Genomic DNA, 55,614 nt, shown 5'->3' with positions numbered 1-55,614 from the left:
GTGGTCGGCGGCGGCGACTACGAGGACAAGGTCATGGTCGCGTACGGCTCGGCGGACGGCCTGGTCGGCGACGTGTACCGGTTCGACCAGGATCTGCCGGGCGTGCCCGGCGCCGAGGAGGGCGGCGACCGCTTCGGCGGCTCGGTCGCCGTCGGCGACGTGACGGGCGACGGCTACGCGGACATCGCGCTCGGTGTCCCCGGCGAGGACGTCCGGACCGTCACCGACGCGGGCGCGGTCGTCCTGGTGCGCGGCGGCGCGAACGGCGTGACGGGCACCGGCGCCCAGGCCTTCCACCAGGACACGGAGGGCGTCCCCGGAGTCGCCGAGAAGGGCGACCGGTTCGGGGCGGCCGCGGCGCTGGTCGATGTCACCGGTGACGGCCGTGCCGACCTGGCGGCGTCCTCCGTGGAGGAGAACGCGGACGCCGGCGCGCTGTGGTCGCTGCGCGGCACGGCCACGGGCCTGACCGCGACGAGGTCCGTCGCCTTCGGCCCCAAGGACGTCGGCGGCCCGAACGCGGCGGCGCTGTTCGGCAGCACGCTGCGCTAGGCGCGCGCCGGGCCCGGGGCCGTCCCCCGGGCCCGGCCCGAGGCCTCCCCCCGTCGGAGGCCTCGGGCCGGACGGATCAACTCCCAGGTGTCCACGGCGTAGTCGAGGGTCATGCCGTGCCGCTCGTACAGGCCGAGGGCACCGCTGCTGTTGTCGGTGTCGACGCCGAGCCCGATCCGGTCGCGGCCCAGCGCGGCGTAGTGCCCGAAGGCATGGCGCAGGAGGTGGCCGCCCAGGCCCCGGCCGCGCAGCTCGGCGCGGACGCCGAGGTTGCCGACCCAGCCCATCGACGGGCGGTCGTTGTGGGTGTGCAGGACGGCCGCGTCGCCGAGGCCCTCGACGTGCGCGAGCCAGGTCAGCGACCAGTCCGCGTTCGCGCCGTCGATGTCGTCCAGCCACTGGGTGTAGCTGCGGGGCTGGTGGTCGAAGTGGTCGGTGAAGCACTCCTGGAGCAGGGCGTGGGCGCGCCTGCGGTCCTCCTCGGCCCGGCAGTCCCGCAGCGTCACGCCGGACAGCGGCGCCGGCAACGGATCTTCGCCCACGCTGATGTGACGCGCCATCACGTTGTACCGGCGCACGGTGTCCCAGCCCCGGGCGCGGAGCGCCGAGACGTCCATGGTGGGCGCGGTGTTGAGGTGCAGGTGGACCACCGCGCGCGATGCGCCGTTGGCCGCGGCCCGCTCCGCCGCGCGGTGCTCCATCAGGTCGAACAGATGCAGGGCGCCCTCGGCCCTGCCCGGCAGGACGTAGTGGTCGACGTCGATGCGCTCGCCGCCGGAGTCGTCCCACAGCAGCGCGTACCCGACGAGGCGGTCGCCGTCGAACAGCAGCCAGGAGTCCCGCTCCAGGTCCACCTCGGGATGCTTCAGCTCGGCCTGGATCTCCGTCAGTTCGGTGTCGGCGCGGCCGATCTCCAGCAGGTCGACCTCGTTGAGCAGCGCGCACACCGCCGCCGCGTCGCCGAGCGTGGCGGGCCGCACGGTCAGGCCCGCGGGCGGCAGGAGGGAGGTGGTCATGGCACCACTGTCCGGGGCGGGGCACCAGGACCGCAACGGAGTTTTCGCCCGCCCCGGCCGTCCCGCCCGCGCCGGGCCCCGTGGACCCCCGCGCCCGTCCGGGAGCCCTAATGCCCGTCCGGGCGCTCCCGCGGCTCCCGGTCGCGCAGGGTGCACACGCCGCTGAAGACGCCCGCGAGGTGGTCGGCGAGGGCGGACAGGGCGGCGGCGGGCGGCAGGCCTTCCGGGTCCGCGTAGAGGTGGGCGGTCAGGCCTTCGGTGTACGCGGCGACGCGGGCCGCCTCGACGTGTTCGTCGGCGTCCTCGGGCACTTCGCCGCACTCCTTGGCGTTCACGATCGCCTGCGCGAGATGGGCGCGGGTGCGCCTCAGGGCGGCGGTCCTGAGCTCGCCGAGCCGGGGGTCGTCGGCCGCGCGCCCGGCGAAGGCGAGCGCGACGCGCCAGTCCTGCCTGCGCTCCGTGTCCAGCGGCATGCTCTCGGCCAGGGCGTCCAGGACCATGTGCTCGATCCGGGTCCCGGCGGCCTCGGCGGTCCCGATCAGGGCGGTCACCCGCTGCTCGAACCGCTCCAGGACATGGCCGTAGGCGAACAGCAGCATCTCGTCCTTGCCGCGGAAGTAGTGCTGGACGAGCCCGACGGAGATGCCGGCCTCCGCGGCGGTCCTGGCGACCGTGACCGCGCCCAGGCCGTCGGTGGCGATGATCCGGCCGACCGCGGCGGCTACTTGGTGACGGCGCTCTTGGTGATCGGCGACGCGAGGCATGGGTCGACCATACAGCCATACGGTAACGTCATAACCGTACGCACATACGGTTATGGGGAGGCGTCATGAGCGGGAGCAGTGGTGTCAGGGGTGCGACGAGGGGATCCGCCGCGTGGGGGCGGCGGTTCGCGGCCGTGGGTCTGGCGGCCGTCGCCGTCATGGGGGTGGCCGCCCCACCGGCGGGAGCCGCGCCGCCCGGGAAGGCCGCTCCGTCGCCCGGCGCCCTGGAGCGCGTGGACGCCTACGCCGAGCAGCAGCGCGAGCGCACCCGCGTCCCCGGCATGGCGCTCGCCGTCGTCCAGGGCGGCGAAGTGGTCCACCGGCGCACCTGGGGCGAGGACGGCGACGGCGATCCCGTCACGCGCCGCACCCCGTTCCTCCTCGGGTCGCTGTCCAAGCCGATCACGGCGACCGCCGTGATGCATCTGGCCGAGGCCGGCCGGCTGCGGCTCGACACGCCCGTGCGCCGCCATCTGCCGTGGTTCGAGCCGGCCGGGCCCGGGGCCCGGCGCATGACGGTCCGTCACCTGCTGAACCAGACCAGCGGGCTGACCGAGCGGGACGGCCTGACACGCGCCGACCGGTTCGACAACGCCCCGGGCGGAGTCGGCCGCGTCGCCCGGAGCCTGGCCCACGTGCGCACCGTGACACCGCCCGGGGAGCGGCACACGTACAGCAACGCCAACTACATGCTGCTGGGCGCCGTGGTGGAGCGGGTCACCGGGCGGCCCTTCGGTCCGTGGCTGCGGGACGCGGTGCTGCGGCCGCTCGGCATGGACGGCGCGCTCGTCGACGCGCGCGACGCCGAACGCCGCGGACTCGCCCCGGGACACCGCTACTTCTTCGGCCGCCCGACGCCCTTCGCCTCCCCCTTCGACGCCTCGGGCGTGCCCTACGGATACGTCGGCGCCGACATCGACGGCCTCGCCGCGTTCGCCGCCGCCCACCTCGGCCACGGCGGCCCGGCCGCGCGTGCCGTCGTCTCACCGGACGGACTGCGGGAGCTGCACAAGGGCACCGTCCGGGCGGGCACCTCCCACCGCTACGGCCTGGGCTGGCGCGACGACTCCTTCGACGACCTCGGCGAGCGCGTCGTGTGGCACGGCGGCGCGACCCCCGGCTTCCACGGCACGGTCGTCCTCGCGCCCGGCCGTGACCTCGCGGTCGTCGTCCTGCACAACGCGTACAACCCGCTGCGCGACGAGCAGCTCAACTCGACCGCCTTCGGCGCCCTGCGCATCCTGCTCGGCGGACGGCCCGAGCCCGCCCCGGCCGACCCGATGCTCGCCACCCTGCTGACCGTCGTCACCGGGACGGCGCTCGTGCTGGGGCTCGCCCTGACCTGGTCGCTGTTCCGGCTGGTGCGCCCGGGCAGGCACAAGCAGCGGACACGGAGGGCGAGTTGGACGGCCGTGCGCGGCGCCGGGACGGCCGTGGGGCTGCTGCTTCTCGCGGTCGCGGCCGTGTACCTGCTGCCCCGGCAGGTCACCGGGGTGGATCTGGCGCAGATCCTGCTGTTCGTGCCCGATGCCGGGCGGACCCTCGTCGCGGTCGCCGTGCTCGCGTGCGCCCTCGCCGTGGTGCGCGGGGCCCACACCGTCCGGGCCCTGCGCTCCCTCAGGCGTACGGCCCCGTCTCCCGGTGCCGCTCCAGACGGCCGACCAGCAGCTCGTACGACCGCCGGACGACCTGACAGGCGCGGCGTGTCGCACCCGAGTGCACCGGGTCGGCCGTCAGGCCCGCCCAGTGCGTGAGGCGTTCGCGGGCGCGCGCCGTCAGCTCCGGCGCGGCCGCGTCCGCCGGGAGGCCGAGGAGGGCGTGCGGGGCGTGGCCGTACTCTCCGGTGATGCGCAGCAGATCGGCCGCGTCGGGCGGGTCCAGGGAGACGGCGCCGCTGTAGTGGCCGCGCAGCACGGCGAGTTCGGCGAAGGCGTGCTCCGCGTGCGCGAGGCGGGTGACGTCGGCCACGGCCCGCTCCAGGGTGGCGCGGGCCCGGGGTGAGCCGCCCGCCCGCTCCGGCAGACCCCGTACGTGCTGGACCGCGCGCGCCAGCTTGACCAGTTCGGCGCGGTGGCCGAAGTGGTCGGTGAGCAGCGCCCGGAAGTCCGCCATGCCGCTGCCGCGGTGCAGCTCGGCGCGGAGGGTCTCGCGGGTGTCGGCGCCCTCCCGGATCAGCCGGGCGGCCAGGACGATGCCGTAGCCGCCGAAGCGGGTGTGCAGGGCGAGGCGGCGGGCGGCGCTCACCGGCACGTGCGGCAGGTCGGCGGAGACGAACTCCGCGCCGAAGTACACGCGGTCCGCCAGCTCGGACGGCGTCAGCGCGGACAGGGCGGTGAGGTCGGCGAAGTCCTCCTCGGTGCAGCTGCCCGCCGCCGCGCCCACCAGGCTCGCCAGCGGGCACAGGTCGTAGAGCAGCCGCCGGGCACCGGCCGCGTCCATCAGGCGCGCGGCCACCCGGCGGCCCTCGGCGAGCGGGTCGTCGTGGGCCGGCCAGAACAGCTCCACCTTGGTGAGCGCGCCGACCGTGGTGACGGGCCCGGCGGCGCCGACGCCCGCTCCCGTGAAGTCCCGCAGGAGCTCCTCCTCCGAGGAGGCGAGGCCGCGCGCGAAGACGAGCACGAGCGCGTCGGCCCTGGCGGCCTGGCCGAGCGTCGCGGCCCGCACGTCGCCCTCGTCCAGGGCGAGGAACCGCAGGGTGTTGGCGGAGTCCTCACCGAAGTGCGAGTCCAGGCCCGGCGTGTCCACCAGGTCGAAGGCGCGCAGGTAGGGGTGCGGGTCGGTGATCTCCAGGTAGTCGATCCGGCGCAGCAGCGCGGCGAGTTCGGGCGCGCCGCCCCGGGCGCGCGCGGTGAGCTTCGCCAGCTCGGCGACGTCGCGGCGCTCCGGCGGCGTGCCGTCGGTGTAGTGCACGGTGAGCGTGCCGGCCGGGCCGTGGCGCAGCCAGTTGACGTTGTACGTCAGCTCCTCGACGCCGGTCGGCACGCGCTCCCCGCCGAGCAGGGCGTTGGCCAGCGTCGACTTGCCCGAGCTCACGCGGCCGACGAGGGCGACCCGCAGCGGCGCCGCGATCCGCGCGCGTTCCTCGGCCAGGGCGGCGCGGGCCTGGTCGAAGTCCGGTGCGGTGCCGAGGACGTCGAGGGCCGCGTCGAAGGCACCGGCCGCGCGGTCACGGAGCACCTGAGCCCTCCTCGGGTCCGAGGAAGCGGGTGAAGAACTCCGGTCCGATGGCCCGGTAGTACGGTTCCAGGCCCGGTTCGACGAGCCTGCGCAGCAGGGCGGAGAAGCGCTCCCGGCCCCCGAAGCGGGTGTGCGCGGCGAGGGCCGCGCACAACTCGTCGTAGAGGGCGAGGAGTTCGTGCCGGGCCGCGCGGTACTCGCCGATCGTGCCGCGTACGGCCTCGTGCGGGAAGGTGCCCGCCGGCGCCGGGTCGCCTGGCAGGGGCCAGGGCCGGGTCAGGCGCAGGTCGACGTACTCCATCGGACGGCCGGTGGCGCGGTCGAGGGTGAGGGTCGCGAACGGCGGGAACAGTTCGGCGCCGCCGTCGCGCAGCGGCCGCATGCCGAAGAGCGGTACGCGCAGACAGACCCGGGTGGCGCCGTCGTCCGACCGGGGGCCAAGGCGCAGCGGCACGGGCCAGCCGATGCCGCTCTCCATGGGAGCGAGCTGCCGGAACAGCGGCATGCGGCGCAGGCGCGCGAGCAGCTCCTCGGTGGGCACGGGCCCGCCCTCGGCAGGCTTCGGCGGGCTCCCGTACGGATCAGGCATGGTGGCCCCCTCCCGTGGCGGCCGTGGTGACGGTGAACCGGTCCGAGTCCTCCCAGGCCGCGAGGAAGTCCCGCTCGGGCACGGCGAGTCCGGCGCCGTCGGGGCGTCCCGGGTCGTTGAGGATCACCTGGGGATCGTCCGGGTCGCCGCGGTCGACGCCGATGACCTGGACCACGTGGTCGGCGCCCTGGCCGGGGATGCCCGCGGCGTCGGCGAGCTGCTGTGCCTGTGCGTCGGCGGCGAGGATCTCGTCGGAGTCGACGGCGACCAGGACGCCCGCGCCTGCGGCGAGGGAGGCCTCCAGGCCCTCCAGGCTCTCGCCCGAGGTGCGCTCGACGGGTACTCCGTAGAGCTCCAGGAGGTTGCCGACGTCCTCCATGGGGGTGCCGCCGCCGGGCCGGTACCAGTCGTGGGCCTCGGCCACGGCGGCCAGTTCCTCCTCGGTGTGGTCGACGCCGGTGAACCGGTCGATCAGGAACTCCTGGCCGACGACGGCGCAGGTGTCGGGGGCCTGCTGCTCGTGCCAGTGGGCGACGTCCTCCCGCGCCTGGTCGGCGGCGGCGAGGGAGGGGAACGCGGCGGCGCCCGCGCCGAGGGCCCCGAGGCCGTCGTCCACCGGTTCCGGTGACGCGAGATCCCCGAAGTCCCCGAAGTCCCCGAGATCCCCGAGATCCCCGAAGGCGGGGTCCTCCTCCGGTCCCGGCCGCGGATCGTCGTAGGCGTCGTCGAAGGTCATGCGTCCGCCCACCCGCCGTCGTCCTCACCCTGCCCGGCGGTGTCCGGGGCGGCACCGACTCCCGGTTCCTCCGGCGCCTGTGCCCCCTGCTCGCCCTGCCCCGCACGCCCCAGCGCGGCGGCCTCCGCGCGCAGCGACTCGACGTTCCTGCGGACGTCGAGCAGGGGGACCCGCCGCTGCCGCAGCCGGGTGGTGCGCTCGGCCGCCTGGGCGCGGGTCGCCGCCCGCGCGTCCTTGATCCGTGCCAGGGACGCGGTGACGCTCTCCTGTTCCTGGCGGATCTTGCTGTCGAGCTCCGCCATGACGGCGGCGATCAGCTCGTCGGTCAGGCCGGCGACGGCCTCCTCGATGTGCCGCTGCTGGGTGGCCCGCAGCGGCGCCAACTGGGTCTGCAGGCCCTGCCGTTTCTGCTGCCGGTCGGCGTACTGCGAGGTGCGCAGGGAGGTGACCAGGCCGACGGCGGCGCCGACCAGCGCTCCGATGGCGAGTCCGGGCAGACCGCCCACCAACGGGACCGCGTAGTTGCCGATCATGAATCCCATGGCCGCGCCCGTGCTGGTGGTGAAGGACGTCTCGCGGACGGCCCGCGTCCCGGCGCCCGGTGCGCGGTCGTCACCGAGGCGTCCGGTGACCTCCAGCGGCGGCACCGGCGGGTCGGGCAGCGCGCCGACCTTCTGCTCGGCGAGGTCGAGCCCGTGGGCCGCGCTGAACTCGCGCAGGATGCGGGCCGACCGGCGGCGTGCCAGTTCGTCGACGCCCGCGACGACGGCCGCGGCGTCCGAGGAGAGCTGGCCGACGAGGCGCTCGGGCTCGGCGAGGAACACATCGCGGTAGAGGTAGTCGGTCTGGAAGGTGTTCCACACCCGGTCGATCCCGGCGTGGCCCTCGCCGCCCAGCTTGCGGCCGAGCGCGATGATCTGCCGGCGCAGCTCCGCCCGCCAGGCCGCCTCGCCGAGGGCCAACCCGGCCAGACGGCGCTTCTGTTCCTCCAGCTCTTCGGTGAGACGGGTGAGTTCGTCCTCGGTCCGCTGGGTGAGCACCTCCAGTTCCGTCTCCAGGGGCCGCAGCAGCGCGAGAGCCGCGCCGTCGAGATCGGCGAGGGCGCCGCCGAGGAGCAGCTTGGCGCGCCTGCGCTCCAGGGCCTGCCACAGCAGCGCCTCCAGAGCGGGGAAGTTGCTCAGCCGCAGATGGCGTTCGCTGCCGGACTCCAGGTGGCGCAGTTTGGCGAGGCTGGAGACGGCCGCCAGGGGCAGGTCCTCGGGCGCGCGCCCGAGGACCTCGGCGAGTTTGGCGACGGTGTTCTCGCGGATGCCCGTGCTGTCGGTGGGCACGTCGGTCTTGGTGAGGACGAAGACGATCCCGTCGACGTCGTCGGTGACCTCGGCGGCCGTGGCGGCCTGCCGCAGGAAGACCAGCTCGCTCTCGGTCAGCGGCTGGGTGGCGTCGGCGACGAAGAGGAGGGCGTCCGCGTTCGGCAGGAAGGCGGCGGTCACGGCGGTGTGCTCGCGGAACACCCCGCCGATGCCGGGGACGTCGACGGCGACCACACCCGAGGCGAGCCGGCGGTTGGGGGTCTCGACCTCCAGGAGCCGGGCACGGCGCACGTTGTGCGGATTGCCGCCCTCGGTGACGTAGTCCGCGATCTCGGACCGGCCGATGGTGCGCCGTTCGGCCGGCCCCGCGCCGTCCTCCGGCTCCTTGCCCGCTTCTCCCTGCGCGCCCTCGCCCTGGAGCGTGACGGTGATCCGCTCCGTGTCGGCGTACCGCACCGTGGTGACCAGTCGGGTGGCGTACGTCGTGTCCACCGGGAACAGGCCGGGGTCCTCCAGGAGCGCGCCCAGGAGACTGGACTTACCGCGCTTGAACTCGCCGCAGACGACGACGGTCAGCGTGCCGTCGCGCAGCCGCTCGCGTGCCGCGCGCAGGCGCCGCAGTGTCTCGGTCGCCCGCTCCTCCTCCGCCTGCCGTTCCGGGCCGTCGAACAGGCCGAGGACTTCGGCGCGCAGCGTGTCGTACGTACGCATGCTCTCCCCCTTCGAGCGTTCCGCTCCTTCGATCCGGGGCGGGCCCCGAATGTTCCCGCCCGGCGCGCCGGGTCCGGTCCCGTTCAGCGCGCCGGGTCCTCGCGGGTGAGGGCCCAGACCCGGGCGGTGCCGTCCTGGCAGGTGGTGGCGAGGCGGCGTCCGTCGCCGCTGAGGGCCGCCCCGACGAGCACCTCGGGGTGCCCCACCTCGCACAGCACGCGGCCCTCCCTGTCGACGTCCCTGACCTGCGCCGACCACAGCCCGGGCGCGACCGCGAGCACCCTGCCGTCCGCGTCGAGCGAGACGGTGTTCACGCCCGCGGCGTGGTCGAGCACCAGCAGGCACTCCCGGCCCGGTACGTCCCACACGTGGACGCGACCGCTCTGCACGCCGACGGCGAGCCGTCCGCCGTCCGCGCTCAGGGCGACGCCGTTGACGGGCACGCCGTAGGGGACCGACAGGAGTTCCCGCCGCTGCGCCACCGACCAGACCCGGCACGTCCCGTCCCGGTCCCCGGAGGCGAGCACGCGGCCGTCGGCGCTCAGCGCGAGCGAGAGCACCCAGCTCTCGTGCCGCAGACTCGCGAGGCGACGGCCCGCCCGTACGTCCCAGACGTGCGCGATCCCGTCGTCGGACCCCGAGGCGAACCATCCGCCGTCCTCGGTCAGCGCCACGGCCCGCACCCAGTCCCCGTGCGCGGAGGCCAGGACGACGGTGTCGGCGTCCCGGTTCAGCCGGGCGCCCGGGGCGCGCGAGCAGGAGGCCAGCAGCGTGCCGTCGCCGTTCACCGCCACGGCCAGGGCGGGTTCGGTGTGCCGCACGGTCGTCCGGGCACCGCCGGTGGCCGTCTCCCACACGCTCGCCGTGCCGTCCGAGGCCCCGGTGGCCAGCCACTGTCCGTCCCCCGACAGCGCGGGCGCCACGATCTCGGCGCCCGCCCGGTGCGCGACCCTGCGGATCACCCGGCCCTCGGGGAGCCAGGTGCGGGCGCCGGTCCGCGGGGCGGGCTCGCGCGGCCCGACCGTCACCAGCCAGTCGCCCGCCACGACGGTCTGCCCCGCCGCCGCGTGGTGTGCGACGACCCGCCCCGGCCGGTCGTCGGCGCGCAGCTCCCACAGGCTGCCGTCGACGGGCCGGACCAGGGCGAGCGGCTGGCCGGGGGCGTAGTCGGCGCCGGGCGGGCGCAGCCACCCCACGAGTTCGGCGGTGCCGCCCGGCAGGCTCCAGCTCAACGGCCGCTGTCCGCGCGGCACTTCGGCGGGCGCGAGACGACGTTCCCCGGTGTGCGCGGCCCAGTGGGCGGCGCCGTGGGCCACGGCGAGGTCGGGGTCCTCGACGTGGCGGAGCGGGCGGTCCAGGGCCTGGGCGAGGAGTTCGGCGATCACCGGCATGCGGGTGGTGCCGCCGACCAGGAGCACGGCGTCGAGCTGGTCGGCGGTGAGTCCCGCGGTGGCGAGCAGGGCCCGGCAGCAGTCGACGGTGCGGGCGAGCAGCGGTGTGACGATCCTGACGAAGCGCTTGCGGTCGAGTGCGACGAGGACGCCGGCGGGGGCGAAGACGTCCTCCACGTAACTGTCCGCGCTCAGCTGGTGCTTGAGCCGGTGGGCGAGGTCGCCCAGTTCCAGGATGTTCCTGCGGGCCGCGAGAGCGGACGCGGCGGGGCTCAGCGCGGCCGTCAGCTCCGCGCCGCCGCGCTCCCTGATCTCGCCGAGCAGCAGCGCGTCGATGTCGCTGCCCCCGCAGTCGTCGAGGGCGTCGTGCCCGAGGACCTCGTGGCTGCCGCCGTCCCGCAGGCGCACCAGCGCCGCGTCGAAGGTGCCGCCGCCGAAGTCGTAGACGAGGACGGTCTGTCCGGGTGCGACGGGCTCGCCGGCCACGGGGGCGTACGCGGCGGCCGCGGGTTCGGCGAGCAGCTCGACGGCGGTGAAGCCCGCGGCCCGGCCCGCCGCGAGCATCACGCCCCGGCGGGGGTCGGCGGGGCCGTAGGCGGCGGGGACGGTGAGCACGGCCCGCTCGACGGGCGTGCCGAGCAGCCGGGTCGCCTCGTCGCGGAAGGCCGCGAGCACCCGGGCCACGAGGTCGCCGGGCGTGAACGAGCGCTCGCCGAGCGGGATCGGCGCGTCCTGCCCGATGTCCCGCTTGAACTCGCCGCGGTACAGCTCGGGGTGGACTCTCTTGCGGTGTTCCGCGGGGGTCCCGATCAGCAGGGTGTCGTCCCGCAGACAGACGACGGTCGGCCAGGTCCACGAGCCGGTGGACCGCTCCTTGAGCAGCCGTACGCCCCCGTCGGTCAACAGCGCCGCGGACGACGCCGACGTGCCGAAGTCGATGGCCAGGACGGCCTGTTCCATGTCCGCCTCCCCCGTTCCGTACCGGGCTCTCCCGCGTCCGGACGCCCGGCCCCGTCCGCTCCCCGTCCCGCCCCGCTCCCGACCCGCCCCGTCACCGGCGGCCGTACTCCGTCGGCCGGGTGGCGAGGGCCACCATCCGTTCCCAGTCGGCCTGCTCGCACGCGTCGTCGGGTACGTCGCCGATGGCACGGGAGAGCCGACGGAGCAGCCGGGCGGGACCCGCCCGGTCCGGGTCGACGTCGGGGTGGGCCGTCATGTCGGCCCACGCCTCACCGCTCACGTCCGGCCTCCCCGCCACTCCCCGGGGTCGGGGCCGAGCAGGGCGAGCAGCGCCTGACGGGCCCGGGAGATGCGGCTCTTGACGGTGTTCAGCGGGATGCCGAGGATCTCGCCGACCTCGGCGTAGCTGCACCCCAGGCACTCGCGCAGCACGATCGCCGCGCGGAACTCCGGGGGCACCCGGTCCAGGGCTGCCTGCACCGACAGCGTGGTCACGACCCGCTCCGCGACGGCCGGCGCGTCGTAGGCCTCGTCCGGCATGTCGAGTCCGGCGGGGCGCGGCCGCGCCGCGCGCCGCTCCACCTCGGCGAGCGCGGCGTTGACGGTGATGCGGTAGAGCCAGGTGGAGAAGCGTGCCGTGCCGTGGAAACCGACCAGTCCGCGCCAGGTCCGCGTGAGGGTCTCCTGCGCCGCGTCGGCCGCGTCCTCCGGATTGCCGGTGACCCGCAGGCACACGGCGTACACCTTGGCCCGGTGCCGTGCGACGAGTTCCGCGAACGCCTCCCGGTCCCCCGACCTGCTGCGTGTCACCAACTCGGTGTCCGTTACGCGTTCCGCCGTGCCGTGCGCCAGGTCCATGGCGCATCACCCGTCCCCCGAAAGCGGCCGCGCGAGCCACCTGCTGCGGAGCACGGCCGGTTCCACCGTAGGGGCGGCCCGCGCGCCCGCCCCGGTCACTCGGGGGCGACCGACCCCCAAGTCGTCCTGTCGCAGTAGAGGGGGCCCGGGGCATCCGCGTAGCCCGCCTACTCCCTGTGCGCGGGACGGGAACTTTCCCGCCATGGTGGCGGTCCGAAGTCGGCAGGGTCTTCCCGCGATCCCCACAGGAGGGAGCGCTCGATGGCGTACGCCGATGACGGTCTCGCCGAACTGTTCGCCCGCCACCGCCAGGAGGCGCTGCCGCGCCGCGAACGGCTGTCCGTGCGCGAGGCCGCCCAGCGGATCGGCGCGCAGCTCGATCAGCTGTACGACCACTGGTGCGCCCAGGCCGACGGCCCGTCGCGCGAGCGCGGCGAGGCGGTCCGCGACGCGCTCGGCGCCGTACGCACCGCCGTGACCCACACGCTGCACAGCGTGCGGCCCGGCACCTCCCCGCCCGCCGGAGCACCCCGGCCGGGCGCGCCGTACGAGGCGCCGTACCCGGCCCCGCCCCACGACGCACCGTGCTCCCCCGGTGAACGGCCGCGCAGGGGCCGTCCGTCGAACCCCCTCGCCCGGCTCTTCCGGGCCGAGGCCGAACCGCCGCCGCCCGCCTGGCCCCCGCCCCCGCCGGCCCGGCCCGAGGTGGCGCCGGAGCGGCTGCTCGACGCCGTCGGCCACGCCCTGGAGGCGGTCGACCGCTGCCTCCAGTCCCTTGCGGCCGAGCCCGCGCGGGCCCCCGCCTGGCACGAGGACGACGACCTCGTCGAGGTCCTGCACGGCCTGCTCGCCGCCGAGGAGCGCCGCAGCGCCGACCTCGCGCTGGCCAGGATCTCCTCGCTGCGCGACAAGCTGCGGCTCCAGCGCGGCATCGAGGTGCTCGGCTACGACCCGTACGACTCCCGCCACGACACCGTGCTCTTCGAGTTCGGCGCCCCCGCGGGGCCGGGGCTGCCCGGCCGTTGCCAGGCCCCCGCGCTCGTGCGCGGCACCCGCGTCCTGCGCCGCGGCGTCGTCCTGCCGCTCCCCCGCGCCGAACACGCCCCGCCGCCGTCCGCCGAGCACCGCGTACCGCCGCCCGCCGGCCACGGACCGCCCTTCCCCGACCAGCACCCGCCGCCCGTCGACCACCCCCTGCCGCCCACCGAGGAGGGCTGACCCGTGACCGAACCGGCCAACATCGTCGTCATCGGCTTCGACCTGGGACACGGGGAGACCGCCCTCTCCTACGTCCACGCGGACCGGTCGGCCTCGCCCGAGGTGATCGACCTGCCGGGCAGCCGGCAGGGCCGGCACGCCTCCGCGGTGCTCGACCACCCCACGCGCGGCGTCCTCGTCGGGGAGAGCGCCATCGCCGCCCGCGACGGCAGTCCGTATCTCGCGTTCAAGAGCCCGCACCTGGACGAGCCCGAAGTGAGCACGCCCGTCGGGCTGTTCGTCTCGCGGATCGTGGCCGATGTCCTCGACACGATGCCGCCGCGCCCGGGGCAGGAGCTGCTGTGGGTCTTCGGCACTCCGTCGGGCTGGTCGGCGGAGATCCGCGCCCGGTACGCCGCGTTCCTGGCGGAGCTCTGTCCTGGCCGGGTGGAGGTCGTCCCGGAGTCCCGCGCGGCCCTGCTGTACGCCCGTGACTCGGGCGAGGTGGCGGGCTCCGCGCACCGGGTGGCCGGCTCGGCGCTGCTCGTGGACATCGGGTCGTCGACCACGGACTACACGTACGTGGAGGAGCGTCGCGGCCGTCCCGTCGACCACGGCAACATCGCGCTGGGCGCGACGCTGATCGACAAGGAGATCTACCGCCGCCTCGTGCTGCGCAACCCGCAGCGCCGGCTCCTGGAGAAGGCCCTCGCGGTCTCCCCCGCGAAGTCGCGCTACCTCGAATTCCAGTGCCGCAAGGCCAAGGAGGAGTTCTTCCGCACGGACCAGCAGCGCCTCGCGGTGAACCCGAAGGAGCGCATCGGCGTGATGGACACCGTCGAGTCGGACGACGGCGAGGAGGTCATGGTCGACATCCGGCTGCGCTACGCCGACATGGCGGAGGTCCTGGAGGCGCCGCGCCCGGAGCTGGACGGCCTGTCGTGGCGGGACGCGTTCCGGCAGGACCTGTCCACGGTGCTCGGCAATCTGCCCGCCCCCGCCGGTCTGGTGCTGCTCACCGGCGGCCCGTCCCGCATGCCCTTCGTACGCGAGATCAGCAGGGAACTCGTCGACGACCCGGAGCGGGTGGCCCTGGGCAGCGCGCCGGAGTTCGCCATCGCCCGCGGCCTCGCGCTGGCGGGCCGCACCTCGGTGCGCACCGCGGGGTTCCGCGCGGAGCTGGACGAGCTGCTGGGCAGCGGGGCGGTCGAGGAGATCGCGCGCGAGCATCTGCCGGAGCTCGCCACCGCCCTCGGCACCGCCGTCGCGACAGGGGTGACGGAGCGTCATGTGCTGCCCGCGTTCCAGCGCTGGCGCGAGGGCGAGTTCAAGACGTTGCAGGACATGGCGGCGCAGGTGGCCTCCGGGGTGAACGCCGAGCTGAACGATCCCGCCGATCCGCGCCTCAAGCAGGTGATCGCGGACTGGCAGAACGGCATCGCCCCCGAACTGGAGCAGCTGACCCGGCCGTTGGCCGAGCGGTGGCGGCTGTCCGCGCACGCCCTGGAACTGCCGGAGGTCACCGTCACGGGCACCGGCGAGTTCTCCGTGCAGGTGGATATGGGCGCGGCGACGGACATCGTGGAGAACGTGGCGCGGGTGGCGAACGTGGCCATCGCCACCGTCGTGGCGACGGTGCTCTTCGGCACGGGGACCGCCCTCATCGCCACGACGGGACCGTTCGGCGTGCTCGTCGCCTTCGGGTTCCTCCTGTGGGGGCTCTCCGTCGGCAAGGACGAGATGATGAGCCGGATGCGCACCGCCGACATTCCGATGTGGGTGCGGCACGCCCGGTCGGAGGCCTCGCTCTCGGCGAAGCTGCGCGGCAGGGCCTCGGCGAACGAGGCCGAGCTGGCGCGGCGGATGGCCGGCGAGTTCCTGACGGAGACGGGCGAGGCACTGGTCCTCGACGTGTCGACGGCGATCGCGGCCCAGCTCAAGGCTCTCGCGGACGAGGCGGCCCTGGAGATCTCCTGAGCCGTGGCGCGGTCCTGCGCCGTCCCTCGCGCGGGCGGCGCCGCCGCGACTCCCCGTCGGGCACCGCCCGGTTTCTCAGGCCAGCACCGCCCGTACCGTCTTGCCCCCGCGCCGGGTGCCCACGACCTCCAGGCGGTGGGCGAGTTGATGGACCATCGCGAGGCCGCGGCCGTGCTCCCGCTCGCCGCTCGCCGCCAGCAGGCGGGGGCGTACGGGACTGGCGTCGTAGACCTCGACGGTCACGCGGTCACCGGCGACCGCCACCCGCAGACGGCAGGCGCCGTGCGCGTGCCGCACGGCGTTGGACACGAGCTCGGAGACCACCAGCATGGCGTCGTCCGCGCGCTCGGAGTCCACCTCGGCCACCGGGCCGGCGCCCGTGTGGCGATGGGCCCTGGCGAGGAACGCCGAGGTCAGTTTCCGTGCCCGGCCCGCCGAGGCGGGCTCCTGCGGCAGTGTGTACTCCACCCGTGCACTGGGCCGATGGGCGCGCTGATGCGCACGCATGGCAGCTCACTTCCCCTCCCTGGGACAACAACCGGCGTCCACCCGCGACCTCTGTCGCCACCGGGGTCGCGGACTGTCTTGCGCGACCGGTCCTGCCCCACCGTGATTCCCGCCCCGGGTGATCGCCAATCGCCCGTCCACCGGATCGCTGCCGCGGGCCGATCGCCGCGCGTCGTCACGGTCGAAGCCCCCGGGAAGGCCCGCGGTCCGGTCCGCGCCCGGCACATTGACGTTGACATCAGCTTCAAACCAGACTGGGCGCGCCCGTCGCCGACGGCGGAGGAGCCGGTCCGCACCGCACGGCACGACGCGGGGCCCGCCGCCTCTCCGCGCTCCGCACCCGCTCCGGAAAGGCCGCCCCATGAACGCGACGCCCCGCCCCTTCAAGGACTACCAGGACGAGATCTACCTCAACGGCCTGGCCGGCGTCGTCCCCAAGTACCCCATGACGTACGCAGAGTTGGAGGCCCGCGCGCACGCCGCGCTGCCGCCCTCCGTCGTCTCGTACGTGGCCGGGGGCGCGGGCGACGAGCGCACGCAGGACGCCAACGTCACCGCGTTCGACGGGTGGGGGCTCGTGCCGCGGATGTTCGTCGGCGCGGACCGGCGCGACCTGTCCGTCGACCTGTTCGGCATGACGCTGCCCTCGCCGCTGTTCATGGCGCCCATCGGGGTCCTCGGCATCTGCGCGCAGGACGGGCACGGCGATCTGGCGACCGCGCGGGCGGCCCGCGGGACCGGGGTGCCGATGATCGCCTCCACCCTGTCGGCCGACCCGATGGAGGCGGTCGCCGCGGAGCTCGGCGAGACGCCCGGCTTCTTCCAGCTGTACACGCCGACCGACCGCGACCTCGCCGAGAGCCTGGTCCGGCGGGCCGAGAAGTCCGGGTTCAAGGCGATCGTCGTCACCCTGGACACCTGGATCACCGGCTGGCGCCCGCGCGACCTCGCCAGCTCGAACTTCCCCCAGCTGCGCGGCCACTGCCTGGCCAACTACACCAGCGACCCGGTCTTCCGCGCCCTGCTGCCGGCCGCCCCCGAGCAGGACCCGCAGTCCGCGGTCCTGACGTGGGTGCGGGTCTTCGGCAACCCGCTCACCTGGGACGACCTGCCGTGGCTGCGGTCCCTGACCTCGCTGCCGCTGATCGTGAAGGGGCTGTGCCACCCCGAGGACGTGCGGCGCGCCAGGGACGGCGGGGTGGACGGCATCTACTGCTCCAACCACGGCGGGCGCCAGGCCAACGGCGGTCTGCCCGCGCTCGACGTGCTCCCCGCCGTCGTCGAGGCCGCCGACGGGCTGCCGGTCCTGTTCGACTCGGGCGTGCGCAGCGGCGCGGACGTCGTCAAGGCCGTCGCGCTCGGCGCCACGGCCGTCGGCGTGGGGCGTCCGTACGCGTACGGCCTGGGCATCGGCGGCGCCGAGGGCGTGACGCACGTGCTGTGCTCGCTGCTCGCCGAGGCCGATCTGCTCATGGCCGTGGACGGCTATCCGACCCTTGCCGATCTGACGCCGGAGGCCCTTCAGCGGGTGCGGTGACGTCCGGCGCCGCGGGGCGGAACCGGCCTGCCCGGGGATCTTGAAGTCCGACGATCATTGGACACTTCAACGTTTCATGTGAGACATTGATGTCTCATTCGAAATTGAGGTGTTACAACCATGACCCCGCAACGTGATCCACGGCGCTGGGCCGTCCTCGCGATCCTCTCCGGCAGCCTCCTGCTGATCGCGATGGACACCACGATCCTGAACGTCGCCTTCCCCTCCCTGGTCGCCGATCTGCGCCCCAGCTCGGTGCAGCAGCTCTGGATCATCGACAGCTACGCGCTCGTGCTCTCCGGACTCCTGGTCACCGCGGGCGCGCTCGGCGACCGCTGGGGCCGCAAGCGGCTGCTCCTGATCGGCTTCGGCGTCTTCGCCCTGGCCTCGCTGCTCGCCGTCTTCGCGACCTCGGCCTGGCAGGTCATCGCGGCCCGCGCGCTGCTCGGCGCGGGCGGCGCGGCGATCATGCCGGCGACCCTGTCGATCCTGCGGCACGTCTTCACCGACGCCCGTGAGCGCGCTCTCGCGTACGCGGTGTGGTCCGCCGTCTTCGGCGGCGGCATGGCGTTCGGCCCGGTCGTGGGCGGTCTGCTGGTCGAGAACAACGGCTGGCACTCCGCGTTCCTCATCAACATCCCGGTCGCGCTGGTGATCATCGCGCTCGGCCTGTGGATACTGCCCGAGTCCCACCAGCCCCGCGCGGGCCGCTGGGACTGGTGGGGCGTGGGCCAGTCCGTCGTCGGCATGCTCGCCCTCGCGGGCGGCATCAAGCAGCTCGGCAAGGGCGGCCCCGCCGACCCGATGGCCTGGGGCCTGCTCGTGGTGGCCGCGGTGACGCTGACGATGTTCGTCCGCCGCCAGCTGCGCCTGGAGAACCCGCTGCTGCGGATCCGCCTCTTCGCCTCCCGGCCGTTCGCCATCGCCGCCTCCTCGATCTTCCTCGGCATGATCGCGATGGGCTCGGCGCTGTTCCTGATCACCCAGTGGTTCCAGTACGGACAGGGCTACACCCCGCTGGAGGCGGGCATCCGGCTGCTGCCCGCGCCGCTGGGTCTTGTCGTCGCCTCGCTGCTCACCCCGGCGCTGATGCACCGCCTGCCGATCCGGCACGTCATGGGCGGCGGTCTGGTCCTGATGACGGCCGGGCTCGCCCTGCCGTGGCTGCTGCAGCTGTCGGGTCCGCTCGGCTACGGCGAGATCTCCGTGGCGCTCGCGGTGCTCGGCATCGGCGTCGGCGTCGCCACGACCGCCGCGTCCGTGACGCTGATGGCCGCCACCCCGGCCAAGGACGTCAGCGGTGCGGCGGCGATCGAGGAGACCGCCTACGAGCTGGGCGCCGCGATGGGCGTCGCCGTCCTCGGCAGCATCGCCACCGCGCTGTACCGCGTGAACCTGCCCGACCTCGGCCTCACCGCCGAGACCACGGCGGCCGTGCGCGACTCGATCGGCGAGGCCGCGCGGGTGGCGTCCGAGCTGACCGGACCGGCCGGCGGCGCCCTGCTGACCAGGGCAGCCGACGCGTTCACCGCGGGGATGACGCCGACGTTCCTGATGGCGGCCGCGCTGCCGCTGGCCGCCGCGGCGCTCACCTGGGCGAAGATCCCCAAGGGTCTGCGCCCGACGGAGAACGCGCACTGACGCGGAGCGCGTAGACCGGCAGACGCGGCACGCAGAGTGCCGCAGGGGCGAGCGTCCCGCACCGAAGCCGCGAGCGTCCCGCGCCGAAGGGGCGAGCCGCACATCACGCTCGCCCCAACTGGCAACAGAGGTCACTTACTTCACCCCTATCATCTGTTCGACCCCGGGCCTCCCCCAGCGCGAGGCCCGGGGTCGACACATGCTCCTTCAGTGAGAGGACAACGGGGACTTGAGTTCCATACGGAAGCGCGGCGCGCGCAAGCGCCGCATGGCGATGGCCGCCGTGGGCGCGGCGGCGGCCGTCGTGGCGGGGATACAGCTGACGCCCACCGCGTTCGGCACCGGCGAGGGCGACGGGGAGCCGCAGGCCACGCGCCCGGCCGCCGCGCCCGCGAACCCGGGGGCCGTCCCCGCCGAGCGGCAGGACTTCGGCAGCTCCCGCGCGGACGGGACCGCCTTCGAGGACGGCGTCATGTCGCTCAAGGCGGCGGACCCGGCGCGGTCGGCGCCCTCGGCCCGGGGTGCCGCGGCGGCCGCCCCGCAGGGCGAGGGCTGGAAGTCGGGCGGCCCGTCCAAGTACCTCGCCACCGGCTACACCATCAAGTTCTACGACAAGAAGGCCGCGGACTGGCTGGCGCCCTACGTCAAGCGGTCCGCCGCCGACCTCCAGCGCGTCACCACCCTGCCGGTGACCGTCGACACGAACCCGGTCGGCTGGGACTACCAGCGCCCCAAGGGCGAGATCGTCGTCGGTCTACTGCACCGCCCCTGCATACCGCCCGCCGACGGCGGCTCCACCGGCTGGAAGGTCGTCCGTGACGGCTCCGGCAGCAAGAGCCTGAGCTGCGGCTTCTTCTCCTCGTCCGTCGCCGACACGGTGACCAGCGGGCACGCGTACATCGACGACGAGTTCTTCACCGCGGACGGGAAGCCCGCGCCGTCCATGGGCGAGACGTACCTGCGCAACCACATCAGCCACGAGCTCGGCCACACCATGGGCCTCACGCACGCCAACCGCAGCGCGACCCGCGGCGACTGCGTCAAGGGCACCGACTCCGGCCAGTTCCCGGTGATGTGCACGCCCACCAACGCCTACCAGGACAAGCGGGCGGGCACCTACGTCCAGCAGTTCGACATGCAGGGCCTGCGCCACCTGGCGCGCGGCGGCGGCGCGGCGCTGCCCCCGCAGGGCAAGGTGACCGGCATCGGCAGCAAGTGCCTGGACGTCAAGGGCGGGAAGGCCGCCAACGGCACCCAGATCCAGCTCTACACCTGCAACAAGGGCCCGGGGCAGTCCTGGATCCTGCAGAAGGACGGCGCCTTCCGCTCGCTCGGCAAGTGCCTGGACAACTACCGCAACGCGAACACCAACGGCAACAAGATCACCCTCACCGACTGCACCGGCGGCGCGTCCCAGCGCTGGTCGGTGAACGCGAAGGGCCAGATCGTGCACGTCGCGTCCGGCAAGGTCCTCGACGTGACGGGCGGCTCGACCGCCAACAGCACGAAGGTCCAGCTGTACACGGCGAACACGAACAAGCGCCAGGTGTGGGTCACGCCCCAGTAGCACCCGCAGGGCCGGGCGGGAGGACCTCCCCTCCCCGCTCGGCCCCTCGCCGAACAGGGGCACACGCGTACGAACGGCGCCGGTTAGGATCACTCGACGTTCGGCGCGGCCGACTCGGTACGACCCAGAAGGAACAAGAACAGTGCAGGTCATGGGGAGGGGCATCGTGGTGGCGGCCGTGGGGGCGGCGCTCACGGCGGTGCTGGCGGGATGCGGTGCGGACGGCGGCGACGGCGGCTCGGGCGGCGGCAAGGGCGGGGCGCGGAACGACCGGACCGACGCGCACGAGGTGCTCCTCGCCGCGGCGAGGAAGACCGGCGCGCAGTCCTCGTACAAGACGGTCCAGACCGGCGAGGGCGGCTCGGAGCGCTCCGAGATGCTCTACCAGAAGAAGCCGGCCGCCACGGTCGTCAAGGCCGAGGTCGAGAAGTCCGCGTCCAGCCCGACCGGCATCAGCCACATGATCTCCCTGGGCGGCACGGCGTACGTGAAGTCGGACGGGGTGCCCGGCAAGAGCTGGTACAGCATCGACCTCGGCGGCAGCGGTGACGACGGGGGCACGCCGCGCGCGGCCGGGTACCTCAAGGAGTTCGCGGGCGCGCTCGCCGCGACGAGGTCCACCGCGTGGGTCGCCGAGGAGAAGGTGGGCGGCCGCCCGGCCGACCACTACCGCGGCAAGGTCGTCCTCGACGAGCTCGCGACGTACTCCGGTCCCGCCCTCTCCAAGGGCCTGCGGGACCTCTACGTCGAGATGGCGAAGAAGCAGGGCATGCGCTCGGTCGTCATCGACATGTGGGTCGGCAAGGACGACCTCGTCCTCAAGTCGCGCGAGACGGGCAAGGGCAAGAAGGGGCGCGAGGTGATCGACGAGGAGTACTCGGACTTCGGCGCGGTCCCCCGGATCACCGCACCGCCGGCCGCCTCGGTCGCCACCTGGGACGAGTTCCTCGCGGGCAAGGCGCAGCCGTAACCGCGGGCCCAGCGGCTACAGTCACCACCGATCCACCCGCCCACCTGGGAGAACCACGGACCATGGCCGTCGACGAACTCGACACCCGCATCCTGCGCCTGCTCCTCGAACAGCCCCGCACCAGCCTGCGCGAGTACGCGCGCGTCCTCGGCATCGCCCGCGGCACCCTCCAGGCCCGGCTCGACCGCCTGGAGCGGGACGGCGTGATCACCGGCACGGGCCCCTTCCTCTCCCCCGCGGCGCTCGGCCACCCCGTGCTCGCCTTCGTCCACATCGAGGTCACCCAGGGACATCTGGACGACGTGGGGGACGCGCTCGCCGCCGTGCCCGAGATCATCGAGGCGTACTCGATCACGGGCGGCGGCGACCTGCTGACCCGCGTCGCGGCGCGTGACAACGGTCACCTGGAAGACGTCATCCAGCGGCTGATCAAGCTGCCGGGCGTGGTGCGCACCCGCACCGAGATGGCGCTCAGGGAGCGCGTGCCGCACCGTCTGCTGCCGCTGGTCGAGTCGGTGGGCAGGGCCACGGCCGCGCGGTCGTGAGGCGGGGCGGACGGTCGGCCCCGCCGTCGTGAGCTGGGCCTTTGGCATGCTGGAGGCATGAGCACCTTCGGCAGCACCTCGGTCATCTTCGATCTCGACGGCACCCTCGTGGACAGCGAGCCCAACTACTACGAGGCGTCGCGGGCCCTGCTCGCCGAGTACACGGGCCGCCCGTACACCTGGGCCGACAACGAGCGGTACGTCGGCATCAGCTCGCACGAGACGCTCGCGCTGTGGCGGCGGGAGTACGGGATCGAGGCGACGGTGGACGAGCTGCTCGCCGACCTGGACCGCCGCTATCTGGCACTGGCCCGCGCCGAGACCCCCGTCTACCCGGAGATGCGCAAGCTCGTCGAGCGGCTGCACGACGCGGGCGTGCCGATGGCCGTGGCGTCCGGCTCCTCGCGCGCGGCCATCGCGGCGATCCTGGCCGGCACGGGCCTGGACGCGCAGCTGACCACGTTCGTCTCGGCCGAGGAGGTCCCGCGCGGCAAGCCGGCGCCGGACGTCTTCCTCGCCGCGGCCGAGCTGCTCGGCGCCGCGCCGGCGGACTGCGTGGTCTTCGAGGACGCAACGCCGGGCGCGGAGGCCGCGCGGGCGGCGGGCATGCGGTGTGTGGCGATCCCCTACGTGGCCGCCCACGCCGATGACGCCGCATTCGCCGCGGCGGAACTGCTGTTCCGGGGCGGCCACGGCGAGTTCACGGCACAAGCGGCGCTGGACGCCCTGGCGCCCCGCTAGCGGGCGCCCCGGCAGGGACGCGGGGAACTGCGCGCCCCGCCACGACGGACGCGCAGCCGAAAGACCTCAGGCCGCCCCGGCCACCCGCTCAGGGGTGAGCAGCTCCGCAAGCCGCTCCGGCGGCAACAGCCCCTTCTCCAGCACCAGTTCGGCAACGCCCCTGCCCGTGCTCAGGGCTTCCTGCGCGATCTCCGTCGCCGCGGTGTAGCCGATGTGCGGGTTGAGCGCGGTCACCAGGCCGATGGACGTCTCCACCGAGGCGCGCAGCACCTCCGTGTTGGCGGTGATGCCCTCGACGCAGCGCTCGGCGAGGGTGACACAGGCCGCCCGCAGCGAGGTGATGCTCTTGGCGAGCGAGTGCAGGATGATCGGCTCGAAGGCGTTGAGCTGGAGCTGGCCCGCCTCGGCGGCCATGGTGATGGTGACGTCGTTGCCGATCACCTCGAAGGCGACCTGGTTGACGACCTCGGGGATGACCGGGTTGACCTTGCCCGGCATGATGCTCGAACCGGCCTGCACCGGCGGCAGGTTGATCTCGTTGAGCCCCGCGCGCGGCCCCGACGACAGCAGCCGCAGGTCGTTGCAGCTCTTGGAGAGCTTGACCGCGATCCGCTTCAGGACGCCCGACAGGTGCACGAAGGCGCCGCAGTCCTGGGTGGCCTCGACCAGGTTGGCGGCCGTCACCAGCGGCATGCCGGTGATCTCGGCGAGGTGGCGGCGGGCCGTCTCGGCGTAACCGGCGGGGGCGTTGAGGCCCGTGCCGATCGCGGTGGCGCCGAGGTTGATCTCGTGGATCAGCTCGACGGCCTCGGCGAGCCGCGCGCGGTCCTCGTCGAGCATCACGGCGTACGCGGAGAACTCCTGGCCGAGCGTCATCGGCACCGCGTCCTGGAGCTGGGTGCGCCCCATCTTCAGGACGTCGCGGAACTCCAGCGCCTTCGCCGCGAACGCGTCCTGCACCACCGACATCGCGCGCAGCAGTCCGTGCACCGCGCTGATCGTCGCGACCTTCACGGCGGTGGGGTAGACGTCGTTGGTGGACTGGCTGAGGTTGACGTCCTCGTTCGGGTGCAGGTGCGCGTAGGCGCCCTTGGGGTGGCCGAGGAGTTCGAGGGCGCGGTTGGCGACGACCTCGTTGGCGTTCATGTTGGTGGAGGTGCCCGCGCCGCCCTGGACGACGTCGACGACGAACTGGTCGTGCAGGCGGCCCTCGCGGATCTCCCGGCAGGCGGCGGCGATGGCGTCGGCCTTGGCCTTCGGGAGCAGGCCGAGTTCCTCGTTGGCGCGGGCGGCGGCCTCCTTGACGGCGGCGAGCGCGTCGATCAGCTGCGGGTACACGGAGATCGGGATGCCCGTGATCGGGAAGTTCTCGGTGGCCCGCAGGGAGTGGATGCCCCAGTAGACGTCGGCGGGCACGTCCCGGTCACCGAGCAGGTCGTGCTCGCGGCGGAGTGCGGGAGTGGGGGCGGCGGTCATGGCGTTCTCTTCCAGGGTCGTACACGGCGGGGCGCGCCCCGTCAGGGGCGCGGGGAGCTGCGCGACCGGCCTAGTCGGCCGGCCGCGGGAGGCAGTCGAGGCGAAACGTTCAGGCGGCCCGGTCGGCGATGTCGGCCACGACGGCCGTCTCGCCGAGAGCGCGCCGCAGCACGGCGGTCCGCTCGTCCCGGCCGGAGGCCGCGAGGAGCGCCGCGAGCACCGCGCTGCGTGCCTGCCCGGCGCGCAGCGTGCCGGTGAGCACGGCGCCCGCCGCCGCGAGGTCGACGGCACCGCCGTGCGTGTAGATCTCGGTGACGGGACCGGCCGGGACACGGGTGGTCAGGGCGACGAGGACGCCCTGGTCGACGGCGGCGGCGACGGCGGCGACGAACTCGGGGGTCGCGTTGCCCGCGCCGGTGGCGACGAGCACGATGCCCTGGGCGCCCGCCTCGACGGCCGTCTCGACGAAGAGCGGGTCGGCGTCGACGTGGTGCATGACCATGTCGATGCGCGGCAGGGAGGTGGCGGCGGGCAGCGGCAGCGGGGCGGGGCGCTCCGGGCGGTGCAGTATCGAGACCTTGCCGAAACCGACCTTGCCCACGCGCGGACCGGACGGGTCGGCGAAGGCGTCGGCGGCGAGGGTCTGGGTCTTCACGGTGCCGCGGGCGGCGTGCACCTTGCCGTCGAAGACGACGAGGACGCCGAGGTCGCGGACCGTCGCGGCGGTGAGCAGCGCGTCGTAGAGGTTGCCGGGGCCGTCGCCGCCCTCGACGCCGAGGGGCTTCTGGGCGCCGGTGAAGACCACCGGGCGGGGGTCGTCGTGGTGCAGGTCGAGGAGGAAGGCGGACTCCTCAAGGGTGTCCGTGCCGTGCGTGACGACGATGCCGTCGACGCCGGGGTCGGCGAGCACCTCGTGCGCGGTGCGCAGCAGGGTGAGCTGCTGGGCGGAGGTCAGGCGCGGGCTGTTCACGTTGAACAGGTCGACGACCTCGACCTTGATGTCGTGGGGCAGCGCGGCCGTGGCGAGCACCTCGCGGCCGGGGGCGTCGGCGGCGAAACCGGTCCCCTGCCAGCGGCTCGCGATCGTCCCGCCGGTGCTGATGACGACGATCCGTCGCGTCTGCGGTTCCACGTCCGCGTACCTCCCTGGTTCCTCGAGGACCCTCAGCCCCCGGAGTGGTGGGCAGCCTCGACGCAACGATAGATCGAACATCGCGCAATGTGCTTGCCAAGATGGACCCCTCCCGCAACATGAAGGGTGAATAATTGCGCCATGGACGATATCGATCGCAACATCTTGCGTGAGCTACAGAAGGACGGCCGACTGACCAACCAGGAGCTGGCCCAGCGGGTCGGCCTGAGCGCCTCCCCGTGCATGCGACGGGTGCGCCAGCTGGAGCTGGACGGCGTGATCCAGGGGTATCGCGCGGTCGTCGACCCGGCGGCCGTCGGGCGCGGCTTCGAGGTGCTCGTCTCCATCGAGGTGCGGCGCGACCGCGAGACGGTGGAGGCGTTCGAGGAGGCGCTCCAGGACATTCCGGACGTCATCGAGGCGCACCGCCTGTTCGGCAGCCCCGGCTGCCTGCTGCGCATCGCGGTCGCGGACCTCGCGGCGTACGAACGCCTCTGGATCGAGCGCCTCACGGCGCTGGCGGGCGTCACCGAGGTCAACAGCCAGATCATCATGAAGCGGATCAAGGAGCCGAAGGGACTCCCGGTGGACGGCTGAGGCACCGCGACACGGACCCGCTTACCGTCAACCCGCCTTTGGTGCAGACCTATTGACGCCTGGTCTGGACCATCCTAAGTTGACGCATCGCACCCCGCACGTCTCCAGATCCCCCTCCGCATCCAGGGAGCAACAGCGTGATCGGTCGGACGTTACGCCTGCTGGGGTCCGCCCTGGCACTGGTCTGTGTCGCACAACTGCCGGCCGCCGCGGCCGCTCCGGAGTCCGCCGCCCCCGCACCGCGGGCCGACACCTGCGCCCTCAAGCCGAAGCCCGCGGGCAAGGTGCTCCAGGGGTACTGGGAGAACTGGGACGGCGCCTCCAACGGCGTCCACCCGCCGTTCGGCTGGACCCCGATCACCGACTCCCGCATCCGCGAGCACGGCTACAACGTGATCAACGCGGCCTTCCCCGTGATCCGCTCGGACGGCACCGTCCTGTGGGAGGACGGCATGGACGCGACCGTGAAGGTCGCGACGCCCGCCGAGATGTGCCAGGCCAAGGCCGACGGCGCCACCATCCTGATGTCCATCGGCGGCGCGACGGCCGGCATCGACCTCAGCTCGCCCGCCGTCGCGGACCGCTTCGTCGAGACCATCGTGCCGATCCTGAAGAAGTACAACTTCGACGGCATCGACATCGACATCGAGACCGGCCTGGTGGGCAGCGGCAACATCAACCAGCTCTCGCCCTCGCAGACCAACCTGATCCGCATCATCGACGGCGTGCTCGCCCGCATGCCCGCGGGCTTCGGCCTCACGATGGCCCCGGAGACGGCGTACGTCACGGGCGGCAGCGTCACCTACGGCTCCATCTGGGGCGCGTACCTGCCGGTCATCAAGAAGTACGCGGACAACGGCCGCCTGTGGTGGCTGAACATGCAGTACTACAACGGCAGCATGTACGGCTGCTCCGGCGACTCCTACTCCGCCGGCACCGTCCAGGGCTTCACCGCCCAGACCGACTGCCTCAACAAGGGCCTGGTCATCCAGGGCACCACCATCAAGGTCCCCTACGACAAGCAGGTCCCGGGTCTGCCGGCCCAGCCGGGCGCGGGCGGCGGCTACATGGCGCCGAACCTCGTCTCCCAGGCGTGGAACACCTACAACGGCTCCCTCAAGGGCCTGATGACGTGGTCCATCAACTGGGACGGCTCGAAGGGCTGGACCTTCGGCGACAACTTCAAGCGGCTGACGCGCCAGGGCTGAGCACCGCCCGCCGCTCACCGCGCCTCCCCCGGCCCGCCGCGCATGCCGACTGCGCGGCGGGCCCGCCGCTGTCCGCGTCCGTGCGCGCCCGTCCGGGTCCGTCCGCCCGGCGCCCCGGGGATCGCCGTGGCGGCGTTTCGGGACCTTCGGCCCCTGGCCGTCCGGACACCCGGCGCTTACGGTGGGGGCAATTCCGCCGGGATCGAATCGAGTCGAATCGGATCGAATCGAGTGGGTTCCGCACGTCGCGTGGAGAGGAGGCGGTCATCATGGACAAGAGTCCGAGTCGCAGTCGTCGACTCCTCAGCGTCCTTCACCCGTCTCCTCGCGGTACGCGCTGACGCCTCCCGCGTCCCTCACGCACACCTCACGGGCGGACCCTTCGCGTTCCTCACGCATGCCGTCCGTCCCGCTGTCGCGTGGACTCCCGCTGCCGCGCCGCCCTTTGGGAGGTGCCCTCATGACGTACATCATCTTCGCCCACAAGCCGGTCGTCCGCCTCGCCCGCCATGTCGCCCTGATCTGGCGCCGGTTGGCCGACGCGCCGCTCGACAGCAGCACCGTCCGCGCCACGCGCGCGCCCGTGCCCGACCGCGCCCACCGCTACGGGAGCGGCCGGGCGGGCAGGGGGCGGTGACCGACCGGCCGCCGGGGGCCCGCTCCGCGGACCGTGTCCCGGCCCACGGCCGCCGCCCGCGTGACCGCTGCCCCCGTGACCGCCGCGCGGGCCGCGTCGGCCAGCGCCCGCCGGTCGGCGCCGAGGAGCGGATCGTGCACCGTGATCCGCGCGGTCAGCCCGCGCGCGGCGGCCACCCGGCGCAGCGAGACCGTGAAGTCCTCGTCGCCGAGGAAGGCCGCCGCGGTGGAGGCGGCGCCGCGCTGCCGGTACTCGATCGTCACCGGGCGCACGGGCGCGCCCGCGTCCACCGCCGCCTGGAAGACGGCCCGCCGGAACCGTCCGCCCCCCGCGGCGCACCACGTCGTCGCCTGCGGAAACACCAGGAGCGAGGTGCCGTCGCGCAGATCACGCGCCAACTCCGCCACAGATGACGGCAGTTGACGTGGGCTGCCCTCCCGGTCGATGAACCGTGTGCCCGCGCGCCGGGCGAGCGCGCCGACGACCGGCCAGCGGCCGACCTCCCGCTTGGCGAGGACGTGCACCGGCTCGACGGCGAGCAGGGCGACGACGTCGAGCCAGGAGATGTGGTTGGCCACGACGAGCGTGCCCACGCCGCCCTCGCGCGCGCTCAGGCGCCCCACGCCTCCGGGCCCCGCCTCGAGCCGCACGCCGAGCGCGCCGAGCACCGCGCGCGCCTGCGACCGCAGGATCCGCGGGTCGGCGAGCCGGTCGCCGCGTGCGAAGGACCGGGGCAGCACGCCGGTCAACGCGGCGTACCGGCGCGCGAGTTCAGCCAGCGGCACGCGCGGGTCCGGGTCGGTGGCACAGCGCGCGGGGCAGCCGATCTCGGCCGCCCACGGGCTCGGCGGCGAGGCGGGACCCGGCGCGTGCGCCGGACACCAGGTGCCGCTCACGCGTCCTCCCCGAGGAAGTAGCGGCGGTAGCGCGGGCTGAGGCGTTCCATGTCGAGGAGCACGAAGAAGTCCGCGACGTCGAAGTCCGGGTCGTGCGCGGGGGCACCGCACATCCACGCGCCGAGGCGGAGGTAGCCGCGCAGCAGGGGCGGCAGATCGGCGTAGGACGGGCGCTCGGGCGCGGGACCGGTGGGCGTCCAGGGGCGCCGGGGGTGGACGCGCAGATCGGGCGGCGACACGTGCTTGGCCGTGCCGAGCAGCCAGGCGCTGGCCGCGGCCCGGCCGCCGTCGGCGAGCGGCACCGAGGCGCAGCCCGCCAGGTGACGGTGGCCGGAGAGCAGGACGTAGCGGGCCAGCGCCGACCACATCAGGTTGATCACGGCCCCGGAGCGGTGGGCGGGGTGCACGCAGGAGCGGCCCGCCTCGACGGTCGAGGCCCGCAGGCCGCCGAGCGCGCGCAGGTCGAACTCGCCGTCGGAGTAGGACCGGTCCGTCCTGCCGGGCGGCAGCAGCCGGTAGGTGCCGACGACGTCGCCGGTCGAGGTGTCGGTGACGAGGAGGTGGTCGGCGAGGTCGTCGAAGGCGTCGATGTCGTGTCCGGGCAGGGGCGTGTCGAGGGTCGCGCCCAGTTCCTCGCCGAACACCTGGTACCGCAGCCGCTGGGCGGCCCTGATCTGTGCGGGGGTGTCGGCGATGGAGGTGACGTAGGAGCTGGTGGCCGTCGTGACGAGCGGTGTCGAAGGCATGACAGTTCCGTTCTCGGTTCGGTGGGGACGACGGGGCCGAGGGGAAGAGCGGGAAGAAGAAGGGAGAGAAGAGGGGGGAAGAGGAGGAGACGGCGGTCACGGACGCGCTCGGGTCCGGCGCCGCTGCGGCGCGGCACGTTCAGCACGGTGACGGCGCCGGCTGAACTGCGCGCTTCCGGCGCGCGTCGACCGCACGTCCGGAGCGCGTCGGGAAGGACGCGGCGCAATCGGGCGCATGTCGGCGAGGGGGGGGCGCCGCGGTCGGGCGTACGCGGGGAGAGCCGGTGCCTTCGTCGGGCGTACGCGGGGAGGGCGAGCGCCTTTGTCAGGCGTACGCGGAGAAGGGGCGAGCGCCCCCGTCAGACGTACTCGGAGAGGGCGAGCGCCCCCGTCAGACGTACGCGGAAGAGGCGAGCGCCCCCGTCAGGCGAACGTCACGCGCGCGCTCGCGTGCCGTTCGTCGCGGCGGCTCGCGACACGCAGCTCGGCCCCGCGCTCGCCGTCCGGCCCGCCGAGGGCCAGGAGCTGCTCCCCGGCGAACAACGGCTGGTGCAATCGGTACGACAGACCGCGCACCGTCCGCCCCGGCGCGTGTGCGCGGGCCGCCTGGAGCATGAGCAGCACCAGCAGCGGGCCGTGCACGACGAGCCCCGGGTAGCCCTCGACGTCCTTGCAGTACGGCGTGTCGTAGTGGATGCGGTGCGCGTTGGCGGTCAGCGCGCTGAACCGGAAGAGCAGCGAGGGCGAGGGGCGCAGCACCAGCTGCCAGGGCTCGGCGGCCTCGGGCGCGTCGCCCGTGTCGCATCCGAAGCGCCCGCGGCGGCGCGTGTCCTCGCCGCTGCGGTAGACGACGTCCTGCTCCTCGACGACGCGGACCCGCCCTTCCTGGATGATCTCGTGGCGCACGGTGACGAACACCATCTCGCCGGTGCGGCCGTGCTTGACCTCCGTCTTGGCGAGGCCGGTGGTGCGCCGGGCCTCGGCGCCGACGGTGAGGGGCGCGGTGAACTCGGCCCGGCCGCCCGCGATCATCCGGCGGCGGTCGGGGACCGGCGGCAGGAAGCTTCCGTGCGCGGGGTGGCCGTCCGTACCGAGGTCGCGCTGGGCGGGCCAGTCGAGGAAGTACAGCCAGTGCCACAGGGGCGGCAGGTGCCCACCGGCGACGGGGGCGTCCGGAGGACCGGCCCCGGCGGGAACGTCGGGAACGTCGAGCAGTGCGCCGAACGCGGCGAGCGGCTCGGCACGCAGCACGTCCACCGTGGTGACCGGATCCGGGTTCCAGGCGTCCAGGTACGCCGCGAGCCCCTTGCCCCGCCGTGATGGCGTGTGCCCCATGCTCACCCCCGCACCGTCGCGCCGCCCGCGCCGCCCGTCGGCACGCCCGCCCCCACGACGCCTTGTGCCGTACAAATCCGGGCCCGTGCCGTACGCATCCTCACCCACCCTCCGCCGCGCGCTCGCCCCCGTCAACCCCATGCGCCCCGCCCGTACGCCGAGGCGCCCCCGTGGACCGGCCATTGACGCGCCCACCCTTTGGCCGTACAAACGCGGCATGCCTCCTCCCCTCCCCCTCGCCGGCATCACCGTCGTCAGCCTGGAGCAGGCCGTCGCCGCTCCCTTCGCCACGCGGCAGCTCGCCGATCTCGGCGCCCGCGTCATCAAGGTCGAGCGGCCCGGCGGCGGCGACTTCGCGCGTCGGTACGACACCACGGTGCACGGGCAGGCCAGCTACTTCGTCTGGCTGAACCGCTCCAAGGAGTCCCTCACCCTCGACCTCAAGTCCGCGGAAGGACAGGAGATCCTGGCCGAACTCCTCGCGGGCGCCGATGTGTTCGTGCAGAACCTCGCCCCGGGCGCCGCCGCCCGCATGGGCCTGGGCGCCGAGGAGCTGCAGGCCCGTCACCCCTCCCTGATCCCGTGCACCGTCAGCGGCTACGGCACGGAAGGGCCCTGGGCGGACCGCAAGGCGTACGACCTGCTCGTGCAGTGCCAGACCGGGCTGCTCCAGCTCACCGGCACCCCGGACGAGGCGGTGCGCGTGGGCATCTCGGTCGCCGACATCGCGGGCGGGATGTACGCCTACAGCGGCATCCTCTCGGCGCTGTTCACCCGCGCGACGACCGGCCGCGCGCCCGCCGTCGAGGTCTCCTTGTTCGACGCGCTCGCCGAGTGGATGAGCCAGCCCGCCTACTACACCCGCTACGGCGGCACCCAGCCGCCCCGCGTCGGCGCCCGGCACGCCACGGTCGCGCCGTACGGCCCGTTCACCGCGTCCGACGGCAAGGACGTGCTGCTCTCCGTGCAGAACGAACGCGAATGGGCCGCCCTGTGCCGGGAGTTCCTCGGCCGGCCCGAGCTCGCGGAGGATCCCCGGTTCGCCACCGGGTCCGACCGCGTGGCGCACCGCGACGCGCTGGACGCGCTCATCTCCGTACGCTTCCGTGAACTCGACGGCGAGGAGGCGATGAAGCTGCTCGACCGGACCGGCATCGCGAACGCCGGGGTCAATTCGGTGCACGAGTTCCTCGACCACCCGGTGCTCGCCGAGCGCGACCGCTGGCGGGACATCCGGGTGCCGGGCACGGCGGAGCCCGTCCAGGCGCTGCTGCCCCCGGCCCTGCTCTCCGGGGTCGCGCCGCGCATGGACCCGGTGCCCGGGGCGGGCGAGCACACGGACGCGATCCTCGCCGAACTGGGGCGCGGGCCCGACGACATCGCCCGGCTGCGCGCGGAAGGGGTCTGCCGGTGAGCACCCTGGACGACCTCTCCCCCGACGAGCGGCTGGTCGTCACGACCGTCCGCGACTTCGTGGACGAGCGGGTCAGGCCCGTCGCGCGCCAGTTGGAGCACGCCGACACCTATCCCGAGGAACTCATCGAGGGGATGAAGGAGCTCGGCGTGTTCGGGCTCGCCGTGCCCGAGGAGTTCGGCGGCACCCCGGTCTCCACGCCCTGCTACGTCCTGGTCACCGAGGAGCTGGCGCGCGGCTGGATGAGCCTGGCGGGCGCGATGGGCGGCCACACCGTCGTCACGAAGCTGCTGGTGCACTTCGGCACGCCCGAGCAGCGGCGCCGCTGGCTGCCCCGCATGGCCACGGGCGAGGTGCGCGCCACGATGGCGCTGACCGAGCCGGGCGGCGGCTCGGACCTTCAGGCGCTGCGCACGGTCGCCCGCCCCGCCGAGGACGGCGACGGGTATGTCGTCGACGGCGCGAAGACGTGGATCACCAACTCCCGCCGCTCCCGGCTGATCGCGCTGCTGTGCAAGACCGACCCGGACGCCGCACCGCGCCACAGCGGCATCTCCGTGCTGCTCGTCGAGCACGGCCCCGGCCTGACCGTCTCGCGCGACCTGCCGAAGCTCGGCTACAAGGGCGTGGAGAGCTGCGAGCTGTCCTTCTTCGGCTACCGCGCCCCGGCCGACGCGCTGCTCGGCGGCGTCGAGGGCGAGGGTTTCGCGCAGATGATGAAGGGCCTGGAGACCGGGCGGCTGCAGGTCGCGGCCCGCGCGCTCGGCGTGGGACGGGCGGCGTTCGAGGACGCGCTGCGCTACGCCCAGGAGCGCGAGTCGTTCGGCGTGCCGATCTGGCGGCACCAGTCCATCGGCAACTACCTCGCGGACATGGCGACTTCGCTGTCGGCGGCCCGCCAGCTGACCCTGCACGCGGCGCGCGAGGCGGACGCGGGGCGGCGCGTGGACATGGAGGCGGGGATGGCCAAGCTGTTCGCCTCGGAGACGGCCATGCGGATCGCGCTCGACGCGGTCCGCATCCACGGCGGCCACGGCTACTCCACGGAGTTCGACGTCGAGCGCTACTTCCGCGACGCGCCGCTGATGATCGTGGGCGAGGGCACCAATGAGATCCAGCGCAATGTGATTGCCCGTCAACTCGTGGCGCGCGGCGGCCTGGACGTCTGAGACGAGAGGCGAAGAGCATGCGGGGCTACGGGGGACAGCACCATGGGCCGGGGTGAGAGCGCGTATGCGCGGCTGGCCCGCGAGCTGCGTGAGGCGATCCTGCGGCACGACTATCCCGAGGGGGTGCGGCTGCCCACGGAGGCCCAGCTCGCGGCGAGCCGCGGCGTGAGCCGGCAGACGGTGCGGCGCGCCTTCCAGGACCTGGTGGCGGAGGGCCTGGTGGACCGTGCGCCGGGTCGCGGCACGTTCGCCAGGCGGCGGCACGACCACCCCGGCGGCCGGTTCACGGCCGCGGAGGACCTGTTCGCGCTGCCGCCGGACACGTCGACGCGTCTCCTGACACCGCTGCGCCGTCTGGTCGACCTCGACGCGGCGGGACGCCTGCGGCTCGGCGCCGACCAGGTGGACCGGGCCGACTTCCTGCGCCTGCGCGAGGACACGCCGTTCTGTCTGACGGCCGTCTTCCTGCCGCCCGAGGTCGGTGAACTCCTCGCGGACATACCCGAGTTGACCGTGAAGGGCGCGGCGAGCGGCGCGGCGGTGCTCGGCCTGCTCGACGGGCGGCTCCCGGAGCCCGTCGCCGAGGCGCACCAGAGCGTGACGGTCGCCCCTGCGGACGCGGCGGCGGCCGCCCGTCTCGGCTGTCCGCCCGCGCATCCGCTGCTGCGCGTCGACCGGTTGTCCGTGACCGCAGCGGGACGTCCCGTCGAGCTGACGATCAGCCACTTCCTGCCCGAGCGCCATTCGTACCGGGTGCGGCTGCGGCGGGACGCGCGGTGAGGGTCAGGCGGCGGCGCCGAGCCCGTCGAGCACGACCGCGTTCGGGAGCCCGGCGAAGACCTTGCCGGGCACGATGAGCTTGCCGCGCCGGCTTCCGCTGCCGACCAGGACGTACGGCAGAGCGGCGACGGCGGAGTCGACCAGCAGCGGCCACGCGGCGGGCAGCCCGATCGGGGTGATGCCGCCGTACTCCATGCCGGTCTCGCCCGTGGCCGTGTCCATCGGGGCGAACGACGCCTTGCGCGCGCCCAGTTGGCGGCGCACGGCGCCGTTCACGTCGACCCGCGTCCCGGACAGCACGACGCACGCGGCGAGCGTGGTCCCGCCGCCGCGCTTGCCCGCGACGACGACGCAGTTGGCGGACTGGTCGAGCAGTTCGGGGCCGTAGTGCTCCAGGAAGGTGGCGGTGTCGGCCCAGCGCGGGTCGGTGTCGACGTGGACGAGCTCCTCGGCCGGGACGGGCCCGTGCCAGCCGCGCACGGCCTCGGCGACGGGCGCGACGAGCAGGTCGAGGGCTTCCGGGGCGGTGCGGACGACGTCGAATTCACCGATGGGTGCGCGCATGGCGGAACGCTAACAGCCCTCAGTAGGCGGCGGCGTGGGCGGGCGGCACCGAGACGGTCATGGTCATCTCCACCGGTTCGGCGCCCTTGTTGTGGTAGCCGTGCGGCACGTTGGCCTCGAAGGTGGCGGCCGTGCCCGCGGGGACGAGGTGCTCGACCCCGTCGACGAGGAGGGTCAGTTCACCCCGGGAGACGTGCAACAGCTCGACGGTGCCCGGCGGATGGGCGTCGGAGTCGCTGCCGTCGTCGGGCATCAGCCGCCAGGACCACAGCTCGAAGGGGCCGCGCGCGTCGGTGCCCACCAGCAGCGTGGTGCTGCTGCCGGCCTCCGTCGACCACATGCGGACCGCCTGCTCCGGCGGCACGAGCCGTACGTGCGAGCCCTGTTCGTAGTCGAGGAGCGTGGTGATGCTGACGCCCAGCGCGTCCGCGAGCTTCACCGTGATGCCCACGCTGGGGTTGGTCCTGGCCTGCTCGATCTGGATGATCATGCCGCGGCTCACGCCGGCGCGGGCCGCGAGGGCGTCGAGGGTGAAGCCCCTCTCGTTGCGCCAGCGCTTGAGGTTGCGTGCGAGCGACTGGGTCAGCTGGTCGAGGTCCGACACATTCCGTCCAATATTTTGGATGACAGAGTTCAGGATACTGAACTACGGTGTGGTGCACCTGATGGTTCCGGATGGTTCAACACACTGTACTGCGAGGCTCCTCGATGACCGCACTGTTCGCCCTGGCCACCAGCCTCCTGTGGGGTCTCGCGGACTTCGGCGGCGGACTGCTGACCCGGCGCATCCCGGCCCTGACGGTGGTGGTCGTCTCGCAGACGATCGCGGTGGCCGTGCTCGGCGCGGTCGTCGTCGCGACCGGTGGCTGGAGCGAGTGGGGCCCGCAGTTGTGGTTCGCGGTGGCCGCGGGCCTCGTCGGCCCCGTCGCCATGCTCGCCTTCTACAAGGCGCTGGCCCTCGGCCCGATGGGCGTCGTCTCGCCGCTCGGCTCGCTCGGCGTCGCCGTGCCGGTCGGCGTCGGACTCCTCCTCGGCGAACGGCCCGGACTCGCGCAGTTCGCGGGCATCGCCGTGGCCGTCGCCGGCATCGTGCTCGCGGGCGGCCCCGAACTGCGCGGCGCGCCCGTGCAGCGCCGGGCGGTGCTGCTCACCCTGCTCGCCGCGTTCGGCTTCGGCGGCGTGATGGCCCTGATCGCCGAGGCGTCGACCACGCTGACCGGCCTCTTCCTCGCGCTGTTCGTGCAGCGCGTGACCAACGTGGCGGCGGGCGGCGCGGCGCTGTACGTCTCCGTGAGGCGCGGCGGCAGGGCGCTGCCCGAGGGCTCCGGCATGGGCGTCGTCCGGACCGCGCTGCCCGCCCTCGCCTTCGTCGGCCTCGCGGACGTCGCGGCCAACGGCACGTACTCGGTGGCCGCGCAGAACGGCCCGGTCACGGTCGCCGCCGTGCTCTCCTCCGTCTACCCGGTGGTGACGGCGCTGGCGGCACGGGCGGTCCTGAACGAACGCCTGCGCGGCATCCAGGCGGTCGGCGCGGGCCTGGCCCTGGCGGGCACGGTCCTCCTGGCGACCTGAGGAAGGCCTACGCCTCCCCCAACTCCCCCAGCGCGATGAGCTGCTCCGGCGTGATCCCGTCGGGAATCGGCACGGGCGCCGGCGTCCGCAGCGGCGGCTCCCACCCCCGCTGCGCGTCCCACGACCGCACCACCCGCGCGGGCGCCCCCGCCACCACCGCGTGATCCGGCACCTCGCCCCGGACGACGGCGCCGGCCGCGACCACGACGTTGCGGCCGATCCGGGCCCCCGGCAGGATCACCGCCCCCGTCCCGATCCAGCAGCCGGGCCCGATCTCCACCGGCTCCATCCGCGGCCACTGCTTGCCGATGGGCGTGTGGGGATCGTCGTACGAGTGGTTGGTGGACGTCACGTACACATAGGGGCCGAAGTAGCAGTCGTCGCCGATCGTGACCGTGGTGTCGGCGATGATGTGGCTGCCGCGCCCCAGGACGACGCCGTCGCCGATCCGCAGGATCGGATCGGGCCCGAGGTCGAGGTCCGGCATCATCCCCGCGGTGAGCGTCACGTGCTGGCCCACGATGCAGTGCGCACCGAGCCTGATCCACGGCTCCCCGAAGACCGTGCCCTGCGGGAAGGCCAGCCGGGTGCCCTCGCCGATCGCACCGAACCGCAGCCGCCCGGGGTGCGCGGCGGTCACCGCACCCGTGCGCTGCACCCACGCCCAGCCCGCGTGGACGGCGCGCTGCGCGAGCCGGCGCGGCCCGGCGGCAATGGATGAGAACGTGTTCCTGTTCTTCGGCACGGGCTCACGTTACTCAGCGGTCCGGCGCCGCGCAGGCCGTCGAGCTGTGATCTTCGCCCCACGCGGCGGCGCGGGCCACCCGGTCCCGTACGGTGCGGTCAGGCGTGACGACGTACACACGAGGGAGACATCCGATGGGCCACGAGGCACTCATCACCGGCATCGGCGGCAAGGAACCGAAGATCGACCAGGACTCCTTCACCGCGCCGACGTCCGTCGTGCTCGGCGAGGTGACGCTGCACGCCGGGGCGAGCACCTGGTACGGCGCGGTGCTGCGGGCCGACTGCGGACCCATCGAGGTGGGCGCCGACAGCAACATCCAGGACAACTGCACCCTCCACGTCGACCCGGGCTTCCCCATCAGCATCGGCGAACGCGTCTCGGTGGGTCACAACGCCGTGCTGCACGGCTGCACCGTCGAGGACGACTGCCTCATCGGCATGGGCGCCACCGTCCTCAACGGCGCGGTGATCGGCGCCGGTTCACTGGTGGCCGCGCAGGCGCTCGTGCCCCAGGGCATGGAAGTGCCCCCGGGCTCGCTCGTCGCGGGCGTGCCCGCCAAGGTGCGCAGGCAGCTGACCGACGAGGAGCGCGAGGGCATCTCGCTCAACGGCACGATGTACGTGGAGCTGGCCAGGGCCCACCGCTCCGCGCACGCGGGCGACTGAGTCAGTCGGCGGCGGGCACCGGCCGCGGCTCGGCCACCGGGACCGCGGCGGCCGCCTCGGCCTCCGCCGCCGCCTTCTTGGCCCGGCGCTTGACGAACAGCATCGAGCCGACGCCGATGAGCACGGCGATGCCGAGGCCCACGTACGAGAAGCGCTTGAGCCAGTCCTCGGCGACCACGCCGATGTAGTAGATGACGGCGGTGGTGCCGCCCGCCCAGATGATGCCGCCGAGGACGTTGGCGATCAGGAACTTCCAGTACGGCATGCGCAGGACGCCCGCGAGCGGTCCGGCGAAGATGCGAAGCAGCGCGACGAAGCGGCCGAAGAAGACCGCCCACATGCCCCACTTCTGGAAGGACCGCTCGGCGGTCGCCACGTTCGCGGCGCTGAAGTGCTTGGGGAACTTCCGTTCCAGCCAGGCGAGCAGCGGGCGTCCGCCCTTGCGCCCGATGGCGTATCCGATCGAGTCCCCGATGATGGCGCCCGCGGTGGCGCACGCCCCGAGGATCACCGGGTTGAGGTCGCCGTGCTGGGAGGACAGCAGGGCCGCGGAGACCAGGACGATCTCCCCCGGCAGCGGGATGCCGAGGCTCTCCAGTCCGATGACGAGGCCCACCAGCAGATAGATGCTGACGGCCGGTACGTGCTCCAGCCACTCCTGGACGTGCAAGCCGGTTCCTCCCGATCAAGTGCCTGTACCCGGCGTGCGCGCCCCCCTGGGCCACGCACGCCGGGCAGCCTACCCGGACGGGCTCACCGGGCCGGAACGGCGTCCCAGAGGTCGCACCGGTGTGCGTCGGCGACGGTCGTGCCGAGCGCGTTCCCGCCCGCCGACGCGGTGCGCAGCGACAGCACCTGTCCGGGGTGGGTGCGCTGGTCGGGCGCGGTGGGCCCGCCCGCGGCGCGCGGCACCCCGTCGCGGATGAAGGAGCCCCAGTACTGGACCATCTGCCGGGACAGCAACCGCTGTTGGGCGTCGAACGGCGAGGTCAGGCCGAAGTGCCTGAAGAGGTACTGGACTTCATTGACGTGGGTCGCGCCGAAGTCGTAGTCGGTGTCCAGCGCGCGCAGCGAGGCGAAGGGCGGCGAGGTCCGGTCGGCGAACTCGTAGGCGTAGACGGGTCCGCGGGCGGCGAGGGCGGTGTTCAGGCGCAGCGCAGGACAGGCGAACGCCATGTCGCCGAACGCCGCGCCGTAGGCGTGCGTGGGCGAGGCGTGCCCGGCGAGCGGATACGTCGCGAGCACCCGGCCGCCCAGCCGCGGCCCGTAGGTGTCGGTGAGCGCCGTCGGGTACTGGTCGGCGGAGAGGGGGCGGCCCTGTCCGTCGAACCGTGCGAAGGCGTGGAGCTGCCCCTCGTCGCGGTTCGCGCCGCCCAGCACGGGCACGCGGGCCGCGGTCCCCTTCGCGTATGCCTCGGTGGGCTGCGACGGCAGGAAGGCGCCACCGACGACCGGGCCCCAGTCGAAGGAGGCCTGCGCGGCGAGGAGCTCCGCGGCGGGCCTGGCCCGCAGACAGGCGAGGGCGGTCCTCGGGTCGGGACAGCCGGCCTTCTTCGCGAACGCCGCGCCGTCGGCGACCGCCCGCGCGCGCTCGCGGCCCGCGCAGTCGCCGTACGCGCCGCTCTGCACGATGCCCGCGCGGAACAGGCCGCGCGCGGTGGGCGAGGCGATCAGGGTGCACACGGAGCGGCCGCCGGCGGACTCGCCCGCCACGGTGACGCGGGCCGCGTCACCGCCGAACCGCCCGATGTTGGCGCGCACCCAGCGCAGCGCCGCCTGCTGGTCGAGCAGTCCGTAGTTGCCGGAGACACCGTCGGACGCCTCGCCGTCGAGTCCTTCGGTCGCGAGGAAACCCAGCGCGCCGAGGCGGTAGTTGACGGTCACGACGACGGTGCCGGTCGTGCGGGCGAAGGCGTCGGGCACGACGTCCGCGCCCGCGCCCGCGGTGAGCCCGCCGCCGTGCAGCCACACCATGACGGGGCGGGGTCCGGCGTGCCCCCGGGGCGCGTAGACGTTGAGCGCGAGGCAGTCCTCGGTGTGACTGGGGATCTCGTAGCCGGGGTCCCAACTCGCGCCCTGCACACAGCGGTTGCCGAAGGAGGTCGCCCGGCGCACGCCGCCCCAGGGCCGCACGGGGCGCGGCTCCTTCCAGCGGAGGCCGCCGACGGGCTGCCGGGCGTAGGGGACGCCGAGGAACTGCCGTCCCTGAGCGGTGGACTCACCGCGGATCCAGCCCGCGTCGGTGCGTACGAGCGTGCCGTCGGCGGGAGCGCCACCGGCCGCCCGGGCGGGCAGGGGCACGAGGACGGCCGCGGCGGCCGCCGCCAGGACGGCGACGACCGACGCGGCCCGCCGTATCCGGCTCCTGCCCCCGCTCCCGCTTCTTCCGCTGCTCCTCATGAACCGGCTCCCTTGATGTCGATGGTCGCGGAGAGGATCACTTCCCGTGCGGATGTGCCGACGTGAAAGGCACGACGGCCGGTGCCGAGCTGCCAGACGTGCCGTTCGGCGTCCCACGCGGAGAGGGCGCGCTCGTCGACGCGCACGGTGACGCGCCGCCGCTCCCCGGCCCGCAGCGCGACGCGCCGGTACCCGGCGAGCGCCCGGTCGGCCTGCGCCTGCCGCAGATCGGGCGACGGGCCGAGGTACACCTGCGCGACGCTCACCCCGTCGCGCGCCCCGGTGTTGCGCACGACGAAGCTCACGTCGACGCCGGGCCCGGAGACGCGACGGACCGTCAGATCGCTGTAGGCGAAGGTGGTGTACGACAGTCCGTGCCCGAAGGGGAAGAGCGGCCGCACCCCTTCGGCGTCGTACCAGCGGTACCCGACGCGAATGCCCTCGGAGTACTCCTCGACGCCGTCGACTCCCGGATAGCGTCGCGGGTCCCCCGCGGTCGGATGGTGCGCGTCGTCGGCCGGGAAGGTCTGGGTGAGCCGCCCTCCCGGGTCGCAGTCGCCGAACAGGACGGCGGCGGTGGCGGCCGCGCCCTCCTGGCCTGGGTAGTACATCTGCAGCACCGCGGCGGTCCGCTCCAGCCACGGCATGGAGGTGGCCGACGACGTGTTGAGGACGACGGTGGTGCGCGGGTTCACCGCGGTCACCGCCCGGATCAGCGCCTCCTGGTGACCGGGCAGCGCGAGGCTCGCGCGGTCCTGGCCCTCGGTCGCGTCCTCGTACGCGAACAGGACGACGCCGTGCGCGCCGCGCGCCACCCGCACCGCCTCGGCGACGTCCGCCGCACGCGTGGCGGCAGTGACGCGGCGGATCCGGAACGTCTGCCCCTGGTCGCCGCCCCGCGCGGTGATCCGCAGCCGGTGCCCGCCGCCCGTGAGCGGTACGGTCGCGCGCCGCACGTTCAGCCCGTCGGGCGCGCTGGAGACGAGTCCGCCGGAGAAGAACTCGCCGACGCCCGGCACCGGCGGGAACAGCTCGGCCCCGGCCAGCTCGACCGTGGGCCGCGCACCCGAGTAGTGGATGACGAAGGTCCACGCGTCGGCCTCGTCGAGCGTCAGCGTCCCCTCGTACGTCCACTCCTTGCCCGCGCCGACCCGCTGCTCCTCCGTGTCGAAGGCGGGGGTGAGGGCGCTCCTCGGGATCTCCTTGCCGTAGAGGTCCTCGCCCAGCGCGTAGGTGACGCGGGCGCCGCTTCCGGCGCGCTCGGTGAGGGCGTCGAGCGGGCTGTCCGCCCGGTCGGGGACCACGTGGGCGCTGCCGCCGCCGCTGACGAACGGGTACCGGCCGGTGGGGCCGATGACGGCGATGTCGCGGGCGGCGCGGCCGGTCAGCGGCAGGGTCCCGTGGGCGTTGCGCAGCAGGGTGGCGCCCGCCTCGGCGACCTCACGGGCGACGGCGGCCCCGGCCGCCGGATCGCGGTCGGGGCGCCGGGGCACACTGTCGTCGAGCAGCCCGAACCGCTCCATCACGCCGAGGATCCGGCGCAGCGAGCGGTCGAGGTGCGCTTCGGGGACACCGCCGTTCTCCACGGCGCGCTTGAGGGCGTCCCCGTAGTGGGCGCCGTCGGGCATCTCCATGTCGAGCCCCGCGGCGAGGGCGGCGGCGGTGCTGTGCTGGGCCGACCAGTCGGTCATCACCCATCCGTCGAAGCCCCAGCGGTCGCGCAGGACGTCGTCGAGCAGCGGCTTGTTCTCGCAGGCGAAGGTGCCGTTGACCTTGTTGTAGGCGCCCATGACGGCGCCGGTGCCCGCGCGCACCGCGGCCTCGAAGCCGCGCAGTTCCGTCTCGTGCATCGTGCGCTCGTCGGCCCGCACGTCGATCGACATGCGGTCCTTCTCCTGGTTGTTCAGGGCGAAGTGCTTGACGGTGGCGATGAGTCCCTCGCCCTGGATGCCCCGGATCTCCTCGGCGACCAGGTCGGCGGCGAGCAGCGGGTCCTCGGTGAAGGTCTCGAAGTTGCGGCCCGCGTACGGCGTGCGGATGAGGTTGACCATCGGCGAGAGCAGCACGTCCTGGCCGAGGGCCCGGCCCTCGCGGCCGATGACGCGGCCGTAGCGGCGGGCGAGCGCGGGGTCGAAGGCGGCGGCGAGCATCACCGGCGCGGGCAGGGCGGTGGCGCGGGCCGCGACGCGGACACCGGCGGGGCCGTCGGCGAGCCGCAGCGGCGGAATGCCCAGGCGCGGCACTCCGGGGACGTAACCCGCCTGGCCGAGGTTCTCCGGGTCGCTCGCGCCGTGCAGCAGGGAGATCTTCTCGTCGAGCCGGAGCCTGGCGACGAGGGACTCGACGCGGGAGCCCGCGGCGGGGTCGCGTCGGGCGCGGGCGGCCGCGGGCGCGGGCGCCGCCAGTCCCGCGGTGGCCGCGGCGGCCACCGCGATCGCGCCGGCGGCGAGCCCGAGGGCGGAACGCCGGGACACGGAGTCGGACATGAGCCGTCACTTCCTTCTGTGCCTTCTGTGCGCGGACACGGCCTTGCGAGGCGAAGCGTGTACACGTGCCAATGGCGGGTCGTCGTTCAGCCTTTGAACGCACTATGCGACAAGGCCTACGTGACACACCGTTAGACACCACGAGGGGCGGCGGGAAAACTACGGCTGCGGGTGACTCGTGTCAATGAGGTGAACGGAAGAGCCCGGACAGCACGGCGCCGGACGGGGGCGTTCCCCGTCCGGCGAGCCGCGCGGTCCGCGCCGGTTCAGCTGGGGTTGTTGGGCCGCAGGGTCCATACGACGGTCATCTCGCCGGTCACCGCGCCGTCCTCGCGCCGGATCTCGACGGTGACGGGGAACTCGGGGCGCTCACCCGCGTCCAGCTCGGCGACCACGTCGGCGGCCGGGCGGCCGAGGGTCGCCGTGGCGGTCACCGGGCCCATGGCCAGCTTCTTGTACGCGATCTCGGCGCTGACGGCGAGCGGCACGGCCCGCGAGAGCTGCGCCCCGAACGCGGCGAGGACGATGGCGCCGCTCGCGGACTCGCCCAGCGTGAACATGGCGCCGGCGTGCGGGCCGCCGACGTGGTTGTGGTAGTCGCTCTGGTCGGGCAGGGCCACCACGGCCCGGTCCGGCGCGGTCTCACGGAATTCGAGGTTCAGGGTCCTGGCCATCGGCACCGTGGCGGCGAGCATCTCGCCGATCGACATCTGGTCTGCGCTCATGGCGCCGATGTTACCCACGAGTAGAGATCCTTGGCCAGGACCTGACTCGACGGAGATCACCGTCACCTAGGGTTGTCGCCCATGTGGCAAGGACAGCAGCCGCCCGGGGGAGAGCAGAATCCTCAGGGCCCGGGACAGGACCCGCATCACCCGGAACAGAACCCGTACCAGCCGGGGCAGAACCCGTACCAGCAGCCGGGATACCAGCAGCCCAACCCCTACGGGGGACAGGCTCCGCACAACGCCCCGACGGTGCCCGGCGGCCCCCGGGCGACCGCGCCCGCCCCGACGCACGGTGACGGCGTGGGCGGCGGCAACGGCGACGGCGGGGGCGGCGGCAGGACCAAGCTGATCGCCCTGGTCGCGGCCGGCGCCGTCGTGGTCGCCGCGGGTGTCACCGGCGCCCTGCTCCTCGGCGGCGACAAGGACGACACCGCGCGGCCCGACCCCACCGCGTCGGGCTCCTCCGCCGCCCCGACCGGCTCCGCCGACGACAACCCCCGCGCAGGCGACGGCGTGCCCGAGCCGACCGTGCCCGGCTGGAAGGTCGTCGTGAACCCCAAGCGCGGCCTCGCGTTCGACGTGCCGCCCGAGTGGTCCCTGGAGTCGCGGGACTGGGCCGGAGGCGTCGTGGACGAGAAGGACGCCGACGACGAGAACGCGGAGTTCCTCGCCGCCTTCGCCGCCCCCGCCTACTTCAAGGAGAAGTGGTGCGCGAGCGACGACGACAAGGACGGCCAGAAGGACTACACGTCACTCGCCGCGGCGGGCACCCGGGGCAACCGGGGCGCGAGGACGACCGAGGAGGCCGCGCGCAAGGACGCGACGGGCTGGGTCTACGGCGCGTACGCACAGCCCGAGAAGAACAAGGTCACCACCGGGCCGGTCACGTCCTACACCACCGAGTCGGGCCTCAAGGGCAGCCTGGTGACCGCGACGTCGAGCGGGATCACGAAGGAGGGCGAGTGCGACTCCGACGGCAAGGCCACGGTGTTCGCGTTCAAGGACTCCGGCGGCGAGTTCGCCTCCTGGTCCTTCCACGGCGCCAAGGGCGTCGAGGGCGAACTCCCGGACGCCACCGTGGAGAAGATGCTCGCGACCGTGCGGGAGTACGAGTCGCAGGAGGACTGAGCGCCGTTCCGCGGCCCGTCGCCGCACGGCCGCCGCGCTCCCCCGGGGCGGCCGTGATCTTGCGTGATCGCTCCCCGTATCGTTTCCCGCCATGTGGCCAGGACAGCAGCCGCCCGGGGGCGAGCAGAACCCGCAGGACCAGAGTCAGAACCCGTACCAGCAGCCGGGGTACCAGCAGCCGAATCCCTACCAGCAGCCGGGATATCAGCAGCAGCCCGGACATCAGGCGCCCAACCCCTATCAGCAGCCCGCCGGCGGGCAGCAGGGCCAGTGGAGCGCGCCGACCGCACCCGCCGGGCTGCCCCAGGCGCCGGCCGGAGCCGGCGGCTCCGGCGGCGGCACCGGCGGACGCGGCAGCAAGGTCAGGATCGTCTCCGTCGTGACGGCGGCGGCCGTGGTCGTGGCCGCCGCCGTGACCGGGTTCGTCGTGCTCGGCGGCCAGGACGACGACAAGGACGCCAAGGCCGACTCCGCCGCGCCGTCCGGTGCCTCGTCGGGCGGGTCGTCCGACGCGCAGAAGCCGGCCCCCGGCGCGGACGGCGACGACGAACGCGGCACGGACAACGGCCTCAAGCCGACCGTCAAGGGCTGGCACGTCGTGGTGAACCCCAAGTGGGGCACCGCCTTCGACGTACCGCCGGAGTGGGAGATACAGAACCCCGGCTCGGCGATCGCCTTCGAGGACAACGAGACCGGCAAGCCGCTGATGACGATGTCCGCGCCCGCGTACCTGAAGTCCAAGTGGTGCACCGCCGACGACAACAAGGACGGCAGGACCGAGGACCACGAGCTCGCGGCCGTGGGGACCAAGGGCGCGAAGGGCGCGAAGAACACCGACGAGGTCGCGGTCAACCAGGTCGGCTGGTGGGTGTACGCCGGCTACACCCAGCCGGACAAGAAGAGCTTCACCTCGGACGAGAAGGCCGAGCCGTACACCACCAGGTCCGGCATCAAGGGCAGCATCGCCTGGGCCAGGTCCAAGGACACGCCCATGCGGGGCAAGTGCGCCACGGACGGCAAGGCGATCACGTTCGGCTTCAAGAACTCCGCGGGCGACTACGTGGCGTGGAGCCTGTACGGCGCCACCGGGGTGAAGGACGAGATCCCCGAGGAGACGGTGATGAAGATCCTCAGCACGGTCCGCACGCACGGCGATCCGACGGAATCCTGACGCTTTCTGCCCATATCTGCGTACGTTCCGCACGTCCGTGACGGTTCCGGTGCCCGCCTCCCCGGGGGACGGCCGTGGCACCGGGCCCCACGGACCTCTATGGTTACTGGCCATGTGGCCAGAACAGCAGCCGCCCGGGGGCGAGCAGAACCCGCAGGACCAGAGTCAGAACCCGTACCAGCAGCCGGGGTACCAGCAGCCGAATCCCTACCAGCAGCCGGGATATCAGCAGCAGCAGCCGGGATACCCCCAGCAGCCCCCCGCGGGTGGCTACCAGCAGCCGCAGCCGGGTGCCTACAACACGCAGCCGCAGCAGCCGCAGCAGCCGGGCGCCTACTCACAGCCCGAGCAGTCGCACTGGGCGGCCCCGACGCCGCCGCCCATGCCGGCGACGCAGCAGATGGCCGGCGGCGGCCAGGGCGACGGCGGAGGCAACAGGACGAAGGTCACCGCGATCGTCGCCGCGCTCGCCGTGGTCGTGGCGGCCGGTGTCACCGGCTTCCTGGTCTTCGGCGGCGACGACAAGGACAAGGACGACGAAGCGGGTCCGGCCAAGCCCTCGAAGTCCGCGTCGAAGAAGCCCGACCCGTCGCCCACCGACGACGGCAACGCGCGCGGCGAGGGCGGCGTGGACAAGGCGACGATCCCCGGCTGGCAGGTCGTGGTGAACCCCAAGTGGGGCACCGCCTTCGACGTGCCCCCGGACTGGAAGGTCGAGACGCCGGACACCTTCATCGGCTTCGACGACCGCAAGGACGAGGGCACGAAGTCCATCATCGGCATGTCCGCGCCGGCGATCCTCAAGGACAAGTGGTGCACGTCCGACGACGACAAGGACGGCGAGCCCGACGACACGTCGCTCGCCGCGGTCGGCACGAAGGGCCAGAACGGCGCCAAGAACACGAAGGACATCGCGCGCAACGACTCGGCCTGGTGGGTCTTCGGCGGCTACACCGAGCAGACCAAGGCCGACAAGAAGAAGATCACGATCAGCAAGATCGAGGACTACACCACCAAGTCCGGCGTCAAGGGCAGCGTGGCGACGTCGACGACGTCCGGCGCCGCCACCTCGGGCAAGTGCGACTCCGAGGGCAAGGCCACCACGTTCGGCTTCAAGAACGAGGCCGGTGAGTACGTGGCCTGGACGCTCTACGGCGCCAAAGGCGTCAAGGAGGAGGTCCCGGACGCCACGGTGAAGAAGATCCTCAGCACGGTCCGCTGGAGCGAGGCCGCGACCGACGAGTCCTGAGCCACCGGTACCCGGCACCGGTTGTCGGCACCGCACCCGGCACCGCACCCGGACGACACCCGGCACCGCACCCGAACAAACGGTTTGGCAGTTCGGGTGTCGGCCGGGGATAGTCCCGGGGTGACGACTCCCGCCCCCGCATCTCGCCGCCCCACCTGGGCCGGGCGCAACTACACACTGCTGACCGCCGCCGCGATCGTGACGAACCTCGGAAGCCACGGGGCGTTGATCGCGGCGGCGTTCGCCGTGCTGGACGCGGGCGGCGACGGCGGCGACGTCGGGCTCGTGGCCGCCGCGCGGACACTGCCGCTCGTGCTGTTCCTGCTCATCGGCGGCGCCCTCGCCGACCGGCTGCCCCGCCACCACGTGATGGTCGCCGCGAACGCCCTCAACTGCCTCTCGCAGGCCGCCTTCGCCGCGCTCGTCCTGGCGGGCGAGCCGCAGCTGTGGCAGATGATGCTCCTCACCGGCCTCGGCGGTGTCGGCCAGGCCTTCTTCGGGCCCGCCGCCGAGGGCATGCTGATGTCGTCGGTCAGCGGCGAACAGGTCAGTCGGGCGTTCGCCCTGTACCGCATGGCGATGCAGGGCGCGGGCCTGGGCGGCGCCGCGCTCGGCGGTCTGATGGTCGCGGCGCTCGGCCCCGGCTGGGTGCTCGCCGTGGACGCGGCGGCGTTCGCGTTCGCCGGGGCGCTGCGTTCCTTCCTCGACGTGAGCCACATCCCGGAGCGCGCGCCCGGCGGCGGGCTCCTCGCCGACCTGCGGGACGGCTGGCGGGAGTTCACCGGGCGGCCCTGGCTCTGGTCGATCGTGGCGCAGTTCTCGGTGGTCGTGGCGGTGGTGGGCGCCGCCGAGTCGGTGTTCGGGCCACTGGTCGCGCGCGACGAGCTGGGCGGCGCGGGGCCCTGGGGCCTGGCGCTCGGCGCGTTCGGCGCCGGGACCGTGGGCGGCGCGTTCCTGATGATGCGGTGGAAGCCGCGGCGCCTGCTGTTCGCGGGCACCCTGTGCGTCTTTCCGCTGGCCGCGCCCTCGGCGGCGCTCGCGGTGCCCCTGCCGGTCGCGGGCCTGGCCGCGGTGATGTTCGTCAGCGGAGTGGCGATCGAGGTGTTCGGCGTCTCCTGGATGACGGCGATGCACCAGGAGATCCCGGAGGAGAAGCTGTCGCGCGTCGCCGCCTACGACTGGTTCGGCTCCATCGCGATGGTGCCGCTGGCCACCGCGCTCGCGGGCCCCGCGGAGTCGGCGTTCGGCCGCTCCCCGTCGCTGTGGGGCTGTGCGGCGCTGGTGGTCGTGGTGACGGCGGCGGTGCTGTTCGTACCCGATGTCCGCAATCTGACGCGTCGTACGCAGGAGGTGGCGGCCGGTCCCGAGCGGGGCACCGCCGACACCGCGTCCCCCACTCCTTCCGTCCCCTCCGCCCCTTCCGTTCCCTCCGTTCCCTCCGTCCCCTCCGTTCCCTCAGCCGATGCCGAAGGCGCCGTCGGGCGGCTCGGGTGAGGGCACCGCGTCCTCGTCGCGGACCGGGCGCGCGTCCCCGATGAGCCGCCGCAGCGCGTCGCCGTGCTCGACGCGGGCGGGGAAGGCGTCGGACGCCGCCCGCCGGGCGAGCGCCGCCACGTCGATCGGCTCGTGCGAGGCGACGAGCACGGCGTTCCCGAAGCGGCGCCCGCGCAGCACGGTCGGCTCGGCGATCAGCGCCAGCTCCTCGAAGACCTCCGCGAGGGTGGCCAGCTGGGAGCGCAGGAACGGGAAGGGCGCGCCGTCGGCGACGTTCGCGGTGTAGGACCCGCCGGGCCGCAGCACGCGCTCGGCGGTCCGCGCGTACGCGACCGTGGTGAGGTGCGCGGGGACGCGTGAGCCGCCGAAGACGTCGGCGACCAGGACGTCGGCGCTGTCGTCGGGCGCCGTCTCCAGCCACTGCCGGGCGTCCGCCCCGTGCACGGCGACGCCGCTCGCCGGCGCCAACGGCAGCTCTTCGGCGACCAGTTCGAGCAGCCCCCGGTCCGCCTCCACGACGTCCTGGCGGGAGCCCGGGCGGGTGGCGGCGAGATAGCGGGGCAGCGTGAGGGCGCCGCCGCCGAGGTGGACGACGTCGAGCGGCTCCCCCGGCCCGGCGACGGTGTCCAGGACATGGGCGAGCCGCTGGGCGTACTCGAACTCCAGGTGCGTGGGCGCGTCCAGATCGACGTACGACTGCGGCGCCCCGTCCACGGTGAGCAGCCAGGCGCGCGCCCGGTCGACGTCGGGCATGAGCTTGGCGGTGCCGTGATCCACCTGCCGGGTCACGGGCCGGGCTTCGTCCTGTTCCGCGCCGGGTTCCACCACGTCATGCCCACCCTCGAACTCATGCTCGTCCACGTGGTCCATTGTGCCCGCCCGTCCCGGGAGGCCGGTGCCTCCCGGGACGGGCGGGACGGGGTGTGACGCGGTCCGTCAGGCGAGACCCGTCACCGTGCCCGCGCCGACCGTGCGGCCGCCCTCGCGGATCGCGAAGCCGAGCCCCGTCTCCAGCGGTACGTCACGGCCGAGTTCGACCGTCATCGTGACCGTGTCGCCGGGGCGGGCGACGGCGGTCTCGCCGAGGTCGACGTCGCCGACCACGTCCGCGGTGCGGATGTAGAACTGCGGCCGGTAGCCGGTCGCGATCGGCGTCGTGCGCCCGCCCTCGCGCGCCGACAGGACGTACACCTGCGCGGTGAAGCGCCTGCTCGGACTGACGCTGCCGGGCGCCGCGACGACATGGCCGCGTCGTACGGCGTCCCGGGGCAGCCCGCGCAGCAGCAGCGCGACGTTGTCGCCCGCCTGTGCCTCCTCCATCGGCTTGCCGAAGGTCTCCAGGCCGGTGACCACCGTCTCGGTGTCCGCGCCGAGCACCTCCACGCGGTCGCCGAGCCGGACGGTGCCGCGCTCCACGGCACCGGTGACGACGGTGCCGCGCCCGGTGATGGTGAGCACGTTCTCGACGGACAGCAGAAAGGGCGCGTCGAGATACCGCTCGGGCATCGGCACGTACGTGTCCACGGCGTCCAGCAGCGCCTCGACGGCGGCCGTCCAGCGCGGGTCGCCCTCCAGGGCCCTGAGTCCCGAGACGCGTACGACGGGGACGGTGTCCCCTCCGTACCCGTGCGCGGAGAGCAGCTCGCGGACCTCCAGCTCCACGAGGTCGGTGAGCGCGGCGTCCTCACCGTCGTCGACGGCGTCGGCCTTGTTGAGGGCGACGACGATGTGGTCGACGCCGACCTGGCGGGCGAGCAGCACGTGCTCCGCCGTCTGCGGCATGATCCCGTCGAGGGCCGAGACGACGAGGATCGCCCCGTCGAGCTGGGCGGCGCCGGTGACCATGTTCTTGACGTAGTCCGCGTGCCCCGGCATGTCCACGTGCGCATAGTGCCGGGTGTCGGTCTCGTACTCGACGTGCGCGATGTTGATGGTGATGCCCCGCTGCGCCTCCTCCGGCGCGCGGTCGATGCGGTCGAAGGGCACGAACGTGCCGGTGCCGCGCTCGCTGAGGACCTTGGTGATGGCGGCGGTCAGGGTGGTCTTGCCGTGGTCGACGTGGCCCATGGTGCCGATGTTCAGGTGCGGTTTCGTGCGGACGTAAGCCGTCTTGGGCATGACTGTTCCTTCCAGGAACAAAGAGTGATGGCCTCCTTGAGTGAGGCGGGGACCCCGGAACCGCACCGACCCTCCCCCTGCGGGGTCCGCCGGAATGTCCGGAGAGGGTCAGCTTCGGGCGCCGTCGAATGCGGCGTCGGGGAGGACGGCAGCCTTCACCGCGCCCGCGACTGCGGGCGTATCCGTGAGAGAGGCGTGCCGGAACATGACGCCGATCATTGCCGATGGACGCGGGCGCGTCGAATGAATTTCGGCCCTGAACGGCGCACTGCCGTCGCCGAGTTGCGCCACCGGGACGGCTCCCGGGACGGGAGGCGACGCCGTACGAAGGGAAGGCCCCCAGGCCCGGGGGCGTGGCTCAGAGGTTCTTCAGCGCCTCACGGACCGACAGCGGCGCCAGCCTGCTCCGCTCCCGTTCGACGAAGGCGCGCACGGCCTCCGGGTCGGTCTTGGCGTACTCCCTGAGGCACCAGCCGATCGCCTTCCTGATGAAGAAGTCGGGATGCCCGGCCTGGCGTGCGCAGTACGCGAAGAGGCGGTCGGTGTCGGTGGCGTCCTTGTGGCGGAGTTGGTGGAGGAGGGCCGTGCGGGCCACCCACAGGTCCTCGTCCTCGATCCACTCGTCCATCACGGTCCGCAGCGCGGGGTCGGCCGCCACGAGCCCGCCGACGACGTGCGAGGCGAGCGCGTCGACCGTGTCCCACCAGGAGTGCGTCGTCACGAGGTGGCGGACGACGGGCAGGAAGCCGGAGGAGCAGCGCCGCACGTGGCGGCGCAGGTAGTCGACGGCGAAGTACGCGTACTCGCGCTCGGGCAGTTCCCAGCAGGCCAGCGCGACCGCCGCGCAGTCGTCCTCGTCGGGCCGCGGCGTCCCGGCGAGGACGGCACGCGACACGTCCCGGCGCACCGGCGAGGTCAGCCCGAGGAAGGGAGCGACGTCCTTCATGTACGCCCTCATCTGCGCGGCACGCCCCGGATCGGCCGCCGCGAGGCAGGCCGCGACGAGCCGTTCGAGGAGGGTGTCGGCGAGATCGCTGCGCAGGCCCGGACGCCGGACCTCGTTCAGCACCGTTTCCGGGACTGTGACGCTCATGAGACGCACCATACGGCGATCAGACACATGGGGCGGTTAGTCTTCCCGGATGCTCGAGACCGCCACCACCCGTCCGCAGGGCCTCGCCGTGCGCTGTACCAGGGCCCTGCTCTCGCCGTGGTCGCGGCTGTCCCTGCTCGTGGTGCTCCTCGCCGCGGCGGCGACGTGCGTCCTGCTCTTCGAGCCGCAGCGGATCCTGTCCGACGGGTGGCCGGCTCAGCTGGGCGGCGCCACGGCGGTCGCCCTGTACGCCGTGGCGTACGGGGCGTGCACCGCCGCGTTCGTGCCGCGTCCGCTGCTGAACCTGGCGGCGGGCGCGCTCTTCGGTTCGCAGGCGGGGCTCGTCGCGGCGCTCGCCGGCACGGTGTTCGGCGCCGGGATCGCCTTCGGGCTCGGCCGGATGCTGGGCCAGGACGCGCTGCGCCCGCTGCTGCGGGGCCGCTGGCTGAAGGCCGCGGACGGCCAGCTCAGCCGGCACGGCTTCCGGTCGATGCTGGCGGTGCGGCTCTTCCCCGGGGTGCCGTTCGCCGCGGCCAACTACTGCGCGGCGGTCTCCCGCATGGGCTGGCTGCCGTTCCTCCTCGCCACGGGCCTGGGGTCGATCCCCAATACGGCCGCCTACGTCATCGCGGGCGCCCGCGCGTCGACGCCGACGTCGCCCGCCTTCCTGATCGCGATGGGATTCATCGCGGTGACGGGTCTGGGCGGGGCGGCGGTGGCGTGGTTCAAGCGCCACCACCTGCGCGGCCACTGATCCGTCGCCGGGGTCCTGTCCGACGGGTCCTGTCCGACGGGTCCTGCCCTTCAGAGCGCTTCGAGAACCGTCGCGTTGGCGAGCCCTCCCGCCTCGCACATGGTCTGGAGCCCGTACCGCGCGCCGCGGGCCCGCATCGCGTGGACGAGCGTGGTCATCAGGCGGGTGCCGCTGGCGCCCAGCGGGTGGCCGAGCGCGATGGCGCCGCCGTGCACGTTGACCTTCTCCGGGTCCGCGCCGGTCTCCTGGAGCCAGGCGAGCACGACGCTCGCGAAGGCCTCGTTGACCTCGAAGAGATCGATGTCGTCGAGGGCCAGTGAGGCCCTGCGAAGCACCTTCTCGGTGGCGGGCAGCACACCGGTGAGCATGAGCAGCGGGTCGGAGCCGGTGACGGCGAAGCTGTGCAGCCTGGCGAGGGGGCGCAGGCCGAGCCGGGCGGCGTGCTCGCTCGTGGTGATCGGTACGGCGGACGCCCCGTCGTTGACCGGGCTGGAGTTCCCCGCGGTCACGGACCAGTCGATCTGCGGGAAGCGCTCGCCGAAGCCCGGGTCGTAGTAGGCGGGCTTCAGGCCGGCGAGGACCTCGGGGGTGGTGGCGGGGCGTACGGACTCGTCGCGGGTCAGGCCCGCGATCGGCGCGGTCTCGGCGTCGAGGAGGCCCGCGTCCCAGGCGCGCGCGGCCCGCTGGTGCGAGGTCGTGGCGAAGGCGTCCATCCGCTCGCGCCCGATGCCCCACTTGGCGGCGATGAGCTCGGCGCTGATGCCCTGCGGGACCAGGCCCTCCGGGTAGCGCGCGGCGATACCGGGCCCGAACGGGTCGGCGCCCGCGGGCACGTTCGACCACATCGGTACGCGGCCCATCGACTCCACTCCGCAGGCGACGACCAGGTCGTACGCGCCCGACATGACGCCCTGGGCCGCGAAGTGCACGGCCTGCTGCGAGGAGCCGCACTGGCGGTCGACGGTGGTGGCGGGCACGGACTCGGGAAACCCGGCGGACAGGACGGCATAGCGGGTGGTGTTCATGGCCTGCTCGGCGACCTGGTCGACGGTGCCGCCGATCACGTCGTCGACCAGGACCGGGTCGATTCCGGCGCGCTCGACGAGGGTGCGCAGGGTGTGGGCGAGGAGCTCGACGGGGTGGACGGAGGCGAGGGCTCCCGTGGGCTTCCCCTTGCCCACGGGGGTGCGTACGGCTTCGACGATGACGGCGTCACGCATGGTGCGGTCCTCTTTCGACGACCAGTGGGCACGGCCACTGGGGCTACCGGTAAGTAGGAATTCCAAACTCACGATAGCCGAGTGAGTTGGAAAACCAAACCCATAGAGTTGGAAACCTGAACCCACCCCCTCCGGCCCCCTAGACTGCCCGCATGAAGGATCCGCGCCCCTGCTCCATCGCCGACACGCTCGCCCTGGTCGGCGAGAAGTACTCCCTGCTCGTGCTGCGCGAGGTGTGCCTCGGCAACGAGCGCTTCGACCAGCTGGTGCGCAACATCGGCGCACCCCGCGACATCCTCGCGACGCGGCTGCGCCGCCTGGTGGAGGCGGGTGTCCTGGAGAAGGTCGTCTACAGCGAGCGCCCGCAGCGGTTCCTCTACCGGCCGACACCGGCCGGCCTCGAACTGGAGCCGGTCCTGATGACCCTCATGGCGTGGGGCGACCGCCATCTGCGCGACGGCGACCGCCCGATGGTCCTCGAACACGTCTGCGGCCACGAACTGGTGCCGGTGGTGACCTGCTCGGCCTGCGGCGAGGCGGTCCACCACGAGGACCTCACCGCGCACCCGCAGGCGCCCGGGTGGACGACGACGGGCCCGTTGACGACACCCGCCAAGTGATCGGGGACGACACCCGCGAGGTGATCGGGGACGACACCTGCGTAGTGATCGGGATCGGCCCTCCCACCGTCCCGTAACCCAAGCCCGCTACGCTGCCCCACGACGAGGGGCGTGATCTCCCTCGCGCCCCGGCATTCCGCCTCGGTCACACCACAGTCACTTGGACGGCGCAGCTTTCATGTCTTGGCTTGAATCCTTCATCCTCGGGCTCGTCCAGGGGCTGACCGAGTTCCTCCCGATCTCCTCCAGCGCGCATCTGCGGCTGACCGCCGCGTTCGCCGGCTGGCACGACCCGGGTGCCGCGTTCACGGCGATCACCCAGATCGGCACCGAGGCAGCCGTACTGATCTACTTCCGCAAGGACATCGCCCGCATCCTGTCGGCGTGGTTCGGCTCGCTCTTCGGCAAGGTGCCGCGCTCGGACCACGACGCGCAGATGGGCTGGCTGGTGATCGTCGGCTCGATCCCGATCGGCGTCCTCGGCGTGGCGTTCAAGGACCAGATCGAGGGTCCCTTCCGCGACCTGCGCCTGATCGCCACGACGCTCATCGTGATGGGCATCGTCCTCGGCATCGCCGACCGCCTGGCGGCGCGCGACGAGACGGGCGGCAAGCACCGCGCCGTGCGCCACCGCAAGGACCTCAAGGAGCTGGGCGTCAAGGACGGCCTGATCTTCGGCATCTGCCAGGCGATGGCCCTCATCCCCGGCGTCTCCCGCTCGGGCGCCACCATCAGCGGCGGCCTCCTCATGGGCTACACCCGCGAGGCCGCGGCCCGCTACTCCTTCCTCCTGGCCATCCCCGCGGTGCTCGCCTCCGGCGTCTTCGAACTGAAGGACGCCGGCGAGGGCCACGTCTCCTGGGGCCCGACGATCTTCGCCACGATCGTCGCCTTCGTGGTCGGCTACGCGGTCATCGCCTGGTTCATGAAGTTCATCACCACGAAGAGCTTCATGCCGTTCGTCTACTACCGCGTCCTGCTCGGCATCGTCCTCATCGTCCTGGTGGCGACGGGGGTGCTGAGCCCGCACGCGGGGGAATCGGCGGGCTGAGCGGGGTCTTCCGCGCGACAGCGGCCGTCCGGCGCGACGGCATCGGTAGGTTCGTGGCATGAGCGCGTACCGAGGAACCGTGTTCGTTCTGGTGGACGACGGTGAGAAGCAGGTCCTGCCGAAGCCGAGGAGCACGACGTGACCGCCCTCGCCCTGTACCTGCCCGGCTCGGGTGCTCTCCCCCGTTGGATGCAGGTCACCGTCGGCGTCATCGTCCTCGGCCTCGTCGCGGCCCGCCTGTGGCTGTTCCTTCGCCGACGGAAGTGACCCGCACGGCGAGGGCCCCCGGCCGGGAACCTCAGCCAGGGGCCCGGCACGTCGTGGACGTCAGCACTTCTCACTGGCCGTCGGGGAGACCGCGTCGATGTAGTAGTTGGAGACCCAGCCCTGCCAGTTGGTCGTGTTGACCCGGAT

General features: G+C 73.5%; 52 protein-coding genes and 1 pseudogene (2 of these 53 cut by a window edge). 26 read left to right on the top strand and 27 right to left on the bottom strand.

Going from position 1 to position 55,614, the window contains the following annotated elements:
- Positions 1 to 552: the end of a hypothetical protein gene (locus tag AB0L89_RS15130; RefSeq protein WP_365140155.1), read on the top strand. Its footprint begins 963 nt before the window's first position; 552 of the gene's 1,515 nt are visible here — the last part of the coding sequence; its start codon lies off the left edge, out of view; it ends in the stop codon at positions 550 to 552.
- On the opposite strand, the gene AB0L89_RS15125 is transcribed toward AB0L89_RS15130, so the two are convergent.
- On the bottom strand, positions 549 to 1,568 hold the full coding sequence (locus AB0L89_RS15125) for a GNAT family N-acetyltransferase (RefSeq protein WP_365140152.1): 1,020 nt from the start codon (positions 1,566 to 1,568) through the stop codon (positions 549 to 551). The two genes, AB0L89_RS15130 and AB0L89_RS15125, sit on opposite strands and share 4 nt — an antisense overlap.
- Positions 1,569 to 1,675: 107 nt before the next feature.
- Positions 1,676 to 2,332: a TetR/AcrR family transcriptional regulator gene (locus tag AB0L89_RS15120; protein WP_365140149.1), complete on the bottom strand. Its 657-nt coding sequence runs from the start codon at positions 2,330 to 2,332 to the stop codon at positions 1,676 to 1,678.
- Positions 2,333 to 2,397: 65 nt separating this feature from the next.
- Between AB0L89_RS15120 and AB0L89_RS15115 the strand changes: the two are divergent.
- Positions 2,398 to 3,534: pseudogene (locus AB0L89_RS15115) on the top strand (serine hydrolase domain-containing protein); the annotation flags it as partial.
- Positions 3,535 to 3,949: 415 nt separating this feature from the next.
- Here the strand turns inward: AB0L89_RS15115 and AB0L89_RS15110 are convergent.
- The 7 genes from AB0L89_RS15110 to AB0L89_RS15080 all read right to left on the bottom strand — a co-directional run bounded on the left by AB0L89_RS15110 (position 3,950) and on the right by AB0L89_RS15080 (position 12,067).
- Positions 3,950 to 5,509, bottom strand: coding sequence for a dynamin family protein (locus AB0L89_RS15110; protein ID WP_365140147.1), 1,560 nt, complete (start codon positions 5,507 to 5,509; stop codon positions 3,950 to 3,952).
- Positions 5,499 to 6,098: a hypothetical protein gene (locus tag AB0L89_RS15105; RefSeq protein WP_365140144.1), complete on the bottom strand. Its 600-nt coding sequence runs from the start codon at positions 6,096 to 6,098 to the stop codon at positions 5,499 to 5,501. Before AB0L89_RS15105 ends, AB0L89_RS15110 begins: the two co-directional genes overlap by 11 nt.
- Positions 6,091 to 6,834, bottom strand: a complete 744-nt coding sequence (locus AB0L89_RS15100) for a hypothetical protein (protein WP_365140141.1) — start codon at positions 6,832 to 6,834, stop codon at positions 6,091 to 6,093. The genes AB0L89_RS15105 and AB0L89_RS15100 overlap by 8 nt, the downstream gene beginning before the upstream one ends.
- Positions 6,831 to 8,858: a dynamin family protein gene (locus AB0L89_RS15095; protein WP_365140138.1), complete on the bottom strand. Its 2,028-nt coding sequence runs from the start codon at positions 8,856 to 8,858 to the stop codon at positions 6,831 to 6,833. The genes AB0L89_RS15100 and AB0L89_RS15095 overlap by 4 nt, the downstream gene beginning before the upstream one ends.
- 83 nt (positions 8,859 to 8,941) lie before the next feature.
- On the bottom strand, positions 8,942 to 11,209 hold the full coding sequence (locus tag AB0L89_RS15090) for an Hsp70 family protein (protein ID WP_365140135.1): 2,268 nt from the start codon (positions 11,207 to 11,209) through the stop codon (positions 8,942 to 8,944).
- 91 nt (positions 11,210 to 11,300) lie between these two features.
- Positions 11,301 to 11,489, bottom strand: coding sequence for a hypothetical protein (locus AB0L89_RS15085; protein ID WP_365140132.1), 189 nt, complete (start codon positions 11,487 to 11,489; stop codon positions 11,301 to 11,303).
- Positions 11,486 to 12,067: a sigma-70 family RNA polymerase sigma factor gene (locus tag AB0L89_RS15080; protein ID WP_365140130.1), complete on the bottom strand. Its 582-nt coding sequence runs from the start codon at positions 12,065 to 12,067 to the stop codon at positions 11,486 to 11,488. Before AB0L89_RS15080 ends, AB0L89_RS15085 begins: the two co-directional genes overlap by 4 nt.
- A gap of 261 nt (positions 12,068 to 12,328) precedes the next feature.
- Between AB0L89_RS15080 and AB0L89_RS15075 the strand changes: the two genes are divergently transcribed.
- Complete coding sequence (locus tag AB0L89_RS15075; protein ID WP_365140127.1) at positions 12,329 to 13,285, top strand: hypothetical protein; 957 nt, start codon at positions 12,329 to 12,331, stop codon at positions 13,283 to 13,285.
- 3 nt (positions 13,286 to 13,288) lie between these two features.
- Complete coding sequence (locus tag AB0L89_RS15070) at positions 13,289 to 15,241, top strand: hypothetical protein (protein ID WP_365140124.1); 1,953 nt, start codon at positions 13,289 to 13,291, stop codon at positions 15,239 to 15,241.
- Positions 15,242 to 15,316: 75 nt separating this feature from the next.
- Here AB0L89_RS15070 and AB0L89_RS15065 read toward each other — a convergent pair whose 3' ends face one another.
- Positions 15,317 to 15,709 carry an ATP-binding protein gene (locus tag AB0L89_RS15065; protein ID WP_365140121.1) on the bottom strand — a complete coding sequence of 131 codons (393 nt, stop codon included), beginning with the start codon at positions 15,707 to 15,709 and terminating at the stop codon, positions 15,317 to 15,319.
- Between the two features lie 400 nt (positions 15,710 to 16,109).
- Here AB0L89_RS15065 and AB0L89_RS15060 point away from each other — a divergent pair, with 400 nt between their 5' ends.
- The 6 genes from AB0L89_RS15060 to AB0L89_RS15035 all read left to right on the top strand — a co-directional run bounded on the left by AB0L89_RS15060 (position 16,110) and on the right by AB0L89_RS15035 (position 22,749).
- A complete protein-coding gene (locus AB0L89_RS15060; RefSeq protein ID WP_365140119.1) occupies positions 16,110 to 17,285 on the top strand; it encodes an alpha-hydroxy-acid oxidizing protein in 1,176 nt (391 codons plus the stop codon).
- Positions 17,286 to 17,405: 120 nt separating this feature from the next.
- On the top strand, positions 17,406 to 18,926 hold the full coding sequence (locus tag AB0L89_RS15055; protein ID WP_365140117.1) for an MFS transporter: 1,521 nt from the start codon (positions 17,406 to 17,408) through the stop codon (positions 18,924 to 18,926).
- Positions 18,927 to 19,155: 229 nt separating this feature from the next.
- Positions 19,156 to 20,493 (top strand): ricin-type beta-trefoil lectin domain protein, encoded by a 1,338-nt coding sequence (locus tag AB0L89_RS15050; RefSeq protein ID WP_365140114.1) that lies wholly within the window; start codon positions 19,156 to 19,158, stop codon positions 20,491 to 20,493.
- A gap of 151 nt (positions 20,494 to 20,644) precedes the next feature.
- Positions 20,645 to 21,463 carry a hypothetical protein gene (locus AB0L89_RS15045; RefSeq protein ID WP_365140111.1) on the top strand — a complete coding sequence of 273 codons (819 nt, stop codon included), beginning with the start codon at positions 20,645 to 20,647 and terminating at the stop codon, positions 21,461 to 21,463.
- A gap of 62 nt (positions 21,464 to 21,525) precedes the next feature.
- Positions 21,526 to 22,008, top strand: coding sequence for an Lrp/AsnC family transcriptional regulator (locus AB0L89_RS15040; RefSeq protein WP_365140108.1), 483 nt, complete (start codon positions 21,526 to 21,528; stop codon positions 22,006 to 22,008).
- A 57-nt stretch (positions 22,009 to 22,065) separates the two neighbouring features.
- Positions 22,066 to 22,749: an HAD family phosphatase gene (locus AB0L89_RS15035; protein WP_365140105.1), complete on the top strand. Its 684-nt coding sequence runs from the start codon at positions 22,066 to 22,068 to the stop codon at positions 22,747 to 22,749.
- 66 nt (positions 22,750 to 22,815) lie between these two features.
- On the opposite strand, the gene aspA is transcribed toward AB0L89_RS15035, so the two are convergent.
- A complete protein-coding gene (aspA, locus tag AB0L89_RS15030; RefSeq protein ID WP_365140102.1) occupies positions 22,816 to 24,225 on the bottom strand; it encodes an aspartate ammonia-lyase in 1,410 nt (469 codons plus the stop codon).
- Between the two features lie 109 nt (positions 24,226 to 24,334).
- Positions 24,335 to 25,357 carry an asparaginase gene (locus AB0L89_RS15025; RefSeq protein ID WP_365140099.1) on the bottom strand — a complete coding sequence of 341 codons (1,023 nt, stop codon included), beginning with the start codon at positions 25,355 to 25,357 and terminating at the stop codon, positions 24,335 to 24,337.
- 141 nt (positions 25,358 to 25,498) lie between these two features.
- Here AB0L89_RS15025 and AB0L89_RS15020 point away from each other — a divergent pair, with 141 nt between their 5' ends.
- The 3 genes from AB0L89_RS15020 to AB0L89_RS15010 all read left to right on the top strand — a co-directional run bounded on the left by AB0L89_RS15020 (position 25,499) and on the right by AB0L89_RS15010 (position 27,799).
- On the top strand, positions 25,499 to 25,954 hold the full coding sequence (locus AB0L89_RS15020) for an Lrp/AsnC family transcriptional regulator (RefSeq protein WP_365140096.1): 456 nt from the start codon (positions 25,499 to 25,501) through the stop codon (positions 25,952 to 25,954).
- Between the two features lie 140 nt (positions 25,955 to 26,094).
- Positions 26,095 to 27,162: a chitinase gene (locus tag AB0L89_RS15015; protein WP_365141044.1), complete on the top strand. Its 1,068-nt coding sequence runs from the start codon at positions 26,095 to 26,097 to the stop codon at positions 27,160 to 27,162.
- A gap of 460 nt (positions 27,163 to 27,622) precedes the next feature.
- On the top strand, positions 27,623 to 27,799 hold the full coding sequence (locus tag AB0L89_RS15010) for a hypothetical protein (RefSeq protein ID WP_365140093.1): 177 nt from the start codon (positions 27,623 to 27,625) through the stop codon (positions 27,797 to 27,799).
- Here the strand turns inward: AB0L89_RS15010 and AB0L89_RS15005 are convergent.
- The 3 genes from AB0L89_RS15005 to AB0L89_RS14995 all read right to left on the bottom strand — a co-directional run bounded on the left by AB0L89_RS15005 (position 27,766) and on the right by AB0L89_RS14995 (position 30,776).
- Positions 27,766 to 28,695: a lysophospholipid acyltransferase family protein gene (locus AB0L89_RS15005; RefSeq protein ID WP_365140090.1), complete on the bottom strand. Its 930-nt coding sequence runs from the start codon at positions 28,693 to 28,695 to the stop codon at positions 27,766 to 27,768. The genes AB0L89_RS15010 and AB0L89_RS15005 overlap by 34 nt on opposite strands.
- Positions 28,692 to 29,441: a GNAT family N-acyltransferase gene (locus AB0L89_RS15000; protein ID WP_365140087.1), complete on the bottom strand. Its 750-nt coding sequence runs from the start codon at positions 29,439 to 29,441 to the stop codon at positions 28,692 to 28,694. Before AB0L89_RS15000 ends, AB0L89_RS15005 begins: the two co-directional genes overlap by 4 nt.
- Positions 29,442 to 29,864: 423 nt before the next feature.
- Positions 29,865 to 30,776: a hypothetical protein gene (locus tag AB0L89_RS14995; protein WP_365140084.1), complete on the bottom strand. Its 912-nt coding sequence runs from the start codon at positions 30,774 to 30,776 to the stop codon at positions 29,865 to 29,867.
- Between the two features lie 217 nt (positions 30,777 to 30,993).
- Here AB0L89_RS14995 and AB0L89_RS14990 point away from each other — a divergent pair, with 217 nt between their 5' ends.
- The 3 genes from AB0L89_RS14990 to AB0L89_RS14980 are packed head-to-tail and all read left to right on the top strand — an operon-like array spanning position 30,994 to position 34,139.
- Positions 30,994 to 32,190 (top strand): CaiB/BaiF CoA-transferase family protein, encoded by a 1,197-nt coding sequence (locus AB0L89_RS14990; protein WP_365140082.1) that lies wholly within the window; start codon positions 30,994 to 30,996, stop codon positions 32,188 to 32,190.
- A complete protein-coding gene (locus AB0L89_RS14985) occupies positions 32,187 to 33,359 on the top strand; it encodes an acyl-CoA dehydrogenase family protein (RefSeq protein WP_365140080.1) in 1,173 nt (390 codons plus the stop codon). The genes AB0L89_RS14990 and AB0L89_RS14985 overlap by 4 nt, the downstream gene beginning before the upstream one ends.
- A 42-nt stretch (positions 33,360 to 33,401) precedes the next feature.
- Positions 33,402 to 34,139, top strand: a complete 738-nt coding sequence (locus AB0L89_RS14980) for a GntR family transcriptional regulator (RefSeq protein WP_365140077.1) — start codon at positions 33,402 to 33,404, stop codon at positions 34,137 to 34,139.
- Positions 34,140 to 34,142: 3 nt separating this feature from the next.
- Here the strand turns inward: AB0L89_RS14980 and AB0L89_RS14975 are convergent, their stop codons facing one another.
- Complete coding sequence (locus AB0L89_RS14975) at positions 34,143 to 34,703, bottom strand: YbaK/EbsC family protein (protein WP_365140074.1); 561 nt, start codon at positions 34,701 to 34,703, stop codon at positions 34,143 to 34,145.
- A gap of 19 nt (positions 34,704 to 34,722) precedes the next feature.
- Entirely contained in the window at positions 34,723 to 35,307 is a 585-nt protein-coding gene (locus AB0L89_RS14970) for an XRE family transcriptional regulator (protein WP_365140071.1), read from the bottom strand.
- Between the two features lie 104 nt (positions 35,308 to 35,411).
- On the opposite strand from AB0L89_RS14970, the gene AB0L89_RS14965 reads away from it, so the two are divergent.
- Complete coding sequence (locus AB0L89_RS14965; RefSeq protein WP_365140068.1) at positions 35,412 to 36,275, top strand: DMT family transporter; 864 nt, start codon at positions 35,412 to 35,414, stop codon at positions 36,273 to 36,275.
- Between the two features lie 7 nt (positions 36,276 to 36,282).
- Here AB0L89_RS14965 and AB0L89_RS14960 read toward each other — a convergent pair whose 3' ends face one another.
- Positions 36,283 to 37,020, bottom strand: a complete 738-nt coding sequence (locus AB0L89_RS14960; protein ID WP_365140065.1) for an acyltransferase — start codon at positions 37,018 to 37,020, stop codon at positions 36,283 to 36,285.
- Between the two features lie 134 nt (positions 37,021 to 37,154).
- Here AB0L89_RS14960 and AB0L89_RS14955 point away from each other — a divergent pair, with 134 nt between their 5' ends.
- On the top strand, positions 37,155 to 37,688 hold the full coding sequence (locus AB0L89_RS14955; RefSeq protein WP_365140062.1) for a gamma carbonic anhydrase family protein: 534 nt from the start codon (positions 37,155 to 37,157) through the stop codon (positions 37,686 to 37,688).
- Between the two features lies 1 nt (position 37,689).
- Here AB0L89_RS14955 and AB0L89_RS14950 read toward each other — a convergent pair whose 3' ends face one another.
- The 4 genes from AB0L89_RS14950 to AB0L89_RS14935 all read right to left on the bottom strand — a co-directional run bounded on the left by AB0L89_RS14950 (position 37,690) and on the right by AB0L89_RS14935 (position 43,299).
- Positions 37,690 to 38,358, bottom strand: a complete 669-nt coding sequence (locus tag AB0L89_RS14950; protein WP_365140060.1) for a DedA family protein — start codon at positions 38,356 to 38,358, stop codon at positions 37,690 to 37,692.
- An 83-nt stretch (positions 38,359 to 38,441) separates the two neighbouring features.
- Positions 38,442 to 40,088, bottom strand: a complete 1,647-nt coding sequence (locus tag AB0L89_RS14945; protein ID WP_365140057.1) for a carboxylesterase family protein — start codon at positions 40,086 to 40,088, stop codon at positions 38,442 to 38,444.
- The gene (locus tag AB0L89_RS14940) at positions 40,085 to 42,574 is read right to left on the bottom strand and encodes a glycoside hydrolase family 3 N-terminal domain-containing protein (protein WP_365140055.1); all 2,490 of its coding nucleotides are present in this window, start codon (positions 42,572 to 42,574) and stop codon (positions 40,085 to 40,087) included. Before AB0L89_RS14940 ends, AB0L89_RS14945 begins: the two co-directional genes overlap by 4 nt.
- Positions 42,575 to 42,840: 266 nt before the next feature.
- Positions 42,841 to 43,299, bottom strand: coding sequence for a DUF4442 domain-containing protein (locus AB0L89_RS14935; RefSeq protein ID WP_365140053.1), 459 nt, complete (start codon positions 43,297 to 43,299; stop codon positions 42,841 to 42,843).
- Positions 43,300 to 43,380: 81 nt separating this feature from the next.
- Here AB0L89_RS14935 and AB0L89_RS14930 point away from each other — a divergent pair, with 81 nt between their 5' ends.
- The 4 genes from AB0L89_RS14930 to AB0L89_RS14915 all read left to right on the top strand — a co-directional run bounded on the left by AB0L89_RS14930 (position 43,381) and on the right by AB0L89_RS14915 (position 48,344).
- Positions 43,381 to 44,430, top strand: coding sequence for a hypothetical protein (locus AB0L89_RS14930; protein ID WP_365140050.1), 1,050 nt, complete (start codon positions 43,381 to 43,383; stop codon positions 44,428 to 44,430).
- A 91-nt stretch (positions 44,431 to 44,521) separates the two neighbouring features.
- Entirely contained in the window at positions 44,522 to 45,601 is a 1,080-nt protein-coding gene (locus AB0L89_RS14925) for a hypothetical protein (RefSeq protein ID WP_365140047.1), read from the top strand.
- 112 nt (positions 45,602 to 45,713) lie between these two features.
- Positions 45,714 to 46,850 carry a hypothetical protein gene (locus AB0L89_RS14920; RefSeq protein WP_365140044.1) on the top strand — a complete coding sequence of 379 codons (1,137 nt, stop codon included), beginning with the start codon at positions 45,714 to 45,716 and terminating at the stop codon, positions 46,848 to 46,850.
- A gap of 120 nt (positions 46,851 to 46,970) precedes the next feature.
- Positions 46,971 to 48,344, top strand: a complete 1,374-nt coding sequence (locus AB0L89_RS14915; RefSeq protein WP_365140041.1) for an MFS transporter — start codon at positions 46,971 to 46,973, stop codon at positions 48,342 to 48,344.
- Here the strand turns inward: AB0L89_RS14915 and AB0L89_RS14910 are convergent.
- From AB0L89_RS14910 to AB0L89_RS14900, 3 genes are all read right to left on the bottom strand, one after another.
- Positions 48,306 to 49,097 (bottom strand): fused MFS/spermidine synthase, encoded by a 792-nt coding sequence (locus AB0L89_RS14910; RefSeq protein ID WP_365141042.1) that lies wholly within the window; start codon positions 49,095 to 49,097, stop codon positions 48,306 to 48,308. The two genes, AB0L89_RS14915 and AB0L89_RS14910, sit on opposite strands and share 39 nt — an antisense overlap.
- 183 nt (positions 49,098 to 49,280) lie before the next feature.
- The gene (tuf, locus tag AB0L89_RS14905) at positions 49,281 to 50,462 is read right to left on the bottom strand and encodes an elongation factor Tu (RefSeq protein WP_365140038.1); all 1,182 of its coding nucleotides are present in this window, start codon (positions 50,460 to 50,462) and stop codon (positions 49,281 to 49,283) included.
- 358 nt (positions 50,463 to 50,820) lie between these two features.
- A complete protein-coding gene (locus AB0L89_RS14900; RefSeq protein ID WP_365140035.1) occupies positions 50,821 to 51,555 on the bottom strand; it encodes a DNA alkylation repair protein in 735 nt (244 codons plus the stop codon).
- A gap of 49 nt (positions 51,556 to 51,604) precedes the next feature.
- Here AB0L89_RS14900 and AB0L89_RS14895 point away from each other — a divergent pair, with 49 nt between their 5' ends.
- Positions 51,605 to 52,309 (top strand): TVP38/TMEM64 family protein, encoded by a 705-nt coding sequence (locus AB0L89_RS14895; protein WP_365140033.1) that lies wholly within the window; start codon positions 51,605 to 51,607, stop codon positions 52,307 to 52,309.
- A 50-nt stretch (positions 52,310 to 52,359) separates the two neighbouring features.
- Here AB0L89_RS14895 and AB0L89_RS14890 read toward each other — a convergent pair whose 3' ends face one another.
- Positions 52,360 to 53,529 (bottom strand): thiolase family protein, encoded by a 1,170-nt coding sequence (locus AB0L89_RS14890; protein ID WP_365140030.1) that lies wholly within the window; start codon positions 53,527 to 53,529, stop codon positions 52,360 to 52,362.
- 152 nt (positions 53,530 to 53,681) lie between these two features.
- Here AB0L89_RS14890 and AB0L89_RS14885 point away from each other — a divergent pair, with 152 nt between their 5' ends.
- The 3 genes from AB0L89_RS14885 to AB0L89_RS14875 all read left to right on the top strand — a co-directional run bounded on the left by AB0L89_RS14885 (position 53,682) and on the right by AB0L89_RS14875 (position 55,467).
- Positions 53,682 to 54,149: a helix-turn-helix domain-containing protein gene (locus AB0L89_RS14885; RefSeq protein ID WP_365140027.1), complete on the top strand. Its 468-nt coding sequence runs from the start codon at positions 53,682 to 53,684 to the stop codon at positions 54,147 to 54,149.
- A gap of 178 nt (positions 54,150 to 54,327) precedes the next feature.
- Positions 54,328 to 55,200 (top strand): undecaprenyl-diphosphate phosphatase, encoded by an 873-nt coding sequence (locus AB0L89_RS14880; protein ID WP_365140024.1) that lies wholly within the window; start codon positions 54,328 to 54,330, stop codon positions 55,198 to 55,200.
- 138 nt (positions 55,201 to 55,338) lie between these two features.
- On the top strand, positions 55,339 to 55,467 hold the full coding sequence (locus AB0L89_RS14875; RefSeq protein WP_365140021.1) for a hypothetical protein: 129 nt from the start codon (positions 55,339 to 55,341) through the stop codon (positions 55,465 to 55,467).
- 60 nt (positions 55,468 to 55,527) lie between these two features.
- Here the strand turns inward: AB0L89_RS14875 and AB0L89_RS14870 are convergent, their stop codons facing one another.
- Positions 55,528 to 55,614: the end of an SH3 domain-containing protein gene (locus AB0L89_RS14870; RefSeq protein WP_365140018.1), read on the bottom strand. Its footprint extends 288 nt past the window's final position; only the last 87 of its 375 coding nucleotides appear in the window; its start codon lies off the right edge, out of view — the gene reads right to left on this strand; it ends in the stop codon at positions 55,528 to 55,530.

Origin of the sequence: Streptomyces sp. NPDC052114, from assembly GCF_040680155.1 — a bacterium.
In the GTDB taxonomy this organism is placed as follows: domain Bacteria; phylum Actinomycetota; class Actinomycetes; order Streptomycetales; family Streptomycetaceae; genus Streptomyces.
This window is presented reverse-complemented; position numbering and strand designations above follow the sequence as displayed.

Coding starts and splice junctions, on each gene's coding strand:
- AB0L89_RS15020 (WP_365140096.1), top strand. CDS start 25,499: ATGGACGATATCGATCGCAACATCTTGCGTGAGCTACAGAAGGACGGC.
- AB0L89_RS14895 (WP_365140033.1), top strand. CDS start 51,605: ATGCTCGAGACCGCCACCACCCGTCCGCAGGGCCTCGCCGTGCGCTGT.
- AB0L89_RS15095 (WP_365140138.1), bottom strand. CDS start 8,858: ATGCGTACGTACGACACGCTGCGCGCCGAAGTCCTCGGCCTGTTCGAC.
- AB0L89_RS14945 (WP_365140057.1), bottom strand. CDS start 40,088: ATGAGGAGCAGCGGAAGAAGCGGGAGCGGGGGCAGGAGCCGGATACGG.
- AB0L89_RS14900 (WP_365140035.1), bottom strand. CDS start 51,555: ATGAGCGTCACAGTCCCGGAAACGGTGCTGAACGAGGTCCGGCGTCCG.
- tuf (WP_365140038.1), bottom strand. CDS start 50,462: ATGCCCAAGACGGCTTACGTCCGCACGAAACCGCACCTGAACATCGGC.
- AB0L89_RS14940 (WP_365140055.1), bottom strand. CDS start 42,574: ATGTCCGACTCCGTGTCCCGGCGTTCCGCCCTCGGGCTCGCCGCCGGC.
- AB0L89_RS15105 (WP_365140144.1), bottom strand. CDS start 6,098: ATGCCTGATCCGTACGGGAGCCCGCCGAAGCCTGCCGAGGGCGGGCCC.
- AB0L89_RS14910 (WP_365141042.1), bottom strand. CDS start 49,097: ATGCCCGACGTCGACCGGGCGCGCGCCTGGCTGCTCACCGTGGACGGG.
- AB0L89_RS14925 (WP_365140047.1), top strand. CDS start 44,522: ATGTGGCCAGGACAGCAGCCGCCCGGGGGCGAGCAGAACCCGCAGGAC.
- AB0L89_RS15090 (WP_365140135.1), bottom strand. CDS start 11,209: ATGGAACAGGCCGTCCTGGCCATCGACTTCGGCACGTCGGCGTCGTCC.
- AB0L89_RS15060 (WP_365140119.1), top strand. CDS start 16,110: ATGAACGCGACGCCCCGCCCCTTCAAGGACTACCAGGACGAGATCTAC.
- AB0L89_RS14930 (WP_365140050.1), top strand. CDS start 43,381: ATGTGGCAAGGACAGCAGCCGCCCGGGGGAGAGCAGAATCCTCAGGGC.
- AB0L89_RS14955 (WP_365140062.1), top strand. CDS start 37,155: ATGGGCCACGAGGCACTCATCACCGGCATCGGCGGCAAGGAACCGAAG.
- AB0L89_RS15055 (WP_365140117.1), top strand. CDS start 17,406: ATGACCCCGCAACGTGATCCACGGCGCTGGGCCGTCCTCGCGATCCTC.
- AB0L89_RS14880 (WP_365140024.1), top strand. CDS start 54,328: ATGTCTTGGCTTGAATCCTTCATCCTCGGGCTCGTCCAGGGGCTGACC.
- AB0L89_RS15045 (WP_365140111.1), top strand. CDS start 20,645: ATGGGGAGGGGCATCGTGGTGGCGGCCGTGGGGGCGGCGCTCACGGCG.
- AB0L89_RS15035 (WP_365140105.1), top strand. CDS start 22,066: ATGAGCACCTTCGGCAGCACCTCGGTCATCTTCGATCTCGACGGCACC.
- AB0L89_RS14975 (WP_365140074.1), bottom strand. CDS start 34,703: ATGCGCGCACCCATCGGTGAATTCGACGTCGTCCGCACCGCCCCGGAA.
- AB0L89_RS15120 (WP_365140149.1), bottom strand. CDS start 2,332: ATGCCTCGCGTCGCCGATCACCAAGAGCGCCGTCACCAAGTAGCCGCC.
- AB0L89_RS15040 (WP_365140108.1), top strand. CDS start 21,526: ATGGCCGTCGACGAACTCGACACCCGCATCCTGCGCCTGCTCCTCGAA.
- aspA (WP_365140102.1), bottom strand. CDS start 24,225: ATGACCGCCGCCCCCACTCCCGCACTCCGCCGCGAGCACGACCTGCTC.
- AB0L89_RS14890 (WP_365140030.1), bottom strand. CDS start 53,529: ATGCGTGACGCCGTCATCGTCGAAGCCGTACGCACCCCCGTGGGCAAG.
- AB0L89_RS14995 (WP_365140084.1), bottom strand. CDS start 30,776: ATGGGGCACACGCCATCACGGCGGGGCAAGGGGCTCGCGGCGTACCTG.
- AB0L89_RS14885 (WP_365140027.1), top strand. CDS start 53,682: ATGAAGGATCCGCGCCCCTGCTCCATCGCCGACACGCTCGCCCTGGTC.
- AB0L89_RS15125 (WP_365140152.1), bottom strand. CDS start 1,568: ATGACCACCTCCCTCCTGCCGCCCGCGGGCCTGACCGTGCGGCCCGCC.
- AB0L89_RS15010 (WP_365140093.1), top strand. CDS start 27,623: ATGACGTACATCATCTTCGCCCACAAGCCGGTCGTCCGCCTCGCCCGC.
- AB0L89_RS14935 (WP_365140053.1), bottom strand. CDS start 43,299: ATGAGCGCAGACCAGATGTCGATCGGCGAGATGCTCGCCGCCACGGTG.
- AB0L89_RS15100 (WP_365140141.1), bottom strand. CDS start 6,834: ATGACCTTCGACGACGCCTACGACGATCCGCGGCCGGGACCGGAGGAG.
- AB0L89_RS15075 (WP_365140127.1), top strand. CDS start 12,329: ATGGCGTACGCCGATGACGGTCTCGCCGAACTGTTCGCCCGCCACCGC.
- AB0L89_RS14920 (WP_365140044.1), top strand. CDS start 45,714: ATGTGGCCAGAACAGCAGCCGCCCGGGGGCGAGCAGAACCCGCAGGAC.
- AB0L89_RS15000 (WP_365140087.1), bottom strand. CDS start 29,441: ATGCCTTCGACACCGCTCGTCACGACGGCCACCAGCTCCTACGTCACC.
- AB0L89_RS14990 (WP_365140082.1), top strand. CDS start 30,994: ATGCCTCCTCCCCTCCCCCTCGCCGGCATCACCGTCGTCAGCCTGGAG.
- AB0L89_RS14980 (WP_365140077.1), top strand. CDS start 33,402: ATGGGCCGGGGTGAGAGCGCGTATGCGCGGCTGGCCCGCGAGCTGCGT.
- AB0L89_RS14965 (WP_365140068.1), top strand. CDS start 35,412: ATGACCGCACTGTTCGCCCTGGCCACCAGCCTCCTGTGGGGTCTCGCG.
- AB0L89_RS15080 (WP_365140130.1), bottom strand. CDS start 12,067: ATGGACCTGGCGCACGGCACGGCGGAACGCGTAACGGACACCGAGTTG.